This window comes from Schaalia radingae (assembly GCF_900106055.1).
Taxonomy (GTDB): Bacteria; Actinomycetota; Actinomycetes; order Actinomycetales; family Actinomycetaceae; genus Pauljensenia; species Pauljensenia radingae_A.
The window spans coordinates 1,557,132-1,614,802 of record NZ_LT629792.1; the positions used below are offsets into that span (position 1 = coordinate 1,557,132).

The window sequence follows — 57,671 nt, forward strand, 5'->3', positions numbered from 1 at the left end:
CGTAACCTGATCGGACGCGAGCAGCTGACCGAAGAAGAGGTCGAAGCATCCATCAAGGAATACGAAGACGAGTTGAACAAGATCCTCACGCAGACCCGTGAGGAAGGCTGGCAGGTTCCTGAATCCCAGCTGCCTGGCCAGGGCATGATGATCGGTTGGGAATCCCCCGTTCCGGCAGGCGCCATCGAACGCATCGGTGAAGCATTCAACACCTTCCCTGATGGCTTCGTTCCCCATCCCAAGATGCTGAAGCTGTGTGAACGGCGTCAGGAAATGGCGACGGGCACACGCCCGATCGACTGGGGCTTTGGTGAGCTGATCGCTTTGGGCTCGCTGGTCATGGAAGGAACTCCGGTGCGTTTTTCCGGACAGGACGCCCGTCGTGCAACGTTCGTCCAGCGTCACGCGGTTCTACATGACCACAACAATGGCCGCGAGTTCACTCCGCTCAACTTCCTCACCGACGATCAGGCGATCTTCGAAATCTACGATTCGCCCCTGTCTGAGTACGTCGTCATGGGATTTGAATACGGCTACTCGGTTCAGCGTCCTGATGCGCTGGTCGTGTGGGAAGCACAGTTCGGTGACTTCGCCAATGGCGCCCAGTCAGTGATCGATGAGTTCGTCAGCTCATCTGAGCAGAAGTGGGGACAACGCTCCTCGGTTGTCCTTCTGCTCCCCCACGGCTATGAAGGGCAGGGCCCCGACCACTCGTCAGCGCGCATTGAGCGTTATCTGACTTTGGCCGCTGAAAACAACATGTGGATCTGTCAGCCGTCGACACCGGCACAGCATTTCCACATGCTGCGCACGCAGGCCTACAGGCGCCCTCGTAAACCCCTCATTGCGTTCACGCCCAAGCAGCTGCTGCGTCTGCCCGCAGCCAGCTCGTCGATCGACGATTTCACGTCCGGTCACTTCCTGCCCGTCATTGGCGAGGTCGACCAGCGCGTCACCGATGTCAATCGCGTGGTGTTGTGTTCAGGCCGTCTCTACTACGACCTGGTCAAGGAACGTGAGGCGAAGGAAGCATGGTCGACTGCGATCGTGCGCGTCGAGCAGTACTACCCCAAGCCGATCGATGAGATTCGTGAGCAGCTGGATCGCTACCCAGGTGCTGAGGTTATGTGGGCGCAGGATGAGCCCCGCAACCAGGGCGCGTGGCCGTTCATGGCGCTTAACGTGTTCACCGAACTGGGCGTGCAGCCCATCGTGGTGTCGCGTCCTGCGTCCGCTTCCCCTGCGGCAGGCCGGGCCTCCACCCACAAGCGCCAGCTCGCTGAACTGCTCGCCACACTCTTTGGCAAGGACTGACCTGCTCGCTTCATAGACGCCTCGTGCTCCTCGATTTGCGCCTCTCGCGCTCGAGGGGCACTTGGCATGTGAGCTCCGCTTCTGTACCATCCGCCCCGTCATCTAAGCAGGACTCTGGGCATTTAGCGCGCGGGCCTGAATCTGCGGAACTTCTTCCTCACTCCTCACAGGCCCGTGCACAGCTGGTGTGTGAACCTCGATCTGCGGAGCTTCTTCGTCGTTCCCACATGCCTTTGAACACCTGTCGCGCCAGAATCTGACCTGCCAGCTTGCGTTACATGTGATGGGCGCTGCGAGCGGCTAATCTAGTGGAAGGTGCATGAAGGAGGAAACCAGTGAAGCGCATCTGCGTGATCGGTGATGACTTGGTCGCCGGAATCGGTGACCCCCGAGCCTTGGGGTGGGTTGGACGCGTCATTGCACGCACCCGTTTTGCCTCAGCCCCCGCCGTCATGCCCCTCGCCGTTCCTGGAGAAACAACCGCAGGTCTCGCTGCCAGGTGGGAAAGTGAAGTCAACGCGCGGATTTCCTCATCCGACACATTGCACATGGTGGTAGCCGTTGGTGCGGCCGACGTGCCCAGTGGGTTATCCACACCGCGGTCACGCCTGAATCTGGCCAATATTGTGGACCGTGCGCGCGAGCGCGGCATCTCCACGCTTGTGGTCGGCCCGCCGCCTCTGGCCGGAGCCCAGCAGCAGCAGCTGGCGGCCCTTGACCGAGCATGTGCGGAAGTGTGTGACCGCCGGGGTATCACCTACGTGACGTGCCTGGAGCCCCTGGTCGCACATGACCAGTGGATCGCTGACATGGCCGCATCGACAGCCCGCTCCCCCCATGAGCTCACGTTGCCGGCGCAAGCCGGATACGCGCTGATGGCGTACCTGGTTCTTCACCAAGGCTGGTTTGAGTGGGTGGACGCTGACCCGATGCCGTAACAACCTGCCGGCCGCGGCGAGGTTGCCGCGCTGGTCAGAGCCACCCTCCAACGATTTCGAGGATCAGTTTCAGGTTGAGGATTGTCAGCACGATGGTGGACACCCATCCCAGGATTGCGACCCATTTCGCGTTGACGAAGCGCTCCCCCATGATTTTCTTCGACGATGTCAGCCACACCAGCGGCACCATTGAAATCGGCAATGCGATGCACAGGAATACCTGCGATCCCACCAGGAGTTCTTCGAGGGCGACCTCGGAACCATTAAATGCAATCGTGCAGACCAACACAGGAATCACAGTGATGACGCGGGTGATGACGCGGCGCGCCCACAGCGGAATGCGCAGCCTGATGAAACCCTCCATCACGATCTGGCCCGTCAGCGTGCCGGTAATCGTTGAGTTCTGGCCCGAGGCCAGCAGTGCGACAGCGAAGAGCGTGGACAGAACCGGGCTGGCAACTGTACCTGCCAGCGAGGGATTCTGGAGCGCATCGTAGAGCGAGCCGAATGTGGACAGGTCCTCGCTGGAACCGAAGAAGAGCGCAGCACCCAAAAGCAGCAGGAGGCAGTTGATCACGAACGCTGCACCCAGCTGGATGTTCGAATCCCACGTAGCGAAACGTACGGCGCGAGCCTGGTCGCCCTCGTCATGTCGGTTGTAGGAACGAGACTGCACGATGGATGAATGCAGATACAGGTTGTGGGGCATGACGGTTGCGCCCACAATGCCAAGTGCCATGGTGAGTTCGCCGCGGCTCAGCGTCTGGGGTGACGGCAAGAAACCCTTCGCCATGTCGGGGATGCTGGGTTGCGCAAGGATGACCTCGTACAGGAAAACCGCCATGATCGTCAGAATCAGCGTGACGACGATGGCCTCAATCTTCCTGAAACCGACGCTCATCAGCAGCAAGAGCAGCAGCACGTCGAGGACGGTGATGAGGACACCGACGATGAGCGGCAGTCCAAACAATAAGTGCAAGGCGATAGCTGCGCCGATGACTTCCGCCAGGTCGGTCGCCATGATGGCGAGCTCGGTGACGACCCATAGGACGAGCCCGAGTGTGCGCGAGGTGTGGGCGCGCGTAGCCTGCGCCAGGTCCATGCCGGCAACGATGCCAAGTTTGGCTGCCATGTACTGCAGCAGCATCGCGATCAGCGAGGAAACCAGAATGACGTTGAGCAGCAGATACCCGTATTGCTGACCGCCGCCGATGGAAGTTACCCAGTTGCCCGGATCCATGTAACCTACCGCGACCAGGGCGCCCGGGCCCGAAAAAGCGAAGAGTTGGCACAGGAAGCTCGCATTCTTATCAGGGATCGCCACAGTTCCGTTGATCTCCTGCAGAGACGGCCCGTTAGCAAGGGTCACTAAATGTCGGCGACCGTCTGTGCGCGGTGCTGCATCGTCGCGTCCAGTCGTGCGCACTCCACTCTCACGTTTCACGTGCATTTTCTCTTTCTCTTTATCAATCCCTCGGTGCGAGGAATCCCCTCAAACGCCTGGCCTCGAATAAGCCCAGGCAGCTTCCCAGAGGCACGGCGTGAGAACTCCTCGCAGGATCTCACGGATATACGATACCTCGTTTTCGGCTAACCGTAATTCATCTGGAGATCGCTGCGCCACATATCACAGCGGCTCTCATGGCCTAGGACCAGCGACCCCAATGTGGATCTCTCGATGCACATACCCCTAGATTTAAGGTCTCTCGTTGCACATACCCCTAAATTTGACTCGCAAAATGCACATACCCCTAGATCAAGCGTCAGCGAAGATGCCCACAGACAGCCTCATAGGCTGTGACCAGCGCTTTTGGAAACTGGCCCGAGGACAGGGTTTTTAAATCTAGGGGTTCGTGCACAAAAACGCGAAGATCTAGGGGAATGTGCACCTGCCCAAGTTAGATCTAGGGGAATGTGCACCTACTCGAGCTAGATCTGCGCTTGCGGAGCCGAATGTCAGCCCTTCAAGTCCACAACCGGCGTGTACCGCTCACGCCATACAGACATTCGCGCATTAACCCACATTTCGGGCATTAACCCGGTATTAACCCCATTCCAACGCGCTCCCCGCCCGCGACCGCCTGTCGCCCCAGGCACATAAAAAAGCCCAGCACCATGAGATGCTGGGCTTTACTCGCACGGCCTCAGGATCGTGAGATCCGGTCAGTGACGTGCGTCAGATTAGCTTGCTCGCACACCAACTAGCAGTTGGGACGCTTGCCATGGTTGGCAGCGTTCTTGCGACGTGCACGGCGCTTACGACCACGCTTCGACATCACGGCCTCCTCAAATTGTTGAATCAACTTGCCCAGTTTTCCATAGACTGACCCAAGTCACAAATATCTCAGGCTAATCGAAACCAATCTCACGTCCCCGGCCTTGGTACTCTCCTCCACTGCCCCGGCATTCACGCCCGTCGACCCTGGCTCTCAGGTCCACAAGCCCTGCCAATTACTCCTGTTCATACACGCTGCAGATCCGCATCCGCAGCGATTCAGGCGCACGCACCGTGCGCGCCAAGTAGGCCCGCTTGAGCATCTGCCGGAACTGGCGCTCACGTTGGATGGCTCGCTGACAGGTCTGACAGCGCTGCACATGAGCAACCAACAGCTCAGCCGCCCGCTCATCCAACGCTTCGATCGGGATCGCGCGCGCAGCGTCGCCCTCGTCGTGACAATCCGACCACGTGCGCATCTCGACATCCACGATCTCGCCGACGTGTGCACGCAGTTGGGAACAGGTGATGTGAATGAGTGATCTCATGCGTTGTCTCCTATCCCGTATTCGCGCGCAAGACCTGCCAAAGATTTCCTCAATGCCGCCCTGCCGCGATGCAGACGCGACATTACCGTGCCGATTGGAATGTCCAGCGTCTGAGCGATTTCTTTGTAACTGAGCTGCTCGACGTCCGCCAGCCACACGACCACTCGGTAGTCCTCTGACAAGTCCTCCATCGCGTCGCGTACCTGGTCGGACGGAATGCGGTCAAGTGCTTCGGCTTCAGCTGAGCGCAACCCCTCTTCCGAATGAGACGCGGCATCGACCAGCTGCCAGTCCTCCACCGTTTCCGTGCCCGAGCGTTTCGGGGAGCGCTTGGCCTTGCGGTAGTGCGTGATATACGTGTTGGTCAGGATCCGGTACAGCCAGGCCTTGATATTCGTGCCCGGCTTGTACTGGTCGAACTTTGCGTAGGCTTTCTCAAATGTTTCCTGCACTAGGTCCTCAGCATCAGCCCGGTGGCGCGTCATCGACAGTGCCGCGCCGTAGAGCTGGTCAAGCAGCGGGAGTGCTTCAGCCTCGAAACGTTCCTTCTTCCCCGCCGGCGCAGACTCTTTAAGCGCAGATCCATTGGCCACAGACTCATTGACGAGGGTGACCTGCCCGCCGTCAGATTCGCCATCCACGCGCGTCGACGGATCCAGATCCGCAGCCGTTTCAGCAGCGGTATCCTCGGCGCTGTGGGTGTGAGTGAATGTGTGTGCCATCAGCATCCACATTAGTGCCAAATGGCCGGCCAGGCCGGTCAGGCCGGTCACGCCCACCTGATATCGCGTGTCACCTGCCTGAAAAGCCCCGCGGATGCTCTGTTGCCTCATATACTTCATAACGAGCGGGGAACTGAATTTGTTCCATCGCTTCTTCACAGTCGCCAGATCATCCAGAAGGGCAGACCATAGGATCATGAATATTCTTCGCCTAGTCGCACGACCATTGCTCGCACTCCCATTCATTGCAACCGGGGTGAGCGCAATCAGGAATCCTGACGAACACGTGGAGCGCATTGAACCGGCACGTCCGCTGCTTGACAAGACCGGCCTGACGCTGAGCGATGGCCAGCTCAAACTTGCCACACGCGCACTGGGCGGCGTGACCGCTGTCGCCGGAGTGTCACTGGCTCTGGGCAAGGCCACACGAACCTCTGCAGCGGTATTGGCTCTGACCTCCATCCCTCTGGCTCTGGTGAACAACCCCGTGTGGACGGAGGGAACCCCCGATCAGCGCGCTGCGTGGAGGAACGGCCTGATCAAGGATTTCGCTTTGTTCGGCGGCCTGGTCATCGCCTCGACCGACCGTGAGGGACGCCCATCCGCCACGTGGAAGCTGCGCAACTGGGCCGATCACCGCTCCGAGCTGCGTGCGGCACGAAGTCAGGCATGGGATGACGCTTCGGAGGTCTATCAGGCATGACGGCGGGGGCTTTGCTTCCCCTCTGGTCCGCGCCTTTCATCGAACCTCACCAGCGAATCGATGCCAGCGTCACAGTTCCCGGTTCAAAATCGCTGACCAATCGTGCATTCATTCTGGCCGCTCAGAGTACGAATGAGTGTGTGATCGACGGAGCTTTGGATTCGCGTGACACACGCCTGATGGCCGATGCGCTCCAACAATTGGGCTGCACTGTCGATTGGGATTCCACAGGATCGGCGCGCGTGCGTCCCTCTCGGCACACGATGGGCGAGGCGCGCGCACACATTGACTGCGGCCTTGCCGGAACCGTCATGCGTTTCGTGCCCGCCCTGTGCGCCGCGGCCGGCATGCACGCGTTTTTTGACGGCGACGAGGGAGCACGCGTACGCCCTCTGGATGCACTCCTGAGCGCTCTGACCAGTGCCGGCGCTCGTATCACCTGTCATGGCGAACCAGGTTTCCTGCCTTTCGAACTCGACGGGATTCCCGCTGATATTTGCGGCAGTGATGGCGTGACCAACCGCCATGCACCGATGACGATTGACGTTGATACACACGAGTCGTCACAATTTGCCTCAGCGCTGCTGTTGAGCGCTCCCCTGCTCGCCACCCGTATGAACAGGCCGGTTCAGATTCGACTCACTGGCCGGGTGGTGTCTCTGCCGCACATTCAGATGAGCGTGCGAACCCTCCAGGAATGGGGTGTGACCGTTCGCTCCGGCACAGACGAGGGTGGCCTGAACGGCCCTGACAGTGCGACCTGTGGCAGCACAACACCAACCGACGCACAGGCTCCCTCGTGGATTATTGAGCCGGAGCTACCGATCCTGAGCCGCGTTGCCATCGAGCCCGACCTGTCGAACGCCGGGCCGTTCATCGCTGCTGCTCTGGTCACCGGTGGGCAGGTGCGAATCCCGCACTGGCCCGTGCACACGACGCAACCCGGTGACGCGTTTCGTCAGATCGCTCAGCAGATGGGTGGGCAGGTCAACGTGGATGCCGACGGGATCCTCTGCGTGAAGGGCCCCGAGCGTGGCCGGTTGCTCGGCGTTGACCGTGATATGAGTGACATCGGTGAGCTGACGCCGACCGTGGCGGCGCTGGCAGCTGTCGCATCGACCGAGTCGCATCTATCGGGAATCAGTCATCTGCGAGGGCATGAAACGGATCGTGTGAGCGCTCTGCGCACCGAGATCGAGCGACTGGGCGGTGACGTAACAGAGCACCCTGATGCGCTGACGATTCGCCCGCGAGCGCTCCACGCAGCGGACCTGCACACGTATCACGATCACCGCATGGCGACGTTCGGAGCAATCATCGGACTGGTGGTGGACGGCGTGCGCGTCTTCGATATTGGGACGACAGGTAAGACACTGCCTGATTTTGTCGCGCTGTGGCAGGCGACGGTCGCATCGGCCGAAAGTGGGGATCAGTGAACAGACGCGATATCGGCACTGATGATCCGCGGGTGCGAGTGCGTCCTGGTCGAGGATCCCGGCCGCGCACCAAGAAGCGCCCGGACTGGTCGACCCGCCCGCTGGGTCGCGTTATTGCGATTAACCGCGGGCGTTTCATTGTTGCCGCCGATAGCGGTGTACGCATTGTTGCAGTGCAGGCTCGCGAGCTGGGTCGCGGCTCTGTCGTTGTCGGTGACCGAGTGCGGCTGACGGGAGACCTGTCGGGTGCGAAAGATACTCTGGGGCGCATCGTCGCTGTTGAGGAGCGCTCATCGGTGCTGCGGCGCTCGCGTGAGGATGTGCCTGAACAGCGCGAGAAGATCATCGTGGCAAACGCGCAGCTGATGGTGATCGTTACGGCGCTGGCCAGTCCGCCGCCTCGGATCGGGATGATTGACCGGTGTCTGGTTGCCGCACATGAGGCAGGTATGGAATCCCTCGTCGTCCTGACGAAGTCTGACCTGGCGCCTGCTGACGACATTATTCGTACCTACGACGGCTTTGGTGTCCCCTTTGTCGTGACGACAGCTTCAGGAACCGATGAAGGCGGCTGTGGGCAAGTCACGACTGGTTTGGAGGAACTGCGCGCTCACGTGGAAGGCAGGACGTCGGTGCTCGTCGGCCATTCGGGAGTGGGTAAGTCCACGCTCATCAATGCGCTGGTACCCGATGCGCATCGCAGTGTGGGTCACGTCAATGCCGTGACTGGACGAGGGCGGCACACGTCCACGTCGTTGGAAGCTTTCATGTTGCCGTCAGGCGGGTGGGTGATTGACACGCCCGGGGTCCGTTCCTTCGGCCTGGCCCACGTTGACGAATCCGATGTACTGGCGGTGTTCCCTGAGCTGAAGGATGTGTGTTCGTGGTGCTTGCCGATGTGCACGCATCTGGAGTCGGAGCCTTCATGCGCGCTGGACGCATGGATCAGTGGGCAGGAACCTTTCAACGCGCAACCGGTCAGCAGTGACGAATCGGACAGGCGGCGCAGGATTGTCGATTCGGCGCGCCGACTTCTCGAGTCCACGGCTAGCGCAAGAGCTCACCACTGACGCGCGCCGATCGGCGCACTCGGGCTAGCCGCCCCTGAGGGGCCAGACCGACTGCGGGAGCTGAGCCGACCGCGAAGATCAGCCTGGCAGCCAGAAGCAGTTCAGCCCCGGCGGAAATGGCGAGCGAAGTTTTGCAGGAATAAGTGCGCGCCCGACACATCGGCCGACGCGGTTTCCGACTCAATGCGGGCACGTTCAGTCGGCGCATAATAACCCCGGTCCGCATATTCGCGGATTCGCACGTCAATACCTGCGTGATCAAGTTCGGGGTGGAACTGGCTGGCCCAGCACGACTCCCCTACCCTGATCAGCTGCACTGGCGCGATAGACGGTCCCTGCGCAATGAGCACAGCACTGTCAGGCATGGCGGTCACGGCCTCGTGGTGGCCGACGAATGCGCGGAACGTGTCGGGCACTCCCTCGCACAGCGGATCCCCTGCGGCGGCAGACGTGAGTGTCATCTGCGGTGCGGAGATCTCCTCGGCAGCTTCAGGTCCGACGCGTCCGCCCTGATGCACAGCAAGTAGACCCAGGCCGTAGCAGATTCCGAAAAAGGGGAAGGACTCGTCGAGGAGGCGGTCAAAGAGTGCGAAAAGATTACGCTCAATATCGTGCTGTACCTGACTTTTCCGGTCTTCAGGAGCGGCCACGTCAAACGGTGATCCGCACAGAATGATTCCGGAATACTCGTCGAAGTTGACTGATGGGAAGGGGTCAGCTTCCATTCGCACATGGACGATCTCATCGGATGACAGGCCTGCCAGGCGCGGCAGGTTAATCAGCTCATCGCGTGCAACGACTTCTTCGCTACGTGAGGTCAGCATGAGGAATGGTTGTGACATGTCCATACTGTAAACGGAATGTGTCCCGCTGCGCTCAGCGAAGCGCCGCCGTGAGATAGGACTTTACACGCCAAATGCCGATACTGTAGAAGCATGTCTGATACTCGCCGTTACATTGAGGACCTCCGCCTGGCGCACGTCCTCGCAGACCAGGTGGATGCGCTGACGATGGATCGTTTCGGTGCGCAGGATCTTCAGGTTGAGTCCAAGCCCGACCTCACTCCCGTAACCGATGCTGACCGTGCGGCGGAGGATTTGATCCGCTCCCAGCTGTCCCACGTGCGCTCGCGCGACGCGGTAGTCGGTGAGGAACGAGGCTCGTCGGGCCATTCTGCCCGCCGGTGGATCATCGATCCGATTGACGGGACGAAGAATTTTGTGCGCGGTGTGCCGGTGTGGGCAACGCTGATCGCTCTGGTTGAAGATGATCGGGTCGTGATGGGACTTGCCTCTGCGCCCGCGTTGAAGCGGCGCTGGTGGGCTGCTGCTGACCAGGGAGCGTGGACCGGCACCTCGTTGATGCGAGCGAAGAAAATCTCCGTGTCGAAGGTGGATTCGATCGAGGATGCGTCCCTGTCGTATTCCTCGCTGGACGGATGGCTCCACCATGATCGAGGAGGGCAATTCCTCCAGCTACAGTCATCATTTTGGCGCACCCGTGCCTACGGTGATTTCTGGAGCTACATGCTGGTCGCTGAAGGTGCGGTCGATGCAGCATGCGAACCGGAACTGAACGTGTGGGATATGGCGGCGTGCTGTGCGATTGTGACTGAAGCTGGCGGTTCTTTCACGTCGTTGACCGGCGAGGACGGCCCGTGGGGTGACAATGCGTGTGCCTCCAACGGACTGATTCACAAGGAGATTCTGACCCAGCTGGATTGGCCTGACAGCACCTCTGATTAGGGTGTTTGCCGGGGCGGTACGCAAATGCACATGGCATGGGGCACACTGACAGCATGTTGATTGTGCACACCTCTGACTGGCATGTTGGCCGCACCCTGCACGGGGCCGACCTGTCCCCAGCGCGCGACCTCTTCTTCGAGTGGCTCATCGATCTGGTGAAGTCGCGCCACGTCGATGCGCTCCTCATCAGCGGCGATTTATTCGATCGAGCAGTCCCTCCCGCCCACGTTCTCCGTCCTCTGTCGGACGCCCTTGTTCGCCTATGTTCACTGACTCGTGTCATCATCATTCCCGGCAATCACGATTCCGCCATTCGGCTGGGCTACCTCGCTCCTTTTCTTCAAGACTCACTCACGATTGCTTCCACCATCGAGGACATTGACCGCCCCATCGTCGTCACGTCCAGCGACGGTGAGCATGCCACCATCTACGCGATTCCCTACCTCGAGCCTGACCTGGTGCGCGAACCCCTGTCTGACATTATTGACGAGGATGGCCAGGCGATTCCGTTGGTGCGTTCGCATGAGGCCGTCATAAGTGCTGCGTTGCGCCGAATCGGTGCCGATATCGAGGCTCGCCACCATGGACACGGTATGCGCAGCGGTGAGGTGACCGGCGGACATGACGGCGGGCGTGACAACGATGAGTCCAGTGGCACTCTGAACAGCGATGACGGCGTGCGAATCGTCATGTCGCACGCATTCTTCACAGGCGGAGCCCCATCTGAATCAGAACGCGACATCCAGGTCGGTGGGGTCGCCTCGGTGCCAGCGGGTGTCTTCGACGAATACGGTATTGACTATGTGGCTGCCGGCCACCTCCACCGGCCGCAAAATATCAGCGGAAGCAGCGCCACGATCCGCTACAGCGGATCACCTATGCCGTTTTCCTTTTCTGAGGCTTCCTCCACCCAATCGGTGACGCTTCTTCATATTGACGCAGGCACACTCACCGACATTGAGACCGTTCCCACCCCTATCTGGCGCAATCTCGACGTGATCGAGGGGCCCTTCGAACAGGTTATTTCTGACCAGTATGCGGAGCAGAGAGACGACTTCGTCTCGATCACGGTAACTGACGACATTCGTCCGCGTGACCTGATTGCACGCATCCGTCACGTCTTTCCCTACGCGCTCGCCATCTTGCATGCGCCACCCGTGCCCGCCAGCCAACGCCTTACCGGTCCGAGCAGACAGGCCGCGCGCTCAGATCGTGCCGTCATTGACGAGTACTTCGAGCAGACGATCGGCCGTTCCCTGAATGAAGCAGAGCGGTCCGTCATTGATTCAGTGTGGGAGCAGATCCAGGTCAGGAGCGTCCAATGAAAATTCGTTGCCTTGATCTGGAAGGTATTGGCCCGTTTATCTCTCACCACACAGTGGACTTCACGCGCTTCGACGATGGTGGGCTTTTCCTGCTGCACGGTCCGACCGGGGCTGGAAAATCGACGATTCTTGACTGCGTGAGCTTCGCGCTTTACGGCACAGTTGCACGTCAAGGCGATGCAGATAATGCACGTCTGCGTTCAACGCTGGTTGATGAGAAGGCACCCTCGCGCGTGTCCCTGGTCTTTGAAACAGATGCGGGTATCTTCCGCGTGACGCGTACTCCCCAGTTCACGCGTGAAGGCCGTAAGACTGCCATCAACCAGAGTGCTCACCTGGAAAAGGTTCGAGCCGACGAATCCGGCACCTACGTCACCGTCGATGCGCTCTGTTCCAGAGTCAAAGATACGAATATTGAGATCACTCACCTCATCGGTCTTAACGGCGTTCAGTATCTGCAAACAGCGATTTTGCCGCAGGGAAAATTCTCCCAGTTTCTCACTGCCTCATCTGAAGATCGTCACGCACTGCTATCCAGCATCTTCCAGACTTCTCTTTTCGTCAATTTCGAAACGGCACTGAAGGAGAAGGCCAAGGCGGCGCGAGGAAGCCTCGAACACGATCAGCAACAGGTCAGTTCACTGATTCACTCACTGCCCGCGCAGTTATGGCAGGCACTCGGTGACACAGACCCTGATTCGACACCGCCGCCCAGCGCCCAAGAAAGTGGGTCCGACGAAAGCCAGTCGACGGCAGATCTCAGCGCACACGATTCTCCACCGATCACTGCCGCCATGCTGGTCGAGTTAATCGGCATTGACGATGCTGCCATACGTACGCATCTGGAGGATGGTCAGAGGATTCTTGAGCATCAAGCACACGATGATCTGAAGCGCTCGCATGAGTGTGCGGACACTGCAGAAGAACTAGGCAAGCAGCTGCAAGCCGCGACTGACCTCGCCCGGCGTGTGCGTGAGCGCATCGAACTGGAAAAACGCGCGAGCACACTCAACGCTGAGCGTCAAGACATTGACGCAGTGCGCACCCAACTGGCTCGAGCACGCCAGGCAGCTCACGTTATTCCTGTTCTCCATCGCCTGGACGAGGCTCGAACGCGCCAGGTCGACGCGCGCAATGCACTGGCGGACGCGATGGCTGCTGCCCGCAGTGCCCACGTCGATCCTGCTTACCTGTCAGGTCTGGACACCGGCGAATCGCGCGAGCCTTCCCTGGCAGATGACAGTGAGATAGCTGCCACGGTGCTCACGCTGACCCGCGCCCATGACACTCTGCACGCTCGCCACATCAAAATCTCTGAACTGGCCGCCGTGGAGGCCGCTTTGCCAGAGCGACGCGAAGCCTTGCAGGGGCAACAAAGTCAGCTCGAGCAGCTTAACCGGCAGCAGGAGTTGCTGCGTCAGCGCATGCGCAACGATGCCGAACAGTTGGAAGCCCTGGCTGCGTCCGATGAGCGGGCAACGACCGCTTCGATCGACCTCACCGCGGCTCAAACGCGCCACGAGGCTCTCGACAAGCGGCTCGACGCCGCGCGCCGTGCCGTCACTGTTGCTCAGAAGTTAGAAGACACGATACGCGAAGCTGAACAAGCTCAGGCGCGCATCGACACAGTTCATGACACTATTCAGCAGGCGCGGCGCGCACTGCTCGCGCAGTCAGCCCTGCGTATTGCTTCGACTCTGGAATCCGGCAAGCCGTGTCCGGTGTGCGGCTCAACCGAGCACCCGTCCCCTGCCCAGGCAGGCGAGGCGGGCACCGTCGATCCTGCTGACATCGACCAGCTGCACGTGCAGTATCAGCAGGAACAGGATGCATTCACCCAATTAAGCGCGCAATGCGCATCGATTCGTTCCACATGGGATGCCCTCGGGCAGCAAGCTGACGGAAGCGTGGAGGATCTGACAGCCGCACTGGCAGACGAAGCACGCACAATCGACGCTCTGAAAGTTGCTCTACAAGCGGTGCAACACGACCAGAAGACCGCCGAGAAACTTCGGACGCAGCGCACACGTGACGACGAGTCATGCCGTGACCTGCTCCGCCGCAGTGATCGCCTGACTCACGACATTGAAACGGCGCAGGCAGCTCTAGATACTGATGAGAAGCGGTGTACAGCGGCGCGCGCCCACGGCGATGGCGAAGCGACCTTGCAGGACATAGATCACGACATCACAGTGCAGATCGACGCCATTGACACATTGAGACAAGCCTGTGAAAACGCCATCCACGCGCGAGCTGCCGTCGACCAGGCGCTGGCTGAACAGGCGGATGCCCTCGAACGATACGGCTACGCAGAAGGCGATGGTGGCACCGCCCAGGTGCGCGCTGACATGCGCACCGACGTGGCAATCAGCGAAATGGATGCTCGCATCACAGCGTTTGATCGAGATGACGCACACGTGCACAATTCCCTGCAATCCGAGCGCCTGAAAGACGTTGACACGTCCCGGAGTCCCGACGTTGACGCGGCAGCGCGCAGCTACAAAGACGCTCAGTCAGTATCGCGTGAAGCAGCCCAACGTGCCGGCGCCAGCTCGCAGGTTGCTGCCGATGTGAAAAAAGCTGTGGCAACTGTTCAGGAACGCCTCGACACACTGGTGAAGAACCGCGACGCGTTCGGGCCGCTTGACTACCTCTCGCAGCTGGCATCATCGGGTCAGCTCTCGGCGGACTCACCGCAAACTTCTCTGTCCCACTGGGTGCTCGGTAGACGACTGGATGACGTTCTGGCCTGCGCTAACCCTCGTATCATGACAATTTCGAACGGGCGCTACGAGCTGATTCGTTCAGACAAGGACTATTCGCGCAATAAAGCTCAAGGCCTCGGCCTGACGGTACTCGACCATGAAACAGACAAGGTACGCTCCCCGAAGACGTTATCGGGAGGAGAAACATTCTACATTTCCCTTGCTCTGGCACTGGGCCTGTCCGATGTCGTGACCACCGAAAACGGTGGCATCGAACTGCGCACGATGTTCATCGATGAAGGCTTCGGGTCACTTGACTCCTCCACCCTCGACACGGTGATGGCGCAGCTGGCGTCCCTGCACACATCAGGGCGTACCATCGGCGTGATTTCGCACGTCGCAGACATGACGTCGCGGATCTTAGACCAGATCGAAGTCATACCAGTGGCATCGGGAGGATCAACACTGCGGGTACGCGCATAGGCACCTCGAGAATCACACGCGGGTACGGCCGCAGCTGACGATGCCACCACCAGCGCACGTGGTGCGCTCACTCGCGTCAAACCACAGCAACGGTTCATCCCACAGCGCGTCAAGAGCCCCGGTCACATCGTCCTCAGTGAGGGCCTGCGTCACGCGCTCAACCAGCGGCGCCGCCTCCGCGTCATCAATGAAGAAAGCCACCACATCATCCCACCGGTACGTCTGGGGACGTGCCTGTGCAACATGCACAGCAGCCAGGTCGCCTGCCTCATCGCTGACCTCAGCCTCAGCCTCACACGCGATGACAACTCGGCGTGCCGGCACACAGAAGGCAGGTGAATCAAGGCATGCGCGAGCCTCATCACCATCTTCTTCGTCCTCTGCATCGCGGCGATCGCGGATCAATTCGAGTGAGGCGAGAGCAGCCTGGTTCATCGCAGAGTCTTCACGCTCCTCAATGTCGTCGCCTCGAAGCCCATCCTCAAGAATCGCCACATACCCTGGTCGAACAGGCGGCTGATCGGCAGATAACTCGTCTAAAACCGCTGGCACATACAATCGCATGCCTCCAGTGTCCCACATCAGTGCCGCGCGCTTGCCGCGGTGAGCATCACGCAGCATGTTCAGGAAGCACAGCCAACACCACCTGGGTCAGCGCGGCCAACGCCTGACCGACCGGCTGATCAGGTTCGGCATGAACAATTGCCCGCGCGTGCAGCAGGGAGGCGCTCACGCGCGAGTCCTCCGGGACAAGTTGAATACTGCGCCCGGGAATCACCGGAGCGAGGGCCTGGACAATCGCGTTGACAGGTCGAGGCCCTGCTCCCGACGATGACACATGGTTGGCCACCAGGATCGGCTCGACGTGCGGGGCGATCTGGCCTACCCACTGATACGCGTCCACAAGCCGATTGATACCCAGAGAATCACCACGAAACACGCACATCACCGCATCAGCGTTCCGCACAATTGCCGCGACCAGGTCATCGCGCGACCCCTGATGCCGATTCCCCGGTGCCACCGGATCCAGCGTTGCTGCAGCCACGTCCACGATGATGAGGTCATACAGCGAGCGGGCCGCCGACAGTGCGCTGACCACCGCTGCCGGTGATACCTCACGCCAACGTTGCGGCGACGTGATTCCCGTGAGAATGTCGAGGGAATCGGTCAGTGGTACTGCAGCTCCCCGAATCTCGTCGGCTCCGACATCAGTGCGCGCAGCAGTCCGTGAGAGCACAGCGATACCCGACGCATCCTGCGCAATACCCGCCATATGAGCCAGGGATGGTGCACACGTGTCAGCATCGACGAGGAGGACGCGCGCACTGGCTGACGCACCCGCCGCCACGTTGAATGCTATTGTCGACCTTCCGGGAGCACCTGACGGCCCCCACACACAGACGATCTTCCCGAATTCCGCAGTCCCGTCAACGCTGCGCTGCCCGTCTGATAACTCGTCATCACCGTCGGCAAATGCGTAGGAGCGCTTTTGATGCGCTATCTGGGCTTCCCGTCGGCCGGACGCATCCTCCCCCGTTTGGGGAAGCTCACCGCTCTCCGGAGAAAAAGATGCACTCATCCCCAAGGCGCGCAGCGAATCCACGATCCCATCAGGTGAATCGGGCTGAGCAATTCCATCAGCATGCAGCGCACGTAAGGACGGCGCATCAGCCAGGGGCGCGAGAACAATGACACCGATATGGTGCGCGTGCAGGTCCTCCACGATGCGGGCATCAAGGTCAGGATCATCAGCATCAATAATGGCGCATTGTGCAACCGATGAGCGCGCGCATGCCCGCACTTCCGTCAGGTCAGCGCACCGGCGCGACACAGTAAACTCCTCGCTTTCGTTGATCGCCTGGACGAGGCGCCCCTCCGTCTGGGTCGGCGCGCACACGATCACACTGATCGGCCCACTCATTGTCCGATCGGAACGGCCGTGATCGTTCCGTTTCCTCCCGTAGCTTCAAGCACGGCTGAGACGTCAGAAAATGGGATACGTACTTCAATTCTGTGCACCGATGCAGCACCGATTCCTGCGGCGCCCTCGACACTGCGAATAAAAACGGCGTTGCCCGATACGACCGTTGGGTGGGACTGATGGTCTTTGCTCATGGAGGCTGAAGGGATCGACCACAGTTCAATGGATGTGCCGGTAGCAGTGGACTCCGGTAGTCCGGCACCTATGTCGATCACGAGGCGGCGATAATCGTCGTCTTCGTCCGTTGTCACTGCTCCCGTTGCAATCAGCTCACCTTTTCCGATGCTGTGCGACGCCAGCGCTCCGTCAGGAAGCTCATCGCGCTGCACATACGCATTGCTTTCGGGCCGTGCATCCACGATCTGCAGATTCGACGTGTCCAGCGGTTCTCCCGGAGCGATGTCGCGCGTTGCCTGATAGATGCTCACTCCGCCGCGGGCATGAGATACAAGGAGTGTGCACGCAAGGATAGACAGCGTGACGAGTGCGATGCCGATCAGGAATCGCGGATCACGTATGACGCTGCGCCGGCGCGGTATTCGGGCGGTGTTCTTCATATGTGGCACTCCCACATCATGCCCGGTTTTTTCCTCGATGTGGAGTTATCCACAAAAACTTCCGCTCGCCCCCACACACTGCCTTTGCGGTCAGTTCGCTCTGACCTGCATCTTCACACATGAGGCCTCGTCGAGGAGTCCTCTCGCCTCGTCCACATGCTCACAAAGTGGACACGCAACTTTCGATGAACACCGCACTATATCCACAACAAGTGAATAAAGCTTTACTGAACTGAAAGGAAATGTCATGATATGGATATGACTTCACGATTCCTGACACTGGCCGACGTCGCTGAAACACTGAACCTGACGATGTCCGCCGCCCGTTCACTGGTGACGTCGGGGGAACTTCCTGCAATCCAGGTTGGCGGCAAGAAGGCATGGCGGGTTGAAGCCAGTGTTCTCGAGCAGTACATTCAGGATCAGTACGCGGCTACTCGTGAGCGCATGAAGGTCGAATCGGCTCACAGCTAACGGCGCGTCAGATCATCAGCGAATCTGCCATCTGGCTCGGCGCACGCAGCGTGCGTATCCCACCCGTCGACAGCGACATGACGACTGGAGTGGTGAAGTCACGCGTGTCAAGAGCCTGCCCGCTGGACATGCTTTCAAGATCAAAGTGGTCACCCATGACAGCACAGACGTATCCTGCGTGCTGGCCGCCTTCATGGTCGATGACGACGTACACATTCTCATCTCTCAGCGCGCGCAGAACGTGACTGATCGCCACCTCATGTGCCAGCGCTGACTCATCGGCTGCGCGACTTCCCAGCGGCCAGGCTGCGACAATGGCGTGAGCCGGGATGAGCACCATGTGTACCCCATTGTCGATCACAATCCACTCACGCGCGCAGTCTCGAACGATCCCTGTCATGCGCTCACCTCCGCGCAGTAAGACGTTCAAGTTACTCCCCCGCGTCGCGAGCAGGCGCGCTGACATCGTTACACGCGCACACTCAACATCTGCGAGCTCGTCGACAAGAATGTCCATTTCCTCGCGCCGTTCAGCATCGAAGCGCGCACTTAAGTCTGCCAGAAGGCGATCCAGATCCATGCGCACAGTGTGGCACAAACTAAAAGGAACTGCCACCACTTGACATCAATTATTCTTTCGTGCACACTCTAATCAATTCTTACGAACTAACATCAACTGACACGAAAGAAGTTCGATATGAATGGAGACAGTAGGTCTGGATACGTAGTCGAGACGGATGTCATGGATGGAACTGATTGCAATCGTGGGCTGGTGACGGTCACTGCCTGGGCAGGTGTACCTCTCCTGGCACTGACCGCCTACCTCGCTGTCCTCATTGTGCGATCAGGTGATCTGTATCGACCGGAGCTGTTGATTGCTCTGATCATCGCCTGTGTTGCAACGGTTTTTCTGGCATGGAACCAGCTCTGCGTCTTCCTGGCACTCCTCGCGACAGCTTCGTCGCGCACTGATGCACTGTCGCGGGCTCTCATTCGTTTTATTCGTCGCTTCGGCACGCAGCAGGCACGCGCAGTAATCGCGCGTCATGCTCTGGCGTTGAGCGTGTCGACCACCGCGATCAGCGCTATTGGAATGCCGGTTTTTGCCGCGCCACTCACGCCTTCCACCCCTTCTCTGACCAGTACATCATCTGCCACGCACGTTCTTCCCTTTTCTTCCATCGACGAGGGTGACTCCACGATTCCCGATGATCTGACCTGGCCAGCGTTGACCGCACAATCCACTTCGACAGCGCAATCAGGAGGTCCAAGCGCACAGCTTCCCTCCCCTTCTCACCAGATGCCACACGACACTCAACCAGAAGGCAACGCGATGGCACCCTCGCACTCTGGGCCGTCGACACAGACCGAGCACTCTGCACCATCTGCGAAGAACACTCCGCCTCAAGTCAGCCACCCTGCTGGATCATCGGCTTCCCAGGGCACCGACTCATCCAAGCAGCCCGCCTCCCCCTCGCACGCATACAGCACCGATTCCTCGGGGAAGCCTGCTTCACCTGTTTCCTCCAACGGTTTAAGTTCTGCCGGACAGGCAGCCTCATCCGTCCACTCACACGGTGTTGGCGCCGCAGGACACGATGCTTCGCCCGCCCCCACCCACAACACCGCTTCGTCCAACACGGGCAGCGCCACCCACTACGAAATCCAGCCTGGCGATTGTCTGTGGACGATCGCTGAAACATCCCTCCCCGCCTCAGCATCCGATGCCACGATCGCCCGCCATGTCGAGCGACTGATCCATGCGAACGCTGAGGTAATCGGAGACGATCCTGACCTGATCCACCCAGGAACAGTTATCACGATTCCCCCTAAGGAGAACTCATGAGCACGATACGCGCAGCCGAACGTTACTCCCGCAGCACAGATGGCTGCCTGAGATGGGATATGCGTCGAGATATGCCCACCCCGCTCGTCCTCGATTTTGAAGAGCGCCTCAAGCCCGATCCGGCGCGCCCCATTGCGCGCGACACGTTGCCCGACGCAGGGACGTGGGCAGCCAACCTGACGCGCGGCATCATTGAGGTTCTGCTGGGACGCAGACCCATCATGCAGCTTCGACGGTGGGTCGTGCCGGGGCTCTACGACCAGATTGATGCCACGGACTTCGATCCGGGCGGCGCGCTCCCCGCGCGGCGCACCAGCCCTGCCCCATGTCGCGTCATGTCAGTGAGCACGTGCGCCATCAAACCTGGGACGTTTGAAACCACCGTCGTCTTTGCGGTGTGCGGCCGGATCAGGGCAGCAGCGCTGAGGCTGGAAGATTTTCGAGGGCGATGGCTCGCCACCGCTCTCGACATCATTTAGAATCTGTCCGCGCACTACCTGTCAGGAGACATAGGGAATTCGCCTGCAAAGAGAGCGGATCTCTCGCCTGCCAGGTATCGATGCCTTAGCGGTTTTTCCTCCGCTTGGCCGCAGCACGACGCTGCGCACGGTTCCCGCCGCCAGACGAAGCCGCGTTACCGCTCCTGCCTCGTCCAGCAGCCCGACCGCCAGCAGGCGACGCCTCGCCAGCGGTGTTACTCGATGAATACTTCAAGCGTGCTGCCTGCTTTTGCTGGCCCACATCACCCATCACAGATGTAGCACGCGCCAGCGCTGCAGACGAAGCTGCAGCTTTTTGCTCGGCTTCCTGCTGCATCTGACGAATCCGGCGCTGCTGTTCACGTTCAGCCTCTGACGCCTCGTCGGAGTTCCCTTCCTTGGCGTCATCCTCCGAATCCCACAGCGCTGAAGCAGTTTCCAGCGCTCCGGTCGTGTCTTCTTCAGCAGCCTCATCGTCCTGTTCACCAGCAGGTGAGAGCACGCCCTGTTCGCGCAGACGCTGCCACGCGAGTTCGAACTGGTGCAGGTAGCCGAAGATCTGCTGAACCGATTCTTCGCGGATACGCTCCATCATCGCCTGGAACATCTGCGCGCCCTCAGCCTTGTATTCGACCAGAGGATCGCGCTGTCCCATTGCACGCAGGCCGATGCCTTCCTTGAGGTAGTCCATCTCATACAGGTGCTCGCGCCACAGGCGGTCGACCGTCGCCAGCACGACACGGCGTTCGAGGTCACGCATCGGATCTTCCCCGAGCTGCTGAATTGCCAACGGGTTCTGGTTGAGCTGCTCCTCGCCCAGCTCATAAACCGTGTGGATGTCACCCCTGATTTCAAAATTCAGGTCATCGCGCACCAATGAGTCCTGCCCGCCGTGAGCTTCGGCCACCTCTTTGGCGCTCACTGATACCGGGTAGTAGGAGCGCAACGCTGCCCACAGCTCGTTCAGATCCCAATCGTGAGCCGAATCTTCCTGCGTGTGCTCAGCAATGAGTGATTCAACCAGACGATCCATGAACCAGGATACCTGATCCTGCAGGTCGGCACCCTCAAGGACCTGACGACGCTGGTCATAAATCAACTCGCGCTGGTTAGTCATCACGTCGTCATATTTGAGGACGTTCTTGCGGATCTCGGCGTTACGGCCTTCGATCTGCGATTGTGCACTGGCAATGGAGCGTGACACAGCCTTGGATTCCAGTGGCATATCTTCCGGGTATGCGTTCGAGGCCATAATGCGCTGCGCAATCGTTGAATTAAACAGGCGCATCAGGTCATCTTCCATTGACAGGTAGAAACGAGACTCGCCCGGATCTCCCTGACGGCCGGAACGACCACGCAACTGGTTGTCAATGCGTCGCGACTCATGGCGCTCAGTGCCCAGGACGTACAGGCCACCGGCCTCGCGCACCTCTTCGCGTTCAGCTTCAACTGCCGCTTCGGCTTCCTCCAGTGCTTTCGGCCACGCCTCGCGGTACTCCTCAGCGTTCTCAGTCGGATCGAGACCCTTGGCAGCAAGGTTGGACTGCGCAATGAACTCCGAGTTGCCGCCCAGCATAATGTCGGTACCACGGCCAGCCATGTTGGTGGCAACGGTGACTGCGCCCTTGCGGCCAGCCATTGCCACGACTTGAGCTTCACGCTCATGCTGTTTGGCGTTCAACACCTGGTGGGAGATGTGATGCTGACGCAGCATATTGGACAGCACTTCGGATTTCTCCACAGACGTCGTGCCCACCAGGATCGGCTGTCCAGCCTTGTGGCGTTCCTCAATATCCTCAACGATCGCGTTGAGTTTGCCTTTCAGCGTGGGGTACACAAGGTCGGAGTGATCCTTACGGATCATCGGCCGGTTCGTCGGGATCGGAATGACACCCATCTTGTAGGTATTGGAGAATTCGGCGGCTTCCGTTTCAGCCGTACCCGTCATACCGGAGCGTGACCCCTCAGGATACAAGCGGAAGTAGTTCTGCAGCGTAATGGTTGCCAGCGTCTGGTTTTCAGCCTTGATCTGGACCTTTTCCTTCGCTTCGATCGCCTGGTGCATACCTTCGTTGTAGCGGCGCCCGGGCAGCACACGTCCGGTGTGTTCATCGACAATGAGGACTTCGCCCTTACTGACGATGTAGTCCTTGTCGCGGTGGAAGAGTTCCTTAGCCTTGATGGAGTTGTTCAGGAAACCGATCAGCGGCGTGTTGGCGGCTTCGTACAGGTTCTCCACGCCCAGCTGGTCCTCGACTTTATCGATGCCGGGTTCCAGGATGCCAACCGTTTTCTTCTTCTCGTCGACTTCGTAATCCACGTCGCGTTCCAGCAGCTTCGCGATGCGCGCGAACTCGGTGTACCACCGGTTGACATCACCGGTCGCCGGCCCGGAAATAATCAGAGGCGTACGCGCCTCGTCAATCAGGATCGAGTCAACCTCGTCAACGATGACGAAGGCATGGCCGCGCTGCACCATGTCTTCAGTGCGCTGAGCCATATTGTCTCGCAGGTAGTCGAACCCGAACTCGTTGTTCGTGCCGTAGGTGATATCGGCGGCGTACTGTTTGCGTCGCTCGTCTGGGGTCTGGCCGGTGAGGATACATCCGACGCTGATGCCGAGGAAGCGGTAGACGCGTCCCATCAGCTCTGACTGATAGTGCGCCAGGTAGTCATTGACGGTGACCACGTGGACGCCTTTGCCGGTGAGGGCTCGCAAGTACGAGGGCATCGTGGCAACCAGAGTTTTACCTTCACCGGTTTTCATTTCGGCAATGTTGCCCATGTGCAGGGCAGCGCCGCCCATCACCTGGACGTGGAATGGCCGTTGACGCAGCGTCCGCCAGGCAGCTTCGCGAACTGTGGCGAACGCTTCCACCATCAGTTCATCCAGCGTCTCGCCGTCTTCGTAGCGCTTCTTGAATTCGGGGGTCTTAGCCTGTAGTTCTTCATCGGTCAGTGCCTTAAAATCCTCTTCAAGTGCATCTACGTGGTTCGCGATACGCTCGAGTCTCTTCAGCGTTCGTCCTTCTCCAGCTCGGAGGATTTTGTCAATCAGTGACACCGGTTCTCCTGACGTCTCATTCGAGGCACTTTGCCCCTACGTGCACGCACTCTAGTTAAAAGGCGCATATCACGCTTATACAGTCTACGAAAAATCTGCCACAAACGATTAATGGCATTCAACTCTTTCGCTCTCAGCCACACTCAGCACCCTGTCGTCGCGTATTCGACCGTCCTCTCACTCCCCCACAACCCCAACTGTCGATCTCGCGCCCTACCGCACAGATGCCACGCCAAACTTGTCTCTAGCCATGCAGGTCACAGGCGTATAGGCATATCCGCCCTTCGCTGCAGTCAGCTGAGATCGACAGTTGGGGCACAGAAGGCGGGCAAGAGGGGCACGCATGAAGGATGAACCCGTACAAGGCGCGGGCTCAAGAGATGAGCACGCGCGAATGGCGGCGCGAGAGCGGGTACGAGGGAGAAAGGCACAAGACGCGTCCGCGGCGGCAGCACCGATCGCTGGTACAGCTTTCACGCATACAAAGGTGTGGCCCGCTGCCAAGGCAGCGGGCCACATAAGGGGCCAGTCAGCGGTTAAGCCGACGCCAAGACCTATCAGGCCGGCGCTGTGAACTAACAGGTCAGCACGATGAACTGACAGCACTATGAACAACAGGCCAGCGCGATGGCTATCAGGTCAGCGCTTACACCGATGCTTTGACCTATTTCGCCTAGTCGTCTCGCGATTCGCCTTCTCCGATTCGAGTATTCAGGCGGATCACACCGTAGGTCCAGCCGTGACGGTGATACACCACGCACGGTTGGTGTGTTTCCTTGTCGACGAAGAGGAAGAATGGGTGACCAACCAGTTCCATCTGGTCGAGCGCCTCATCCACACTCATCGGCTCAGCTTCATGGACTTTTTGCCTGACAATGACGGGAGAATCACCCAGCTGTTCTTCACGGGCCTCACCCGGCTTGAGGTCGTACGCGCTCTTCAGTTCGGCACGAGGCGCGGCGGCTGGCTTTGCCTCGGGTTCAAGTTCGGATTCAAGGGTGCGCGGATCGAACTCCTCATGCGGGTGTGGCTGATAATGGCGCCGATGATCTTTCGCGCGGTCGCGCGCACGACGCAGCCTTTCAAAGAGCTTTCCCGCTGCGATATCAACTGCCGCATAGCGGTCCGCTGAGGTTGCTTCGGCACGGATGACGGGGCCTTTCCCGTAGACCGTCAGCTCGATACGCTCAGCGGTGTCGGCTTGCCGCGGGTTCCTTTCGTGGGTCAATTCCACGTCCACGCGCTGTGCCCGCGGATAGAACTGCGTTGTCTTCGACACCTTCTCTTCAACGTACTCACGGAAATTCGGATGGATTTCGGCATTACGTCCGACAATTGTGATGTCCATGTCTCCTCCAGAGATTCAGTGGGCCCGGTGCCCACGTCAACAGTGCTCACGCTTCATTGCGATGAGCGGTGAGTGTTGTTATCACCCCCTGTATCGCGGCAGGCCCGACGTTACGGAACCGACCTGCCTTCTGTTATGTGCCTTCCATCATAATGCATGGTCGTGACGTATTTCACGTTACTGGGGTGTGCCTGTCGCACTGACCCGACACAGAGTGACGACCGCCTGAACCGGCGGCCCCAGCACTTGCGCCATTTCACGCACCGTCGCCCCCGTCGTCATCACATCATCGACGAGGATGACGTTCACTTTGGGCACAATATCGACACGCCGAATCATCGACCCGCTGCGTCCTGCGGCGCGAGCAGCCCCGCTTTTCCCAGACTGGCTGCTGCTTCCCACACGCAAGCGCACTGCATCGATGACGCGTACACGCATCCGCGAGCGCCCACCATCAGCATCAACGCGCGCATGCGACAGACCCACCGCTACTCCGTGCGCCACATCGAGCGCCACGAGTTGTCCGCGAAAACGCCTGGCAAAGCGTGACGGAGCCGGCACGACCCATATTTCATCCGCATCAAGTGTTCGCCACGCCGCCTCGCGCGCCACATGTTCCCCCAGCGTGATCCCACAGCGCCACAGAAATTCACTCAGATCTACGCGTGGACGATGCTTGGCAGCCAGAACGATCGAACGCAGCGCTCCCGCATATTCACCCAGTGCCCACGCCATGATCATCTGCTGTTCGTTCACCTCAACCGCCTGCCAGGTGCCCGGATCATTCGTGGCAATGGCACGGCAACGCTTGCACAGAATCGCATCCCACTTACCGCACCCCACGCATTGCACGGGCAAGATCAGGTCAGACAGCGCATGGGACCCCCTCGTCAATGTGCGATGCAGAAGGTGAGTTGCGTCGGCGTATTCCACCCCTCCAGCAGACCTCATTAGGTGCCTCGTGTCGACTCACACGGGCCGTTCTGTGGATAACCCGTCTCAGCCCGGATAGGAAATCTCGCGAACGGGGGCGCCCACGGCCTGCCACACCGACCCTGAACGCGAATACAGGTTCCCTTCTCGGGTGCGGATGTAGATGTTCGAGGGTGTCGCCCCTCCACTGATCATCTCGACCTCACCAGGCACAGGCATGGTGGAGCCGAATCCACCCAGGGGCTCGATGCGGATCTGAGGTGAAGAATCCGAGGCGGACTCGTCGAACACGAGCGTCACGGTGCCAGCCCACGACACGTCATTGACCGTGGCAGACGTGGCGCTGACCTGGATGGGCGTGCCCACGCTGGTCGGCACTCCCTGAGGGTCACGCACGATCGGCGCGACCCAGACCGAACGGGTCGTACCGACCCCGCGTATCAGAGCCAGGCGCGCACCGTCAGGTGAGACCTCCACCGATTGAATAGTGTGGGAGTGGTCAAATGGTGAGGGGAGCTCAATGTAGGTGCCGCCCAGCCCCATGATGTAAATGGGAGAACCGGGCGTGGTTGACGACGTTGTCCACGCCATGTCGAAGCGGTCAACTGAGGGCCATGAGGGCGAGGCGACCGGATGCGCGACCTGCCCGCCATCACCGTCAGCAATATAGACAGTGTCCTGCCCCACCCACGCCATCGCAGCATCAGAGGTGGGTCCAATTGCCGGCTTGGACGCGTCTGGCCCAATTTGCTCCGGGGTAAGAAGCAGGCGCGTGGAATTGCCAGATACGCTGACAAAACCTGTATCTGAAATCCCCACCGCACTGTCCATGCGGTAGTCGGGACCCAGCGGCACTGCCAGGTCCTCGATCGTCGCACCCTCAGACACAATGCGCACCGAGGTGACGGACGTGGATTGCGTTAACGTGGTGTAGATCTGCCAGTACAGTTCCGTCGGGTCCTGTACCGGCGCGACCTGCCCGTTAAGTGCCACGCTGGCCACCTGGTTGTCAACGCTGATTCCTCCAGCGCCCAGGGCTACGCCTTCTGGAATCGCCGAGGTGACGGCCGGCGCGATCGACTGGGACGGTCCCGCGAGGAGTCCTTCCATAAGGTGAGTAGCCAGGCGGCGAATCGGATACCACCGCGGATCAGGCACCAGCGCTCCCCCGTCATTGGACGGGAAATACAAGGAGACGAGCTGGTGGGAGGCTGTCAAGGAAGCTTCCGACACCATGACCCCATCGTCCAGAGAATCGATGCGCCACTGACCATCTACCTGGACCAAGTGGAACGACCGTGCGATCTGAGAACCCGATTCGGAGGGTGTCAGCACACCGTTAGCGTCGATTGTTGCGACCGCGGGGGCGGTGACATCTGTCGTCACATCGCCCATTCCTTCCTGCGACTGTGTCGAGGGTGTTGACGCGGTCGCATACACCTGAATCATTGTGGTCGGCTGCCACGTCTGGGCAGCTTTTTCAGTCAGATACAGGCGCGCCGCTGCAAAGTCATCAGTTGTGCCGGCAGCGCACGCCAGCAGGAAATCGGACACCAGCATGTCGGGGGTGCTGCCCTGGGCCGGGCCACCTGCCGTTACTTCAACCGGTTCGGCTGATGGCGTGGGAACGTCGAACGGGTGGGGCGAGCTGGCAGTCGGCAACACTGAGCAGGCAGCAGCTGACAATGCCATCGCAATGCCTGTTGCGCATGCGAGTGCACGCATAAGGACCGGCGACTGCGAGACGTGCGAACCTGCTGACCGGTGCCGCATAGCGCATGCACGCGCGATTCGATTCAGCCTCATTCCGCCGCGCCTCCTTCGGACGAACCATCCTCGCGCCCCTCGCCCCATTCATCCTTCCAAAGTTCCAGCGGGCGGGATGCCACGGCTGCACCCACCTTGCGCGGCAACGTGATGAGGAATGAGGATCCCATTCCCGGCACGCCCCAGGCTTCAATGGTGCCGCCATGCAGGTTGATGTCCTCGCGCGCGATTGCCAGGCCCAACCCGGTTCCACCTGTTGTGCGCGTGCGAGCGGGGTCGGCACGGAAGAAACGGTCGAAGACATGGGAAACGGTCTCTTCACTCATCCCCACGCCGTGATCGTGCACCCGCAGGGCGACATCGGTGTCGGTGGCGGCAATGTCGATATCGATGGGTCGGCGCTCGGCGTGTTCGATCGCATTGACAACGAGGTTGCGGACAACTCGTTCGACGCGGCGCGAATCGATCTCCGCGTCGCATCTGTTCTCTGGGTTGTGGATGATGATCGGCGCGTTGAGGCGCTCAGCGAGTTCACTGTGATCGTTGACCACTTTCGCCGCGAGTGCACGCAGATCCGTGGACTCGGCATCCAGCAGGGCGCTTTGGGCGTCGTAACGGGAAATCTCCAGAAGATCAGCCAGCATGGAGTCAAAACGTTCGACCTGTTCATGAAGGAGCTCGGCGGATCGCTTCGTCGATGGGGATAAGTTGTCGCGATCCTTCCAGATCATCACTTCCGCCATGCGGATTGTGGTCAGCGGGGTGCGCAGTTCATGTGAGACATCGGAGACGAAACGCTGCTGGAGTTTCGACAGCTCGTCATACTCGGTGATGCGGTGTTGCAGGGAATCCGCCATGTTGTTGAAGGCCTGTCCCAAGCGAGCCATTTCGTCGACACCTGTCACCGGTACGCGTGCGTGCAGGTCGCCCTCGGCCAGTCGCGATGCGGCGGACGAGGTGATGCGCACCGGACCCATCAGGTGATACAGAATCAGGAAAACTGCCAGCGGCAACACGATCGCAATAGGGATGACGGCCCAGCCCAGGGAGCGCATCACCATCGTGATGATGTTCTGTTCCTGTTTGAGCGAGTAGATAATGTACATTTCGTACAGCCCGGCGCGCGGCAGGTTGACCTGAGAGCCGACGATGATGCCCGGCTGTTCACTGCCATCCCTGTCGTGCAGCGCCACGGATTGCCACTGACCGCTGGTCGATTCAACAACCGCGTCACGCAGTGGGTCCGTGATGGTTGTCAAGTAGTCGACGTTGATAATTTCGTTGATGCGGAAATTAGTGTCGGACGAGGGCGAGCGGAGCACCATCACCGACACTGCTCCGGCGCCGGCAGCTGAACCACGCACATTAGCCACCATTCGACGCGCCAGCTCCTGAACCTGGTCAGGGCTGGAGGCTGTCGACTGGTCGAACATGGATTGCGCGGAAGCGAATCGAACACCAGCGTCCTCCAAGATGGCGTCTTTCCTGTTATCGAAGACACTGTCGGTGAGCTGCTCGGACGTGATCAGAGCAAAGATAATCAGCAGTGCCAGCGCCGAGGCGCACAGTGACAGGGCGATACGCACTGAAAGCGAGCTGCGTGCCTTTTGCCAGAGCCACAGGCGTTCATGCCAGCGCGGTTGCCGAGTGGTCGCGTCCGATTCCGGCGCAGTGTCACGACCCTGTTCCGGCACGATACCCCACTCCGCGCACAGTAATGACGATTTCGGGGCGCTCCGGATCGCGTTCGATCTTCGAGCGCAGACGCTGGACGTGGACGTTGACCAGACGAGTGTCGGCAGCGTGACGGTAGCCCCACACTTTTTCCAGTAGTTCCTCGCGCGTGAACACCTTCCACGGGGCGCGGCACAGCGCAACCAGCAGGTCGAATTCGAGCGGTGTCAGCGCAATTGTCTCGCCGCCTCGGCGCACCACGTGTCCGGCCACATCAATGGACAGTTCGCCCAGGCGCAGGTGTTCCTCGGCGCTTTCGTCTCGACCTCGCAGGCGGGCCTTCACACGGGCGACAAGTTCCCTGGGTTTGAACGGCTTGGGTACGTAGTCATCTGCACCGGCTTCGAGTCCGGCCACCACGTCAGCAGTGTCGGAGCGTGCCGTCAGCATGACGATGGGAACGTCGGATTCGCGCCGAAGCCTACGACATACTTCAATGCCGTCAATTCCCGGCAGCATCAGGTCCAGCAGCACCAGATCTGGAGCATCGGTGTGGAATTCATCGAGCGCACGATCACCGTCTTCCGCTGCGGTGACGATGAAGCCTTCAGATTCGAGGACGATGCCGATCATCTCCGCCAGTGCGACGTCATCATCTACCACCAGGATATGTGCTGCCATAATCACAATAGTGTCACGAAATGGACAATTTTTACAGTCGACCCGCTTTCAACTTCCGTTCCTTTTGTGGCACTCACGGTCGTGAAAAATAGAATTGTCCATGACTTCATGGCACGATTAAAAGCGATCACTGCACTGACACTAATGTCCAAGGAGTCAGACCATGAGTGAAAGCGATCAGTCGCGTACATTCGACCAATCGGCATCGGAGGGCGCATCGTCTCCGCCTTACGAGGCCAATCAGACCGCGCCCGAAGCCGGCCACGACGCTTCCTGGTCAGCACCAGGTTCTGGATCCGCGTCTTCCGCATCACAATTTGATTCCACCGCTACCGGCGGGGCATCTGGCCACGCCGGAGCCTATAGGCCAGGTTCCGACTCACGTGAAGGGCCTGATTCATCCTGGGGTGCTCCGCCACCGCGGTGGGGACAGCGCACGTCGTTCGCTCCGCCTGCCAATGGATCTGACCAATTCGCCACACCCGGCCAGCCAGCCTCACAGGCTTCCGCCCAGTGGTCGCATGCAAGCGACCACTCGGCGCCAGGGGGCGGTGATCAGAACTTTGCTCCCGGTGCCGGCCCTGCCCCGCAGAATGCTCCTCGGGCGCAGCAATGGGGCCTGGGTGACCCTAAGCCAGGGGTCATTCCGCTGCGCCCTCTCCAGATCGGTGAACTGTTCGAGGGAACGTTCCGTGCGATGCGTTCGAACCCGTCTGTTGTTTTCGGTTTCACCCTTGTCGTCGTCCTGATCGTCGCAGTGATCACCGCGATCATCTCGTCTTTGACGGTCGATTCGGTCTTCAACAAGCTTTTCCCGCTGATCGACCAAACTGACGAAGACCCAACCGTTCTCATTGACTTCATCCTGTCCGACCTGTCCAGCATCGCCACCAACCTCGGTATCAACGCGGTGACTACCACCGTTCTTCTGACAATCTCCACCGTGCTGGTCACCGGCGTGCTGTGCGCAACCGTTCAGGACGCTGTTTTGGGCAGGGCGTGCACACTGGCGGAAGCGTGGAACCAGATCAAGTCACGCGTAGGCGTGCTGTCCCTGTACGGTTTGCTCCTGTCGATCCCCAGCATCGCCATCGGTGCGCTGATGATCTTCGTGCTCACTCAGTTGGGAAGTGCTCAGGAAAGCGACATGCAGCGCATTGTCATCATGCTCCTTGTTGCCACCGTCGCGGCACTCATTGTCTCGCTGGTCTACCTGTTCCTGCTGATTCGACTCCTGTACGTCGAAATCGTCATCGTCATCGAACGCGCCGGCCTGATCGACTCCATCAAACGCTCATGGAAGCTGACCAAAGGCAGTTTCTGGCGCACATTCGGACGCTACGCGCTGATCTACATTCTGCTCACTGCGCTTGTATCTGTCGCCAGCGGCGTGGTCGGTGCCGTCACGGGCCTGCTCGCATTGACCGGCTCCCCCACCATTTTGTTCGTCTCGTCCGTCCTGGGCACAACGATCGCGCAAGCCATCACGCTGCCGGTCGTCGCCTGCTTTACGACACTGATGTATGTCGATGAACGCATGCGCAAGGAAAACCTCGGCCCCGCCCTGGCTCAAGCTGCCCGCGCCTGACTGGCAGGCCACTGATGCGAATCGTCAACCTGGACGTGCCCGTCACTCCGGATGCCCCAGAGGCTCAGGAGTGGCTCCAACGCGAGCTTTCCAAGACGCGCTATCAGTTTCCAGACCCCGTCGACAAGTCCGGTGAGACACTCCTGCAGCGCATCCTGCGATTTCTTCAGGAGCAGTCTTTCCCTACATTGCCCGGCTTCAAGATTCTCATGGTGGCGCTGGCTGTCTTTGCCGTGCTTCTCATTGTCGCGCTGATCCTCAACCCCATTCGCCTGCGCAACCGTGTGCGTTCTCATTCGGTCATGTCCGACCAGGACGTCTCCGCACGCCAGGCGCATGACAACGCATCTAGCTATCTGAAAGAGGCGGACTTCGCGCAGGCGTTCATTTGGGGAATGCGCTACCTGGTCCTGAGTCTTGACGAGCGTGACGTCGTGCGTGCCACGCCCGGCCTGACCGCTCACGAAGCGGCCACGGCTGCCAGCGCGCAGTTTCCAGACTCGCGCGACTCCCTCGTCAATGCGGCCGCGCTGTTCGATGCTGTCCTGTACGGCAGGTCAACTCCGACACGTGACGATGTCACCCGCCTGATGAAACTGACGAAAGCGCTACGCACGTCACGCACCTCCTCAGGCGAATCACTCGCAGGTGACCCACCGTCAGGCGACTCGTCTCCAGACGGCTCAGTATCTGAACACTCACCCTCAGACGCTGACCGTGCTCCCTCAGCCCAGGGGGCCAAGTGAATCAGCAACGAGCCACGGTCGCCACGCTGTCCGCACGGCAACGACTGCGCGAAAGCAAACCCCTGCTGATCCTGATCGGCATCATTGTCGCGTGCATGGCGCTCCTGCTGATTATCCCGACCAATTCGCAGGATCGGCGCCCATTTTCCGCCGGAAATCTGCACGATGAAGGCTCGGCCGCCCTCATTGAAGTCCTGCGCGAACAAGGGGTGAATGTCTTCGTCACGTCTTCGCCGGAGGACGCTATCGCCCGCGCTCAGCAGCCTGATACCACGCTCGCAGTCGCAGGAGATGTGGTGCCACTGAATTTTCAGATGTACACCGACCGGATCGACTCAATCGTGTGGATCGCGAACGGTCAGATGACCGGCCCGGAATTCAACGGCGTCACGTTTGCCGGCACGTCCCAGCTTCTGCCTGGTGTCCTGAAACCAGACGTCCCTGCGACGGTTCGTTTGCTGGAGGATTCAACGTGCCGGTCCGAGGCGGCCAAACGGGCCGGAAAGATTTCGAAGTCCGAGGTCACAGTCAGCGTGCACGAACCGTGGACCGGGTGCTTCGAGCAGTCTTCCGGCCAATTTGTCTACGCTGAGAAGATCGAGGGTGACCAGTTCCGCGCCATTATTCCCGGCGGGGCGGTGGTGCAGAACAAGACGATCGCTCAGGCGGGTAATGCTGCGTTGGCGTTGAACACCCTGGGCCGCAACGCGAACCTGGTGTGGTTCGTGGGCTCACTGAACGCCGGCACGACGGTTGCCGCACCTGCCCCTCCGATGCCGCTGTGGCTCAAATACGGAATTTTACTGCTGGGCCTGACGATGGCAATGCTGGCGTGGGTCAAAGGCGTGCGTCTTGGTCGCCTCGTTCCTGAAAACCTGCCCACGCCTGTCCCCGCCATTGAAACCGTCCAGGGACGAGGACGACTCCTGCGTTCCAACCGTGCGCACGCCCACGCAGCCACGTCGTTGCGCGTCCACACGGCACGAAGGATTGCCCGCCGCCTAGGGGTCACTGACCATTCCTCACGCGCCGCGCTGACCGAGGCAATTCGAGCCTCAGGTGTGGATGTGATGCGTGCTGACGACACATTGTGGGGGCCGGCCCCCACCAACGATCAGGATCTTGCCCGCCTTGCACAGGAACTCAAACAATTGGAGGCTGATATTCGCCATGAGTGACCAGATGACCAATGACCAGATGAGCACCCCACCTCACCAGTCTTCTCACGAGTTCTCTCAAGAAGAGTTCGAGTCAGCCCAGCAATCCTTGCTGCGGATCCGCTCCGAGATCAGCAAAGCGGTTGTCGGCCAGGATCAGGCCGTCACCGGCTTGATTATTGCGCTCGTGGCAGGCGGACATGCACTGATTGAGGGTGTGCCCGGCGTTGCGAAGACACTGCTGGTGCGGTCCCTTGCTGCGGCTGTGGATCTTGAGATGACACGAGTCCAGTTCACGCCCGACCTGATGCCGGCTGACATCACCGGGTCGATGGTGTGGAACGCGGGCGATTCGTCCTTCGAGTTTCGCGAAGGCCCGGTCTTTACGAATATCCTGCTGGCCGATGAGATCAACCGCACCCCACCAAAGACCCAGTCCGCTTTGCTTGAAGCAATGGAAGAACACCAGGTCAGTGTTGATGTCACGACTCATCGTCTGCGTGAGCCGTTCATGGTGGTCGCCACGCAGAACCCCGTTGAGCAGGAGGGAACCTATCCCCTGCCTGAAGCGCAGCTGGACCGTTTCCTGGTCAAGCTCGACATGCCGCTTCCGCAGGCAGATGTGGAACGGGAAGTGCTGGCGCGTCACCAGCGCGGATTCGATCCTCTGCAGCTCAGACAGGCGGGAGTGGAACCTGTCGCCACGGCTGATGATCTGGCTCTGGCCCGAAAGGCTGCTGCGCACATCAACGTGGACGACGCAGTAATCGCCTACATCGTCGATCTTGTCCAGGCAACCCGTCGTTCCCCGGCAACATCGCTCGGTGTCTCGCCACGAGGCGGTACCGCCCTGTTGGCCACGTCGCGGGTGTGGGCGTTCCTGATGGGTCGATCATTTGTCACTCCTGATGACGTCAAGGCGATGGCGCCGGCAACTCTTGCGCATCGTCTCTCACTGAATGCTGAAGCAGAACTGGAAGGTACGACAAAAACGGCAGTGATCAACAACGTCCTGGCGACGGTGGCGGTTCCACGGTGATTATCCCTTCGTGGAGAGCTGTCGCCCTCACGGCGCTTGGCATCATCCCCATCATCTTTTTCCCCACGATGACATTGACGGTCGCATGGTTCCTCCTCGTGGTGGCGATGGTGCTGGTTGACAGTGCGCTCGCGCTTTCGCCGCGAAGGCTGGAAGTCACGAGGGAGACGCCTTCACCTATTCGTGCCGGCACTGATTCAGTCTGCACCCTCACTCTGGCAAATCCCTCCGGCAGGGTCGTGCACATGGATGTGCGCGATGCATGGCCGCCGTCGGTGCGCCAGGACCCTCGTCGTCACCATGTGCGTCTCGAGGCGCACGGTAAGGCGCGATTGCGGACAGCGATTTTTCCTGCCAGGCGTGGCACGGTTTTTTCTGATTTTGTCACCGTGCGCGCGTGGGGTCCACTTCGGCTGGGGTCCCGTCAGGTGTCGTTGCGAGCTGACCTGACGCTGACAGTGATCCCGGAGTTCCGCTCGCGCCGCCTACTCCCGTCCCGACTGCAGCGCCTCCACGATCTGGATGGGTCGACGGCCACGGTTCTGCGCGGACCGGGCACCGAGTTTGATTCTCTGCGCGAGTATGTCATCGGTGATGACCCTCGTGACATTGACTGGCGTGCCACTGCCCGCTCACGCGACCTCATGGTGCGCACGTGGCGCCCTGAAAGAGATCGCCACGTAGTGATCGTTGTGGATACCGGGCGCGCAGGATCCCTGCTTTTGGGCCCCACAGATGTGGAGATGATTCGCAGCAGCGACCTTTCAGTAGTTGAAGAACATACGCATGACGCTGACGTGGTGGATGTCGGGTCGGCGCCTCGCCTGGATTCAGGTATTGAAGCGACGCTGCTTCTGGCGGCTTTAGCTGATCGAGGTGGGGACAAGGTGCACGTGATGGCGGTTGACCGTCAGGTGCGTGCCCGTGTCAGCGGTCTGACGGGGCCGCGCCTTCTCAACCAGTTGGCGATCGATTTTGCCGGCGTGCAGCCCACCGTTGAACCTACTGACTGGAATAAGGTGATTGTGGAAGTAGGGCGCATGGTGCATCACCATTCGCTGCTGGTCCTGGTTACCGAAGTTCCGCCGTTGGGGTCAGATCCTGACTTTGTGGATTCTGTGGCAGCCCTGTCGCGCAATCATCGTGTGGTCGTAGCATCGGCGCGTGACCCGCATCTGGATCACATGCTGTCAGAATCTGACACGATTGATCAGGTGTATGGCGCGGCAGCTGCTTCCGCTGCCCGCCGTGAGATCCGTCAGGCCTGTGAGCAACTCAATCGCATCGGTGTGATGACGCTCGACGTGTCGGCGGGTCTGCTCAGCGCCAAACTGGCTGACTTGTATGTGCAGCTGAAAGGCCAGGGACTGGCCTAGCACAGGTCAGGCAGCAACGGGTTGCGCGTACCCGGCATCCGATTCCAGATCGCCAATGATCCCGAGCTTGTGGGCACGCCCTCCGAGGATGAACGTGTACAGCCACAGTGCGGTGATGACCAGTACCCCACTGCCGATGCGAATCCAGTTCGGCAATGATGATGGCGTCACGAATCCTTCGATGAAACCGGAGATTGCCAGGAGGATCACCAGGCCGCCGCAAATCACCACCATTGACCTGCCAGCTCGCGCAAGGGCTCGTCCGCGGGTGGTACCACCTGGGCTGATCAGAGCCCAGAACAGGCGCAGCCCTGCCGCACCGGCAATGAAGATCGCCGTCAGCTCGGGCAGACCGTGCGGAAGGATGTAATGCAGGAAGAAAGCTGGCCCCGCATAGTGCACAACCAGCGCACCTGTTACCCCCATGGAGACAGCATTGTTGTAAATGATCACGAACGGCATGATTCCGGTGATACCCGCGCCGATCATCTGGATGGCGATAAATGCGTTGTTAAACCATACGGATGCGCCAAACTGGGCGTTCGTGTCCTGTGAGTAGTACTCCACGAAGTCGTGGAAGACGAATGATCGTGCTGCTTCTGGCTCCATCAGCGTTTCAATGGCAGCGGGGTTGCGTCCGAGCCACACAATTTCAGTAATGGTAATCGTCAGGAACAACGCCATGATGCCGATTGTCCACCACCGCACTTCGTACAGTGCGGCAGGCAGCGTCACTTTGAACCATCGAGCCATGCCAACCAGGGATGCGCCTGACGTTCCGGTCAGGCGTGAACGCGCTCGCGCCAGGTCGTTGGACAGTTGGTGGATGAGGTCCGGATCAGGCATGGTGGCGCGTATCATCGCCAGGTCCGAAGATGCACGCCTGTACAGCAGGCTGAGTTCGTCAATCTGATCGCCGTCCAGGCGGCGCATCCGTGCAAGCGTATGGAGTCGATCCCATGAAGGCGACCGCGAAGCTTTCAGCGCATCTATGTCCACTCGAGCTAGCATGTCATACATGAGCCCAAACGTCTCGCCCGTACGCAAGATTTCCGATAACCGGTTGAAAACCGGCGAGGGTGTCTCCCTGGACGTCTACCCCGCCTCCCCCGTGGTGCGTGGGTTGGCTCTCCTTATCGATATGTATGTGTATATCGCCACCTTCGGCAGCGTGTTCTTGCTGATGACGTTTCTGGGCACCTTTGACTCATGGTCACTGGAACGCATCGGTATCATCGGCACGATGGTGATGATCTTCCTGATCGCCCCGATGACTGTGGAGTTTTTGACGCATGGTCGCTCACTGGGCAAATGGGCGTTCCACCTGCAGGTTGTTCGAGATGACGGTGGTCCTGTCACGATGCGTCAGATCGCGATGCGAGCGGTGTCCGCGCTCCTGGAAATTTTCATGACGATGGGGTCGGTTGCCGCGGTGACATCGCTGGTCAACAAGCAGTCAAAGCGTCTGGGTGATATCGCTGCAGGAACGATCGTGGTCCGACTGCCTGAGCCGGCACATTTTGTTCCCCTGGTGATGCCACCGGAGTTGAAGCGATGGGCTGACACTGCGTTGTTCACTGATCCTGGAAGTGACGTGAGGGCGTACGGCCTGTATCTGATGCGCACGATCGCAACCATGTCGCCAGCTCAGCGCGCTCAGCTCACATCGGAGTACGCCCACTCGTTGCTGGATTATGTCTCACCTGCCCCGCCCACGGCTGATGCGGAGCGTTTCATCGCGGCATTCCTGGTGACATTGCGTAATCGCGAGTATGTGCGCGACGTGCGTCGCCATCACCGTGATGACGTTCAAAGGTCACGCGCAGGCGCCGTGCCTTTTGAGATCGGTGCTGCCTGAACTATTCCTTGTCCTCAGGAGTCATTCCCTGTGTCGTAATCACATGGAACCGTGATTTTCTGGCCTCGTGATCACCAGCGAAGGGGCCGCGTTCAGCCTGCCAGGGGCGGTTGGGTGTGTCTTTCCCGTCAATTGACGAGGGGGCAGCCGGGTCGCCTTGTTGGGCGTGGTGCGCGACGCATTGAGCCACTGGTGAGGCTGAATCGGTGTGGGCGGCATCGCGGACTGCGTCAACGAGCGCCATCAGGTCATCGGCCGATGGTGGTGCCGGGTCAAACGAGCTCTGCAAACGCACGATTTGCCATCCTTGAGGGGCAGTCAGATTATTCGCGTGGCGTTCACACAAGTCGTATGCGTGCGGCTCGCTCGCTGTTGACAGTGGACCGAGGACGGCCGTCGAATCGGCATAGTCATACGTCAATGTTGCAACAGGAGCCCCTGCGCATCCGGGTTTGGAACAGTGTCGAGCCAGCATCACGCCTTCTACTGTAGGGTGGCCTGACGCCGGTTGCGTGGAGGCACACCCAAGGTTGACTGCCATTTTCGCCATGTCATCGCTTACAGTGGCCATGTGCCTACACGGAGTCAAGGTCGTCGTGATCGCCACGGACGAGGGACGCGCGGACCACAGTTTGTTCCGGGCATCCCTGCGCGAATGACGCGGCGCGCACAGTTTGTGCGCTGCGTTCAAGATGCTGTCAGTGAGCTGACTGAACGGTGGCCAGCTGTGGCGACCATTGAATTCGGTGTGGAGGATGTTCCACCGTCCGATCCTGCTGCGTGGGAGGACCATTCGGTGGTCATTGCCCGCATTTTTCCCGCTGATCGCCGGCGCGGGCTGCGTGACCGTATCGTCGTGTATCGCCGGGCGATGGAGCTGCACAGCGCGCGCTCAGACATGGACACGGTGATGCGTCAGATTCTGGCTGACCGTATTTCGCATATTCTGGCGATTCCGCCCGACGAGCTCGAAGAGTATTTCGACATGTAGTCGCTTCAGTCCGGTCCGCTTATCGGCTGGGCGTCATGAGGATCGTTTCCTGGCCTTGTCCTAACCCGGCGTGATCCAGCCCTGTCACCGCGTGAAGCATACCTGTCGGTGTCTTCGCACTCAGTGCGAGGCTGACGTGGACCGGCTGGCTGGCTTCGAGTGTCTGCTGAGCTGCTTCGTCCAGATCGATCTGCGTGCTTGTCCCGGCTGGCAAGTCGTGTGTGAGGTCCCCGATACTCACCTGTGTGGCGTTCGCGCCGGTGGTGACAAGCACGGACATGGTGCTCAGTTCTGCACCGCTGGCAGTTTCGAGGGCTGTTGGACGCGCCACCTGCTCCTCAGCCAGAATGTCACTCAGGAGCGCCCCGAGGTCCTGGCGAGCCGGGATGGTGAGCGTCGTGACGGGAGCGACCCCGACGGATGCATCTCTGTCTTCCCAGTGCGTCTGCGACCCGTTCCATTGGCTCCCAACCGTCTTCACCATCACGGTTGTCGCGATGGGCACATCTGATTGGACGCGAATTGCACGAGCCTGGTCATCCAGCGTGGAAATATCCACATCCAGAACTGTCCCGTTGTCCACGGTGAGCTGGTCGGTGCCGGCCAACGGCGTTGTTCCCACGGGGTTCAGCACGCTCAACGTGACCTGCGCGTTCTCTCCGCTGGGTACGGCGATACGGATGGCTGCTGATTCGAGTGCGGTGCGATCCGGCAACGCTATGACGGAGTCCAGCGATGCTGGCTGCCCTGCAATTCGCGTCAGTCCCAACGGTGTCTCACCGTTCATGCCGGATGACTGTGCCCAGGCGATGACGCCGGGACCGTCGGCTCGAACGTGCAGTGCAAGGCGCTCATATCCTGGGAACCAGGAGGCTGCCAGCAGCGACATGCGTGATTGGGGCGGGACAACGACGGCAGGTCCTGGCGTGGTGGTCGGGCCAGATTCGCTGATTGCATCGATGGAAACCTGTGTCGACTTGTCGGATGGGTTGACCAGTTGGAGCACCACGTCCTCTCCCACGAGAGTACTTCCGAGCGCAACCCACTGGTCCTGCAGAGCTGGTCGGCATGTGTCGAGCACCAAGGAGCGCAGTTCTCCTCCGCCGTTTCCCGACAGCACCAGCGCGGTGGCACGTTGCACACGCTCTCCTGTCACGGTGAGTGCCACGTGTGGTTCGTTCTTTGCAGCATCGTTCCCGCCAGCGTTGACACCAGAGGATCCGGCAGGTGACACCCACCATTGCGCCGGCATCCGCGTATTGCCGACGGCTTGCGGGTCGTCCAGGCCTCCCGGGCAGCCCAGTGTCACTGACGAGGGGGACGCCGTCACAACCGGAGCTTCAATACGGGCCGGGCCGATGGCACTGGGCTGCGTTGTGGCGGAGCGTGCGGCCAGGTAGCAGATTGACGCGATAGCCATAATCGTGATCAGTGCGGCGACCATCGGTCGCCGTGAGCGTGCCAGCTTCGTGCGGGGCACGGCTGTGGGTGTGTGCGCGGTACTCATGTGCGCCTCCTGAGTGGCACGAGGCCCATAATGCAGGCGGCTCCGGCCACAGCGAGCACAACGCGCCACAGGGTCTGCGGCCACCACGACCAGGTGATGACAAGGTGCCCCGATTCTGGCAGTGCAAAGCCTTGAGCCCAGGTGGCTTCCGAGGGTGTCACGTATTCAAGTGCGCGCCCGTCCACAGTGGCATGCCAGCGCGCATCTGAACGCTCCGCCCACACCAGGGTGGCAGGGGCTCCCTCGTCCACCCCTGCTCCAGTATCAAGGGCGACTGATGTGCCGAGTTGAGTGGAGTCAATCGGCGTCGTGCCGATCCGTAAATGTGCGGGCTGGGCTGAATCTGGTCGGACTCTCCACAGGGCGCCCGCATCCGTGTCACCTACTTTTTCCAGTGCCGCCACTTTGTCGAGTGATTCTTCGACGCTGGCCTGGCAGTGAGAAGCAGCCGCGTGCGAACCTTTCGATCCGGTGCACACCACTGTGTCGATGTTGTGCTGGTACAGGATGCGCGCAGCCTGCTCGTCAGGGGTCGCAACCAGCGTGGCGAGTGCGCTGAGAAGCTGCGCGGATGCGGGGTCTGGGAGGGCTGCATCGCCATCCGCCTCGCTCGGACTGACTGCGATCAGACGGGCCCATCGTGTCAGCGCTGAATCATCGGTCCATGACACGTCCTGGGCGCGCAGGATCCACGCGGCCAGTGCGCCTTGAGCGCGCGTCGCGGCCTCGTCTTCCTGATGATCATGTGGACTGGCCGCGCCTGTCCCCTCGGCTGAGCCAGACGTTTCGGCGGACGGTTCGAGTGGGGCGATCACGAGGGTGCGTCCGCCTCGCGGTGATTCCTGTGCGTGAGTGGACACGGCTGGCAGGGCCGGGCGCGATGTGGCGGTGACTCTGCTCGCCGTTGGGGGCGCCATCATCATCGTGACCCACACGATCATGGGGACCAGCGCGGTGCAGGCAACCAGTGCGGTGGCTGCGCTACGGATGAGAGGCGGGCGCTGCGACCATGCGCGCATGCGCACAGTCAGCTCACCGTCTTCAGCCTTGGCCGTGTAGTGCGGACTGTCGCACGTTGACAGCGCGAGGGTCATGCCCAACAGTCCCAGTGAAATAAAGGGGCCGGGCCACGCATAGGCTACCGTGTCTGCAGCGAGCCATCCGACAGGGGCATGAGCACCGGCCCCCAGTGCCACTGGCACTGTGCTCACACCGTAGGCTGCGAACCGGCTCAGCGCTGCCACGGCCATTCCCCACATGCGGGTGAAGGGCTCATGGGCACGCACAGGGAGGATGCTCAACAGGGCGCACACCGCCAGCATGACAATAACGACCGCCCCGCAGATGAGCGCTGTGGTCAAACCGTGAATATTCAACCACGTCCACACCGACGGGTTGTGTCTGCTGAGTTCTCCGTAGGGGGCACGAATGTCAAAGGGCAGACCCAGTGCGATCTGCCAGGCCTGCGCAGGAGGAACTGCAAGTGTTCCACCGCCAGGCGTAATGAGCGCGTGCCAGCTCGTACCGCCAGTACGGATCGCCGCGCTGACCAATGGGGTGATCACAACTCCAGCAGGCACGAGGGACCACGCGAGGGCGGCGGCACGCCTCCTCCACCGCATCAGTGCAACCGCGGCGATCAGCACAGCCGCACCCATCAGGGCAGGCACCGCGCTCACGATGACGGCCAGGCTGATTGCCGCAATCCCCCACGCTCCGCCGGCACGGACATGGCGGTCAACAGTGGCCACACCATCCGCGCTCGGGACGACCAGTGTTGGCTTTGCGCGGCTGATCAGTCGGATCCAGCCCCACGCTGCCAGGGGAAGAAAGACGTGGACGAGGGCGGCGCTGAGACGTCCGTGGAGTAATGCCAGCAGCAATGTCGGGGCGCAGGCCCACACCATGCACATGACGACTCGAAGGCGCACTGAGGTCGTCACAGCGCACGAAAGGGCCCACATTGTCAGGCACGATGCCGGTATGGCTGCGGCCAGCAAAAGAGCAGTCGCATACGTTGGGGATACTCCCAAGGCGCACAACGGCGCAATGAGCACCGTGAGAAGAACGAGGAACGGGTCAGGAACAGCAGCAATTCCACTGCCTGACGGCAACCACCATGTCAGCGCGGCTTGCGCCGTCTGTTTCAATGTCGATGGCAATGCAAGCCAGGCACCTCCGCGCAGGGCGGACAGATGCGAGTGCCAGAGGACGATACTGAGTGCGACAGTGATCACGGTCATCACGGTGAACGTCACAGCACTGGTCATGCGGTAGCTGCGCAGTGAGGCATGCTGGATGGGGTCGCCCTCGTCCATGTCGTTGCGTGCGCGAATGGTGCGGGCTCGAAGTTTACGGGCGCGCCACACCTCGCGCGGACTGGCTTCCACTGATGCGAGTACTCGTCGAGACAGTGTGGCGGTGCGGGCGGCAAGGTGGCGTGCGCGAATCAGGTCGGGCGTGTGTGCGATCAGCTTGAGCCAGGCGCTCAGCTCAGGTATCGCCAGGTGGGCGGCACTGGTCATGATCCTGCCGATGGCACGCAGCGGTGTCCACACGGTCAGAGCCACCATGAGCAGCGGCAGTTGCCACCACGGCACAGCCGCCATCCAGTTGAACAACTGGGCATATCGGCGTGCCTGGAAAGACGCGTCATCGGGATGGTCAGTGCCTTGGTCATGCAGGCTGGCCTGTTCATGTCGTACTCGTGCCTTCGGGTCAACGACGACGCGGTACCCGGCGCGCCGCGCCCTGCGGCCGAACTCCAGTCCGTCACCGAAAGGTCCGAGGTTGGGGCTCAAGCCGCCCAGTTTCGTCCATGCCTGCGTGCTCACCAGCATGCCGGCGGTGCCGACCGCGAGGACATCGGACGTGTCATCGTATTGACCTTGATCGATCTCATCGGGCATTACTGTGTCGACTCGCCGTGCTGAACGGGTGGCGCGAATACCCAACTCAAGGAGGCGTGAGCCGTCCATTGCGACCTGTTTGGCACCGACCACGCCGATTGTGCGTCCGCTCTGGGCGGTATTCCACTGACGAGACAGACACTGTGGGTGCGCCACACAGTCATCGTGCATGATCCACAGCCACGTGGAATTATCGATCAGTTCAGCCACGCGATCGTTGTCGGCATATGCACGGTGGATGGCGTCAGAGAGGTTGCGCGCACCTGGTGTTGAGACGAAGGTGGTCGGAACCGTGAAGTCACGAATGGCATTGTCGAGCGTGGCGTGTTCGTCAGCCTGGGCGGCAGTGTGAGGTGGCCGGGGATCCCCAGCTTCCGCATCGATGATGACGAGGTGTTCGGGCCGTTCGGCCTGGGAATCGATACTGACCGCGGCTGCGCGGCAACGGTTGTCATTCGTCGAACGGGTGACCAGCACGGCGACAACGCCGTGAGCAGTGTGGCTGCGCGCGCGGCGTGAACCTGGCTCATCGCCATGAGGTGAGACGTCAGCGTCTGATTGTTCAGGGGTGGACGAGGGTGGCGTAGTGTGCGCCGAGCGGTGCGAAGCGCTGGAGGTCATGTCATCAGCCAGCGGCACGGCGCAAGCGGCGACGCTCCCGTTCGGACAATCCGCCCCAGATTCCGAATCGCTCGTCATGAGCTAATGCGTATTCCAGGCACTCTTCGCGCACTGAGCATGATTGGCACACGGCTTTCGCTTCGCGCGTCGATCCTCCCTTTTCCGGGAAGAAGGCTTCTGGATCTGTCTGTGCGCACAGCGCATGCTGCTGCCACGCCAGCGGGCCATCAGCACGGGCAAATGCCTCGACATCCGCAGCCTCGGACCATGTCAGAGGTCCGTCACCCAGGATGTTCCACACGATTTATCGTCCCCTCGCCGTAAACAGTTCGTACCTGAATTACACCGTTGTTATCCGCCGGTGTCAAGTTGGCTTGCGATTTTTTCTCCGCCACTCGGCGTGTCGAGTTGTCGCTGTGTCGCATCACGGGTTAGCGTGGCCACTCACGGTGACCTAACCGTTATTCAGCCCCCCCCCGCGGGCGCGTTCCCGTTACCGCACCTTTTTCGCTAACGTACCGAGTATGACTCTTCATCAGCTGGTCAGCCTGCTTCAAAGACAGCCGCTGCCACTACTGACGTGGTACGACCTTGCAGCCTCCCCCATTCAGCGCACCGAGCTCTCCGGCCCTGTTCTGGCCCGCTGGTTCTCCAAGATCGCGAACCTTTTGATGGAGTATTCCGCGATGAACCAGTGGGGTGACCTTGCTGGCGCCGACAGCGGTGACAGCCGCAGCATCAACGCGCCGAGCGGGCAGGTCGCCCTCGACGATCAGGACTGTCAGCCGCGCGGACGGATCTGCGTGGACATGCCGTCTTCGTGGCAAGGGTGTCTGTGGGCGGGTGCCTCGTGGCTGTGCGGGTGGCGCACCGTTGACGCGGCCCTCATGGACGAGGGGGACGCCGACATTTTAATCACGGGCGAGGTGTCTGAGCGGGCGTGCGCCGCTGATGGGGCCGGTGTGAGTGTGTATGCGCATAACCTGTCAGCGCTGGCATTGCAATGGGATGGAGACCTGCCAGGCGCGATGATGGATGCGATCGCTGAGGTGTCAGGTTGCGGCGACGTGCCGGAGTTCGATGCCGACGAGTTGCCTGTTTTCCCTACCGGCTGGCGGGTCGATGAGCCCTCGAATCTAGCGTGGGAGCAGTTGTGGGAGACTGACGGCGGCGCGCCTGGCGCTGCGCACGATGAGGGCGCTGCGTCGGGATACGTGCATGGTAACGGTGGCGTGACGAAGTCCCCACGCGCTGACAGCGCTGTACCCAGATCTCCACGCACTGACAGCGCTACGCCGGCATCCCTGCACGGCAGCATCGACCTGCCGCCACGTATCGCTGTGATGAGCCGGGGTCTGGTTGCAGATACGAGCCTGTTGCTCTGGGCGCTGAGCCGCAGCCAGCCTCTGGTTATCATCGCCTGCGGCGGGCTTGACCGAGACGATCCAGCCGTTGCCGACCCGATCGCCCGCATCGCCACCCAGGAACGCGCGCAGCTGCGCCCTTAGCCTCCTGGCGACTTCGCGCGGCGCGGGCGTGTCCTCACAAAAGTCCGGCGGCACCTTGGTCCTTATCGAGAGGCGCGGAGGAAGTCGACGGCCTCAACGATTGACCCATCGAACTTCTTGACTCCATGATCCAGCACGATGCCGCGCTCACAAATGTTCTTAATCATTTCGAGGTCATGGCTGACAACAACAAGCGTCTGGCCGGTACCCCGAAGCTCTTCCATCTTCGAAATACACTTGCGTTGGAAAGGCTCATCTCCCACGGCGAGAATCTCATCGACCAGGAAGACGTCAGGCTCGCAATGGACGGCAACGGAAAAAGCAAGCCGCATGTACATACCTGAGGAGTAGAATTTCACCTCAGTATCGATGAATTTCTCGATCTCGCTAAACGCCACGATCTGATCGAACTTTTCGTCGATCTCTTTTTCTTTCATGCCCAAAATCGCCGCATTCAGGTAAATGTTTTCGCGCCCGGTCAGATCCGGGTGCATTCCCGCGCCAACTTCAATCAAACCGGCGATTCTGCCGCGAGCCAGAACAGTGCCCTGATCGGGGCGCATCACACCACTGATCAGTTTGAGCGTGGTGGATTTTCCTGATCCGTTGAAGCCGAGCAGTGCCACGGACTCGCCCTGGTGGATCGACAATGACAGGTCGTCGAGCGCTTTGAAGGAATCGTCCAGTTCATCTTTGCGCCCCTTCAAAGTCCACACCACGTACTCCTTGATGGAACGGGTGTGGCGCAGCCGAAATTCCTTATCGAGGTGTTCAAGCCGGACCATCTCGAGGGCTTCGGACCCAGAATTGTGAGGATCGTTCATTTACAACTCCTGTGCGAACTTACCTTCAAGACGGTGGAAGACCAGTTGGCCGATGAGCAGCACACCAAACGCAATGACGAAGGATCCCATCATCAGTGCGGGCATGTTTGAGGCCATGAGGTCCCAGCTCGTATGGCCGGCTTCGACAACGCCTTGCGTCGGTGCCCAGAAGCAGAAGTGAGACAGTTCGACGCCCATCGCAAGAGGGTTCAGCATGTAGAGGTTGACAAGCCACCGAGGGAAGACATCCGCCACCATATGCCATTGGTAGAACACAGGCGAGACCCAGATAGCAACCATCGACAGCAAGTCAACGAAGTTTTCAGCGTCACGGAAAAAGACGTTGAAAGCCGCGAAGAGCAGACCTAAACCGAGGGAGAACATGCCGATCGTCAGCACTGAAAGTACACCGACCAGAATGTGCACTGGGGTTGGCCTCCATCCGAAGAGGAGTGCTCCGACTATCAGCACAACGATCTGCGGAACAACATGGACGAAGGCGACCCACAAGCTTGAGACCGGGAATAGCTCGCGTGGTAGATAGATCTTGCCCACCAGCGGAGCGTTCCAGATAATCGATCGCGTGGTGTTGGACAGGATCTCGTTGAAGAAGTTGATCATCACCATGCCGGCGAACAGGTAGACCACGTAGCTGGGAATGGAACGACCCAGGCCCATGAATTTACCCATTGCGATGTAGTAAACGACCAGTTGGACCGCTGGTTTTACATAGCTCCACACCATGCCCAGCGCGGACCCTCTGTAGCGTACCCGCAGTTCTTTCTTCACCAACAGGCGCAGGAGGAAACTCCATCGTCCCAAGTCGAGCAAACCGGCCGAATGGCCGGGCGCTCGAAGTGGGTATTCACTCAGTTCTTTAGTCATCAATGGAAAAATTCTGTTCGATCAGTACTCCGCGGCGGCAGTTTCACTTGATTCATTGGACGTGATACCAAAAGTCTTCGCCCACTCGTCGAGCGAGACGATATGCGCAAGAGCCTGTCGATATTGCGCCGAAAGTTCATCCCAGCGGCTGATCAGTTGGCTTCTGGCCGAAATTGACTGACTCAGGAGCTTGCGCAGTTTCCGTGGATCTCGTTTGTACCATGCTGTGCCAGAGCCGTCCGCTTTCGTGACGAGGACAGAATCAAACTGGCTCAAAATAAAGTACTTCGAGTCAGCGTGTGCAACAAATCCTTCCGGATGCTGTTTTGCGCTTTCTTTCGGAGGCGTCATCAACCGGATCAGTGTTTTCAGTGTCCAAGGCCCCAAGGTCAGCATATTTGGCCCCTTGGGTAGCCCTTTCTTGAAACGCGAACGGCTCAGACGATTAATCGGCGGGAAGGCGTCCGGCTCTGACTTGTACTGTGCGTCAGTAAAGTTCTTCGTCATTTCACGAAGCTGTTGCATGCGCGTCTTGAGGGTGCGGTGGAGATGCTCAGGGCCAGACAAGATATCGCGCACTGCCATCAGTCGCGCTGACTGGGCGTAGTATTCAGCAGATACAGAGTGCTTCACGTCAAGTGTCGTGAGCTCGTACGGCAGGCGGCCACCGTGGTCATATGGCGAATGCAGAAGAGCCGTCAGGATCCTGTTGTGCTCGTGGTAGTACGCCTGCCAGTCGCGTGCGTCGTCTTTGTCACCCCACGCTACGTGCCACAGACCTGCCCCTGGGAGGGTCACTGTGCTCACGCCATGCTCGGAGGCGCGCAGCGAGTATTCAAGATCGTCCCACTTGATAAAGATCGGCAAGGACAAGCCAATTTCTTTGATCACTGAGACAGGAATGAGCGTCATCCACCAGCCGTTGTAGTCGACGTCGAGTCTGCGGTGCAGTTCACGACGCTGACGGAGATTAGCCAGTGCAAGATCAATGCGATTCTCAGTTCCCGGAACAGGTCCCCACAGCCAGCGCCACGTATTGATTCCCTCGCCAAAGGAGTGAGCAACTGCACGGTCGTTAAGATCGAACATCTGCCCACCGACGATCGTGCGGTTACGGCACAGTGATGCGAAGCGAACCAAACGTTCGACTGATTCGGGGTTCACGATGACATCGTCATCAAGCAGCATGTGGAATTCTGTCTCGTCAGCTTGTACCGATTCGTACATGCCGCGCGAGAATCCACCGGAGCCTCCCATATTTCCCTGGTGGATCATGACGAGCCTATCGCCAAGCGACTCCGCTGCTTTCGGATAGAGCTCATCATCGCTGACGTACTTGTTGCCCTGATCGACGACGTATACCCGTTTGAGGATATCCTTCAGGTTTTCGGCTTCACCAAGGGCGAGGATTGTCTTTGCGCAGTAATCAGGGCGATTAAAGGTGGTGATGCCGATCGACAGGGACGCATCACCGTCAGGGCACGCGTCCACTTTCCAGCATCCGGAGAGGAACTGCGCGTCTTCATCTGATGCAATGACGTCGAACCAGATCCAGCCGCCATCGGCAAACGTCTTCAGTGAAATGTCGAACTCAACGGTCCGCGAATCGACCGTTGCGGAGTCGATACGCACAAAGCGCCCCTGAGCGTTGGACTTATAGACCAGAACCGATGCGCGTCCTTTGATCGTCACTTCGAGACGTGCTGCTGTCGCACGGGTCCACTGGCGCCAGTAGCTCGCGGGAAACGCGTTAAAGACTGACGCGAATGAGACTCGAAGACCTCCAGGCAGCCTCATTGTCGAGTCCCCGTTGATCAATGCGCTATGGTCTTCGCCCCCATGGCGTTGCATGGCAAGACTACGCAGTGTGGCATTGCGCGCCTTCTTGCTGCCGGCATCAATGGGTTCTGTCGAATTGTGTGCCCGGCCGAAATCTACATACAGGGGCAGCAGATCCTCTTCCCCCTGTGCGGGAAAGACTATTCGCGCGACCTGCGTGTAATCATCGTGTGTCTTGGTGCTCATTGGTTTTCTTCTCCAGACTGTAGCGACGTACCGTCGACAAAGTGGGGCTTAAGAACATTGTCGAACATGGTCAGCGCAGAAGCGATCGCCATATGCATGTCGAGGTACTTATATGTTCCAAGCCTGCCGCCGAACAACACATTGGGCTCTTTGTCAGCTTTGGCGCGGTACTTTTCCAAACGCTCGCGATCATCGCTGGTGTTAATGGGATAGTAAGGTTCGTCGCCTCGTTCAGCAAAACGGGAGTATTCGCGATGGATTACCGTCTTGTCAGTCGGGTAGTCGCGTTCGGGGTGGAAATGGCGGAACTCATGAATTCTGGTGTACGGAACATCCAGGTCTGCATAATTCATCACTGATGTTCCCTGGAAATCTCCGGTGTCGAGGATTTCCTCTTCCAAGTCGATGGTGCGCCATCCAAGGTCACCCTCGTCGTAGTCAAAGTAACGGTCGATCGGGCCGGTGTACACAACTGGAATCTTGCCGACAACATGGGATCGGCTGAGTTCGTGTGAATCGTCGAAAAAATCGGTATCGGTGTACACCGTGATATTCGGGTCGTCCACCATTTTTTCCATCCACGCGCCATAACCGTCGGTTGGCAACCCTTCATAGGTGTCGTTGAAGTACCGATTGTTATAGGTGTAGCGGACAGGCAGGCGCGAGACGATTGAAGCGGGAAGATTTTCCGGTTCAGTTTGCCACTGCTTGGCTGTGTAGTTCATGAAGAATGCTTCATAGAGCGGACGCCCGACAAGGGAGATTCCTTTTTCGACAAAGTTTTCCGGCTTCTTGTCACCCAGTTCGGCGGATTGCTCTTTAACGACCGCGCGCGCCTGGTCGGGAGTGTACGCCGCGCGGAAAAACTGGTTGATGGTGCCCAAGTTGACCGGCATGGGAAACACTTCGCCGTTGTGAGTGGTGTAGACATGATGCTGGTAATTCGTAAAAGAAGTGAAGCGATTGACGTATTCCCACACCCGCTCGTTGGATGTATGGAATAAGTGAGCGCCATAGCGGTGGACCTCAATGCCGGTGGTTGGTTCTTCTTCCGACCATGCGTTTCCACCAATGTGGGAGCGCTTCTCAATGATGGCGACTTTGAGTCCAAGCTCTTCTGCAGCTCGTTGTGCGATCGTCAGTCCAAATAGGCCCGCACCCACCACAACGAGATCCGGTTGGTCCTTCTCCACTGCATTCTCCTTAATCCTTAATTGGCGCGGTTGCCTACCGCAGGATGCACTTAGCTCTAAATGCTAGCGCCTTTCGGCTCTGATTTAAGGTAAGCCACCACAGACTACTCAATCGCACAGGCATCGTCATTTCTCCTCGCAAGGTGTGATCTTCCAGAGCGCCGCAGTTCCGCCTCGATCAACCAAGCGCATATGCCTCGTCAAGAATCGACCTTCGCGCAGTCCCACAGATAGTGGGCGCGTATCTGCTTCTTCCGGCCAATATGTCAACGAGTCGGTGTAATAGTACTGAATGTCGTGCGCATTCAGGACGCGACAGATTTCAGGATCTTCCAGCATGTCTGAGATGTTATAGGCGGCATCAAGCAGGTCAGGATCGTATGACCCGGTGATGTGGCGGAAAGTGACATCAACATTGGCAACCGCATACAACAAGGACGAACCATTCATCGGATCTCCGATTACCTCGGCATCCGGGGGGATTTCTTCCTTTATTCTCGCCATCATCGTTAATTCAGCATCAGAGACCAGAGAACTGTAGCCCTGTTGGTTCAGCTGCATATAGTTCAGGTACAGTTGGTGCGCTCCTACTGTGCGCCCGTATTTACCCGTTGGGACGTATAGGAGCCCGATCGTGACTCCGAAACAGGTCAGCAATAGCAGGGGACGCAGTGAGCGTCGCTTGTCGTCCGCTCCCAACGCACGCGCGCAGTGCCAGTGCACGACATGAATCACCGTCGCCAGCGCGACTATAGACACCGGCGCAGCTATGAGGGGAATTGCTGAGCCTATACGAGCAGGATCTGTGTACCACAGGCCCACGAGCTTCAGGCCCGGTTTCCACAGTACTGCAGCAATCAGATATAGGGCTACGATGGATGCCCAGGCCGGAAGGACCCATCCCTGTTTCTGACCAACGCAGACGAGAATCCCACCTATTGTCAGAATTCCCAGTAAAATTATCCCTTGCTGATTGCCGTGTATTTGATCGGGAAGCTGGGCGTCAATTAGCGCTCCCCTCAGCTCGCGCTGAAACTCTCCAAATGGTTTCAGACGTTCATATCCGGTAGTTGATCGCCAAAAACTTGTGCGTGTCAGGCCGAAGAGTCCTCCGGCGAGGACAAACGGCATGCTCCACGCTAAGATTTTCCAGCTTGCTCCCGCACGGACCCGGTTCTTTCCAAGCGCCGCCAGGTGTCCGATAAAGCGCCACACGACAAAGACAAAAGCGACGATGACGCCCGTCGGATGGGCGATGCCGATAGCACCAAGGCCCATCACCATAAGGACGAGCAGTGAGGCCCTACGTGAGCAGTGATTACGCAACATTTCAACAATGATGCTCGTTACCAAAGGGACAAGCACGTATGACAACGCAGTCGGCCACAGTGTTCCATATGAGATCAGACGTTCGGGAAAGGCCGTAAAGCAGCTCGCGACTATAGGTCCGATCGCCCATATCCACGTTCTGCGCTTACTCAGTGTTGCTGCAAGCATCGTTGCAGTGAAGGGCCATAGAAGCGCAGCGATGACCAGTGCAGAAACGTTTGCCGCAGCCACCACGTCTCCCGCTGTCCCTGGAACAGCCAATACTGCCCAGTCATGCCACCCCGCAGGATAAAAGACTGGTGTACCATCTGACGTCGCCACGGCACCGAGATGCAGAGTCGATGCGTCCCCTGTATCGAGGATCCACCGTAAGGCATTCAGGTGGAAAACAGCATCCCAAGTTTGTGGGGGGCGCGCCGGGTTGCCTATGGGAGCAATCACTCCGTAGGCGCTGACCAAGATGGCCAGCATACCGCCCAGAGAGTACGCCACGATATTCGCAGGTGGTGGAATTCGAATGCAGGCAGTCGAGCCAGATACTCGCGCGTGGTTCGCACTTCGTCGGCGACGTATGAGTTGTTGGGCTCCTCGCACAACGTATGCGCCTACGACCCACAGGAGTGTCCAGCTGATGTAAGTTCCCCATCCCCATGGACGAACAGCCCTTTGTGCCACGATCGCTCCCGTCCCCATGAGGAACACTGAGAGCAAGGGAGTGGCGATCAGGAAGATACGTCTCCGATATCCCATTGCCCATGCAAGCAAGGCGCCCGGAAACACGATCGCAATGAGTAAAAGAAGGAAGCCGGGGAAGACATGGATCCATGGTGACAAGTCAGTCATTCTGATACATCAACTTCCTTAGGCAGCAACGAACAGTTGGGCGAATTTCAGGCTTGCGGCTGGCTTAGCTGTCTCCATAGACGATATCCCGCCCGTCTCAAACCGGTTGGCACAATTCGGTAGGTTGCACGTATTGCAAGATTACGCACTAGCTGGCCTCGAGTCGTTATTCCGTGACTTCTTAGCCGACGCTGCAACTCGACCTCACTTTTCAGTAGCCGAAGTCCTCCGCGCCGCTGGTAGGCCCCCGCTCCCACCCGATACTTCACGAGGACGTCGGAAAGATTGGTAACTCGCGCACCGCTAGCAACCATCCGCGCGAAAAGCCAGTAATCCTCCATCAGGTCCAGATGCTGATAGCCACCAACTTCCTTCACTGCACTTGCACGGTAAACGACCGCGGGATGGTTGAACGGGTCATGAAAGGTAAAGGCGCTCACGATGTCATGCTGGTGAGTCGGCTGCCTTCTGATCATCCCAGTGCCATTTTCGTCTACTGAAAACTCCACGATCGCCGCTCCCACAATGTCAAATCCCTGCTCCATGACTGGCAGCTGGCGTGCAAATCGTTCAGGAACAGAGATATCGTCGGCATCGGCTCGGGCGACAATGTCGTATGAACAGTGCTGCAGACCCGCGTTCAAGGCTGCTGAAAGGCCTCTATTACGCTCCAGTCTGACGACTTTGATCGGTATATCAGCGACGAGGTGTGGCGATCTGCCATGACGCGCAGAATCCAGGATCTCATCTATTTCCGGGCTCACGGGACCGTCGCACACAATAACAATCTCATCGGCAGCAAGACTCTGATCTGCACCCACAGACTGGAGAGCCCGCTGGAAGTGTGCTGCATTGTCCTTGATGTATACGGGCAGGAGAACTGAGAATGGCAGTGTCTCATCTGACGCGGCGCCTTCCGCCACGGAAGTATCTGCCTGCTCCTGCTGTATACGCTCACATAGGTCACTTGTCCCGTTTTGCCCCTGCCTGCTTGCTCGTCGATCCAACTGCGCTGCTTCACACGCCACTGGCGTATCCGAAAGCACATCGGCGGTAGAGGACGGCTCCTCGTTTGCCTGCTCCACGCCCTCTTTCAGGTAGTTCCACAGCTGAGTGCGATCAGGGGACGTGGCCAGCAAGCGTACCCAGCGCATCGTGGTCATCGCCATGAATGCGCACCGCTCGATCGGCCCAAAAGCCTGCGAACGTCCGAACGCCCACATCTTGTTTCGCACCTCGTTGACGAAGCGTGCGCCAGGGCTTGCCGTAGAGTTTCCAAAAGTTTTCGTGCGGTGTTCGACGCGCGCGGCATCAACATACAAGCCCACTCTGCGTCGAAGAAGACGCGCTGTGTACTCAAAATCGTCATTCCACAGGAAATATGCCGCTTCGGGCAAACCGTCTTCGCGGATCGCTCGCACGTCAAGCAGGATCGCCACAAAAGATGCCGTTCGAATCTGGTAGCTATCTGCCGCCTCAGCATGCTGATGCAGGACAGGTCTCAGGAAGGCGCGGCGACGCGGCTTGTTCATTGGATGCTCACGCCCATCGAACCATTCCGCCCGACACGCCATAACTGCAGGTTCGCCCGGATATTCTGCCCGTGCTTCCAAAAGTCGCTCGAGGGCGTCCATGTGTGGCACCGTGTCGTCATCCATAATCCACACAAAGTCAGCGCCTCGGGATACTGCTCGGGCAATGCCGGCAGCAAATCCTCCAGCGCCGCCGAAGTTCGAGGGAAGCGTGACGGTGTCTGTGACGGCCTCACTGCCTTGAATGGCCTGCGGTGTGTCATCCGTCGAGGCGTTGTCCACCACGATGATGTCGTCAAGCGGCCGGGACTGTTGGGCTAGCGCTCCAAGCGTTTCGCGTAGGAGCTCGGCTCTGTTCCAGGCAACAACGACGGCAGCAATTCGCGGGGCAGTCATAGCGCTCATCTTAGGCGAGGTAGGCGGATTCTCGGGGCACCTCGCCCAAGGCCTCATTCACCGATTACCATGCGTGGGGTTCCTGCCCATGTGGCAGGATCGGTCACCCGGCGGCCGTCGAACAGGAGGCGAATGCCGGGCAAGTCCTGAGCAGTCATGTCCTTGTACTCAGGATGGTCCGCCTGGATAATCGCAGCGTCGACCGGCTCACCTAGGTGGTAGGCGTCCCATCCGAAGTGTGCGAGTTCATCATCGGTGAACATCGGGTCATGGACCAGCACCTCAGCACCACGCTCACGCAGGGCGTCAACTGTGGCAAATACACCGGAAAATGCTGTCTCCTTGACTTTGCCGCGGTACGAGGCTCCCAACACGACAACTTTCAGATCTTTAAGGTCTCCGAGGACGCCCTCAACTCGCGATACCACGTATTCAGGCATGCCCGCGTTGAACTGGCGAGCTGTGCGCACCACTGACGCGTCGGGGTCAGTGGACAGGTACAGGCGCGGGTAGACGGGAATGCAATGCCCGCCAACAGCGATTCCGGGCTGGTGGATGTGGCTGTATGGCTGTGAGTTGCATGCGTCGATGACACGCTTGACATCGATGTTGGCCTTGTCGGCGTATACGGCGAACTGGTTGGCAAGCCCGATGTTCACGTCACGGTAGGTCGTTTCTGCAAGCTTCGCCATTTCGGCGGCTTCGGCGCTGCCCATGTCCCACACGCCGTTGGGGCGAGGCAGGTCGTCACGCTCGTCAAAGTCAAGGACGCTGCGGTAGAACTCCATGCCCTTGTCAGTGCCTTCCTGGCTCAGACCGCCCACCAGCTTCGGGTAGCGTCGCAGGTCGGAGAACACGCGGCCAGTCAGCACGCGTTCAGGCGAGAACACCAGGTGGAAATCTTCTCCTTCTTTCAGGCCGGAGATCTCCTCTATCATCGGCTTCCAGCGTCCGCGGGTGGTGCCCACCGGCAAAGTCGTTTCATAAGATATCAGTGTGTCTTTGGTCAGGTGCTCGGCCAGCGAGCGTGTGGCCTGATCCATCCATCCGAAATCAGGTGCCCACGTCTCATCGTTGACAAACAGTGGAACAACTATGACGATTGCCTCCGCTTCTGGGATTGCTTCACCGTAGTCCGTGGTGGCGCGCAGTTTTCCGGCGGGTACAAGCTCAGCGAGTTTTTCAGCCAGGTGAGCCTCCCCCGGGAATGGTTCGCGTCCCTCGTTGACGGTTGCGACCGTCTTTTCGTTGACATCAACGCCGATGACGTCGTGCCCTTTGCTTGCAAACTGGACGGCGAGCGGCAGCCCGATCTTTCCCATAGCCACAACTGCAATACGCATGAAAACTTCTTTCCATCTGTCAGCGATAACGCACACATTCTAACCGCTTCCACACGATCATCCCAGCATCTCAACGTCTCCACTGATAAAGTGCCCACATGCGCGTTGTTTCAGTTGTCGGGGCACGTCCCCAATTCGTCAAGTTGGCGCCGATTGCCCACGCTTTTGATAAAGCTGGGATCGATCACGTGATCGTCCACACGGGGCAGCACTATGACCCTATGCTTTCAGATGTCTTTTTCGAGGACCTCGGTATTCCCGCGCCTGACGTTCACCTGGGCGTGGGATCAGCTTCTCAAGGCGTGCAGACAGGGAAGATGCTGGCCGCCCTCGACGATGTGTTTACCGGCCATAATCCTGACTGGGTTCTTGTGTATGGAGACACAAATTCCACCTTGGCTGGGGCTTTGAGCGCTGTGAAGCTCCATATTCCAGTCGCACATCTGGAGGCGGGACTCCGCTCCTTCAACCGCGCGATGCCCGAAGAGATTAACCGCGTCATGACCGATCATGCCGCAGATCTGTTGCTGACGCCCACTGATGAAGGTGCCCGCCACCTTGCCGATGAAGGTTTGAAAGAGCGCACCGTCATTGTCGGAGACGTGATGACTGATGTCCTGCTCCAGATCCGCGACCAGGTGAAAGATCTGCCCTCCCCTGTCATGAACGAGCTTGGGTTAGCTGAAGGATCCTACTCGCTGGCCACGATTCACCGGGCAGAAAACACCAATGATCGCGATCGACTGCTGTCAGTGCTCGATTCCCTAGGAGACGTTGATCATCCCGTTGTGCTGCTTGCCCACCCCCGCCTTGTTGCCAAGTGCAAGGAGCATGGCATCGAATTGTCAAACGATCACCCGCGCGGGAACCTACTCGTTCATCCCCCGCTGGCATATCCCGACCTTATTGCCTCAGCGCTTCATGCACGTGGTGTGATCACTGATTCGGGTGGACTGCAAAAGGAAGCGTTCCTGCTGCGCGTTCCCTGCACGACGGTCCGCCCACAGACCGAGTGGGTGGAAACCGTACATCTTGGCTGGAACAAGTTGGTGGAGCCTGGTTCGGATCTGGCGGCGGCTGCTTCACGTTCTTATCCGGCCGAACCTGCTGAAGCTGATGCCCATCCATATGGTGATGGCCACGCTGCCGAGCGCGTGGCAGAAGTACTGTCAAACTGGGCAGGGCGCGTCAGGTGAGTCGCGTCGTTCTTGCCACCCGGGTCTTCGCCCCCGAGCCTGCGGCGGCCGCCCTTCGTCTGCGCGGGCTTGCGCATGCGCTGGCGATGGATGGGCACGACGTCACCGTCTTGACCTCGCGTTTTGGTTCCCTTCGCGGTTCGGTAACTGACGAAGGAGTCCTGATCAAACGCTTCCCTGTTCTGCGGGATTCTGCTGGCGCCGTGCGTGGCTATGCGCAGTACATGTCCTTTGACATTCCCCTGTTCTTCCGTCTTCTGACATGCCGCAGACCCGATGCTGTTGTGGTTGAGCCTCCTCCTACGACCGGGTCCGTCGCGCGTATCGCATGCAGTCTCCGGAGAATTCCCTACGTTTATTACGCGTGCGACATTTTGTCTGACGCTGCCGAAGCCGAACATATGAAGCCTCTGGTTGTCAGGGTCCTGCGCAGTATTGAGCGTTTTGCTCTCACAGGTGCAGAACGTGTCATTGCTGTGTCTGAGGGGGTTGCTCAGCGCGCTCAGGAGCTGGGGGCTGTCAATGTGAGCGTGGTGCCCAACGGCGTTCAAACGCAGGAGTTGCTTGACCGCACTCCCCTGCCCGACGGTTTTCCTCACGCTGGCGGCCCGGTTTACCTTTACGCAGGTACCGCCTCATCGCTGCAGTCTCCTGACGCCTTTATCAGGGCTTTTCCGCGCGTCAAAACCGTGTTTCCGAAGGCTGTCTTGGTCTTTCTTGGACAGGGAAACGCATGGGATGACCTGGTTGAACTGGGTCGAGCAGCATCCACGGACATTGTTTTCCATGAGCCTGTT

48 protein-coding genes (2 of these 48 cut by a window edge) are annotated in these 57,671 nt (G+C 59.4%); 21 read left to right on the forward strand and 27 right to left on the reverse strand.

From position 1 onward, the window contains the following. Window positions 1–1,314 carry the 3' end of a multifunctional oxoglutarate decarboxylase/oxoglutarate dehydrogenase thiamine pyrophosphate-binding subunit/dihydrolipoyllysine-residue succinyltransferase subunit gene (locus BLT69_RS06880; RefSeq protein ID WP_092648701.1) on the forward strand. Its footprint begins 2,469 nt before the window's first position, so 1,314 of the gene's 3,783 nt are visible here — the last part of the coding sequence; its start codon lies beyond the left edge, outside the window; it ends in the stop codon at window positions 1,312–1,314. 335 nt (window positions 1,315–1,649) lie between these two features. Beyond that, window positions 1,650–2,252 carry a GDSL-type esterase/lipase family protein gene (locus BLT69_RS06885; protein WP_058237007.1) on the forward strand — a complete coding sequence of 201 codons (603 nt, stop codon included), beginning with the start codon at window positions 1,650–1,652 and terminating at the stop codon, window positions 2,250–2,252. A gap of 34 nt (window positions 2,253–2,286) precedes the next feature. Here BLT69_RS06885 and BLT69_RS06890 read toward each other — a convergent pair whose 3' ends face one another. The 4 genes from BLT69_RS06890 to BLT69_RS06900 form a co-directional block, all read right to left on the reverse strand. Further along, a complete protein-coding gene (locus tag BLT69_RS06890; RefSeq protein WP_227469278.1) occupies window positions 2,287–3,696 on the reverse strand; it encodes an Nramp family divalent metal transporter in 1,410 nt (469 codons plus the stop codon). A 757-nt stretch (window positions 3,697–4,453) separates the two neighbouring features. Then, a complete protein-coding gene (locus BLT69_RS11255) occupies window positions 4,454–4,528 on the reverse strand; it encodes a 50S ribosomal protein bL37 (RefSeq protein WP_371935780.1) in 75 nt (24 codons plus the stop codon). 175 nt (window positions 4,529–4,703) lie between these two features. Further along, window positions 4,704–5,015 (reverse strand): hypothetical protein, encoded by a 312-nt coding sequence (locus BLT69_RS06895; RefSeq protein ID WP_058237008.1) that lies wholly within the window; start codon window positions 5,013–5,015, stop codon window positions 4,704–4,706. Further along, on the reverse strand, window positions 5,012–5,740 hold the full coding sequence (locus tag BLT69_RS06900; protein ID WP_371935781.1) for a sigma-70 family RNA polymerase sigma factor: 729 nt from the start codon (window positions 5,738–5,740) through the stop codon (window positions 5,012–5,014). The genes BLT69_RS06895 and BLT69_RS06900 overlap by 4 nt, the downstream gene beginning before the upstream one ends. Window positions 5,741–5,933: 193 nt before the next feature. On the opposite strand from BLT69_RS06900, the gene BLT69_RS06905 reads away from it, so the two are divergent. Genes BLT69_RS06905 through rsgA form a run of 3 tightly spaced genes read left to right on the forward strand, consistent with a single transcriptional unit; the run spans window position 5,934 to window position 8,946 of the window. After that, window positions 5,934–6,440, forward strand: coding sequence for a DoxX family protein (locus BLT69_RS06905; RefSeq protein ID WP_070726395.1), 507 nt, complete (start codon window positions 5,934–5,936; stop codon window positions 6,438–6,440). Continuing rightward, a complete protein-coding gene (locus BLT69_RS06910; RefSeq protein ID WP_058237010.1) occupies window positions 6,437–7,876 on the forward strand; it encodes a 3-phosphoshikimate 1-carboxyvinyltransferase in 1,440 nt (479 codons plus the stop codon). The genes BLT69_RS06905 and BLT69_RS06910 overlap by 4 nt, the downstream gene beginning before the upstream one ends. Further along, window positions 7,873–8,946, forward strand: a complete 1,074-nt coding sequence (gene rsgA, locus BLT69_RS06915; RefSeq protein WP_058237828.1) for a ribosome small subunit-dependent GTPase A — start codon at window positions 7,873–7,875, stop codon at window positions 8,944–8,946. The genes BLT69_RS06910 and rsgA overlap by 4 nt, the downstream gene beginning before the upstream one ends. Before the next feature lie 101 nt (window positions 8,947–9,047). Here the strand turns inward: rsgA and BLT69_RS06920 are convergent, their stop codons facing one another. Next, window positions 9,048–9,788, reverse strand: coding sequence for a glutamine amidotransferase (locus tag BLT69_RS06920; protein WP_074026193.1), 741 nt, complete (start codon window positions 9,786–9,788; stop codon window positions 9,048–9,050). A gap of 93 nt (window positions 9,789–9,881) precedes the next feature. On the opposite strand from BLT69_RS06920, the gene BLT69_RS06925 reads away from it, so the two are divergent. The 3 genes from BLT69_RS06925 to BLT69_RS06935 are packed head-to-tail and all read left to right on the forward strand — an operon-like array spanning window position 9,882 to window position 15,204. Beyond that, window positions 9,882–10,691 (forward strand): inositol monophosphatase family protein, encoded by an 810-nt coding sequence (locus tag BLT69_RS06925; protein ID WP_058237012.1) that lies wholly within the window; start codon window positions 9,882–9,884, stop codon window positions 10,689–10,691. A gap of 53 nt (window positions 10,692–10,744) precedes the next feature. After that, window positions 10,745–12,016 (forward strand): exonuclease SbcCD subunit D, encoded by a 1,272-nt coding sequence (locus tag BLT69_RS06930; protein WP_092649116.1) that lies wholly within the window; start codon window positions 10,745–10,747, stop codon window positions 12,014–12,016. Then, entirely contained in the window at window positions 12,013–15,204 is a 3,192-nt protein-coding gene (locus BLT69_RS06935) for an AAA family ATPase (RefSeq protein WP_092648702.1), read from the forward strand. The genes BLT69_RS06930 and BLT69_RS06935 overlap by 4 nt, the downstream gene beginning before the upstream one ends. Before the next feature lie 12 nt (window positions 15,205–15,216). On the opposite strand, the gene BLT69_RS06940 is transcribed toward BLT69_RS06935, so the two are convergent. From BLT69_RS06940 to BLT69_RS06950, 3 genes are read right to left on the reverse strand one after another with little or no spacing between them, the layout of a single operon-like run. Beyond that, entirely contained in the window at window positions 15,217–15,768 is a 552-nt protein-coding gene (locus BLT69_RS06940) for a DUF6912 family protein (protein WP_157886370.1), read from the reverse strand. 46 nt (window positions 15,769–15,814) lie between these two features. Then, a complete protein-coding gene (locus BLT69_RS06945; RefSeq protein WP_092648704.1) occupies window positions 15,815–17,125 on the reverse strand; it encodes a CpaE/TadZ family protein in 1,311 nt (436 codons plus the stop codon). Continuing rightward, window positions 17,122–17,751 (reverse strand): CpaB family protein, encoded by a 630-nt coding sequence (locus BLT69_RS06950; RefSeq protein ID WP_157886371.1) that lies wholly within the window; start codon window positions 17,749–17,751, stop codon window positions 17,122–17,124. Before BLT69_RS06950 ends, BLT69_RS06945 begins: the two co-directional genes overlap by 4 nt. A 249-nt stretch (window positions 17,752–18,000) precedes the next feature. Here BLT69_RS06950 and BLT69_RS06955 point away from each other — a divergent pair, with 249 nt between their 5' ends. Next, window positions 18,001–18,216: a helix-turn-helix domain-containing protein gene (locus tag BLT69_RS06955; RefSeq protein WP_058237829.1), complete on the forward strand. Its 216-nt coding sequence runs from the start codon at window positions 18,001–18,003 to the stop codon at window positions 18,214–18,216. Between the two features lie 7 nt (window positions 18,217–18,223). Here the strand turns inward: BLT69_RS06955 and BLT69_RS06960 are convergent, their stop codons facing one another. Further along, window positions 18,224–18,796 (reverse strand): hypothetical protein, encoded by a 573-nt coding sequence (locus BLT69_RS06960; protein WP_092648705.1) that lies wholly within the window; start codon window positions 18,794–18,796, stop codon window positions 18,224–18,226. 162 nt (window positions 18,797–18,958) lie between these two features. On the opposite strand from BLT69_RS06960, the gene BLT69_RS06965 reads away from it, so the two are divergent. Then, window positions 18,959–20,062: a LysM peptidoglycan-binding domain-containing protein gene (locus tag BLT69_RS06965; RefSeq protein WP_092648706.1), complete on the forward strand. Its 1,104-nt coding sequence runs from the start codon at window positions 18,959–18,961 to the stop codon at window positions 20,060–20,062. Then, a complete protein-coding gene (locus BLT69_RS06970) occupies window positions 20,059–20,541 on the forward strand; it encodes an Rv3235 family protein (RefSeq protein WP_083314439.1) in 483 nt (160 codons plus the stop codon). The genes BLT69_RS06965 and BLT69_RS06970 overlap by 4 nt, the downstream gene beginning before the upstream one ends. An 85-nt stretch (window positions 20,542–20,626) precedes the next feature. On the opposite strand, the gene secA is transcribed toward BLT69_RS06970, so the two are convergent. The 6 genes from secA to mtrA all read right to left on the reverse strand — a co-directional run bounded on the left by secA (window position 20,627) and on the right by mtrA (window position 30,008). After that, a complete protein-coding gene (secA, locus tag BLT69_RS06975) occupies window positions 20,627–23,605 on the reverse strand; it encodes a preprotein translocase subunit SecA (protein WP_092648707.1) in 2,979 nt (992 codons plus the stop codon). A 673-nt stretch (window positions 23,606–24,278) separates the two neighbouring features. After that, complete coding sequence (hpf, locus tag BLT69_RS06980; protein ID WP_058237022.1) at window positions 24,279–24,953, reverse strand: ribosome hibernation-promoting factor, HPF/YfiA family; 675 nt, start codon at window positions 24,951–24,953, stop codon at window positions 24,279–24,281. A gap of 177 nt (window positions 24,954–25,130) precedes the next feature. Beyond that, entirely contained in the window at window positions 25,131–25,904 is a 774-nt protein-coding gene (locus BLT69_RS06985; RefSeq protein ID WP_257590284.1) for a ComF family protein, read from the reverse strand. Between the two features lie 48 nt (window positions 25,905–25,952). Further along, the gene (locus tag BLT69_RS06990) at window positions 25,953–27,692 is read right to left on the reverse strand and encodes an LpqB family beta-propeller domain-containing protein (RefSeq protein ID WP_162272395.1); all 1,740 of its coding nucleotides are present in this window, start codon (window positions 27,690–27,692) and stop codon (window positions 25,953–25,955) included. After that, a complete protein-coding gene (gene mtrB / locus BLT69_RS06995; protein WP_257590285.1) occupies window positions 27,689–29,347 on the reverse strand; it encodes an MtrAB system histidine kinase MtrB in 1,659 nt (552 codons plus the stop codon). The genes BLT69_RS06990 and mtrB overlap by 4 nt, the downstream gene beginning before the upstream one ends. Next, window positions 29,328–30,008 carry an MtrAB system response regulator MtrA gene (gene mtrA / locus BLT69_RS07000; protein WP_092648709.1) on the reverse strand — a complete coding sequence of 227 codons (681 nt, stop codon included), beginning with the start codon at window positions 30,006–30,008 and terminating at the stop codon, window positions 29,328–29,330. Before mtrA ends, mtrB begins: the two co-directional genes overlap by 20 nt. Window positions 30,009–30,171: 163 nt before the next feature. On the opposite strand from mtrA, the gene BLT69_RS07005 reads away from it, so the two are divergent. From BLT69_RS07005 to BLT69_RS07025, 5 genes are read left to right on the forward strand one after another with little or no spacing between them, the layout of a single operon-like run. Then, window positions 30,172–31,596, forward strand: coding sequence for a DUF7847 domain-containing protein (locus BLT69_RS07005; protein WP_092648710.1), 1,425 nt, complete (start codon window positions 30,172–30,174; stop codon window positions 31,594–31,596). A gap of 14 nt (window positions 31,597–31,610) precedes the next feature. Further along, window positions 31,611–32,342: a DUF4129 domain-containing protein gene (locus BLT69_RS07010; RefSeq protein WP_092648711.1), complete on the forward strand. Its 732-nt coding sequence runs from the start codon at window positions 31,611–31,613 to the stop codon at window positions 32,340–32,342. Next, entirely contained in the window at window positions 32,339–33,520 is a 1,182-nt protein-coding gene (locus tag BLT69_RS07015) for a DUF4350 domain-containing protein (protein ID WP_092648712.1), read from the forward strand. Before BLT69_RS07010 ends, BLT69_RS07015 begins: the two co-directional genes overlap by 4 nt. Window positions 33,521–33,539: 19 nt before the next feature. After that, window positions 33,540–34,538, forward strand: coding sequence for an AAA family ATPase (locus BLT69_RS07020; RefSeq protein ID WP_092649119.1), 999 nt, complete (start codon window positions 33,540–33,542; stop codon window positions 34,536–34,538). After that, window positions 34,535–35,914, forward strand: coding sequence for a DUF58 domain-containing protein (locus BLT69_RS07025; protein WP_257590286.1), 1,380 nt, complete (start codon window positions 34,535–34,537; stop codon window positions 35,912–35,914). Before BLT69_RS07020 ends, BLT69_RS07025 begins: the two co-directional genes overlap by 4 nt. Before the next feature lie 6 nt (window positions 35,915–35,920). Here the strand turns inward: BLT69_RS07025 and BLT69_RS07030 are convergent, their stop codons facing one another. Further along, window positions 35,921–36,934 (reverse strand): stage II sporulation protein M, encoded by a 1,014-nt coding sequence (locus BLT69_RS07030; protein WP_058237030.1) that lies wholly within the window; start codon window positions 36,932–36,934, stop codon window positions 35,921–35,923. Here BLT69_RS07030 and BLT69_RS07035 point away from each other — a divergent pair. Beyond that, window positions 36,933–37,772, forward strand: coding sequence for an RDD family protein (locus tag BLT69_RS07035; protein ID WP_157886372.1), 840 nt, complete (start codon window positions 36,933–36,935; stop codon window positions 37,770–37,772). The two genes, BLT69_RS07030 and BLT69_RS07035, sit on opposite strands and share 2 nt — an antisense overlap. Window position 37,773: 1 nt before the next feature. Here BLT69_RS07035 and BLT69_RS07040 read toward each other — a convergent pair whose 3' ends face one another. Next, window positions 37,774–38,250: a DUF3499 domain-containing protein gene (locus BLT69_RS07040; protein WP_092649122.1), complete on the reverse strand. Its 477-nt coding sequence runs from the start codon at window positions 38,248–38,250 to the stop codon at window positions 37,774–37,776. A 93-nt stretch (window positions 38,251–38,343) separates the two neighbouring features. Here BLT69_RS07040 and BLT69_RS07045 point away from each other — a divergent pair, with 93 nt between their 5' ends. Next, window positions 38,344–38,763 carry a metallopeptidase family protein gene (locus tag BLT69_RS07045; protein WP_092648713.1) on the forward strand — a complete coding sequence of 140 codons (420 nt, stop codon included), beginning with the start codon at window positions 38,344–38,346 and terminating at the stop codon, window positions 38,761–38,763. A gap of 19 nt (window positions 38,764–38,782) precedes the next feature. Here BLT69_RS07045 and BLT69_RS07050 read toward each other — a convergent pair whose 3' ends face one another. From BLT69_RS07050 to BLT69_RS07060, 3 genes are read right to left on the reverse strand one after another with little or no spacing between them, the layout of a single operon-like run. After that, complete coding sequence (locus BLT69_RS07050; RefSeq protein WP_092648714.1) at window positions 38,783–40,270, reverse strand: DUF5719 family protein; 1,488 nt, start codon at window positions 40,268–40,270, stop codon at window positions 38,783–38,785. Then, window positions 40,267–43,878, reverse strand: coding sequence for a glycosyltransferase (locus BLT69_RS07055; RefSeq protein ID WP_092648715.1), 3,612 nt, complete (start codon window positions 43,876–43,878; stop codon window positions 40,267–40,269). The genes BLT69_RS07050 and BLT69_RS07055 overlap by 4 nt, the downstream gene beginning before the upstream one ends. Then, window positions 43,805–44,074 (reverse strand): WhiB family transcriptional regulator, encoded by a 270-nt coding sequence (locus BLT69_RS07060; protein WP_371935782.1) that lies wholly within the window; start codon window positions 44,072–44,074, stop codon window positions 43,805–43,807. The genes BLT69_RS07055 and BLT69_RS07060 overlap by 74 nt, the downstream gene beginning before the upstream one ends. A gap of 250 nt (window positions 44,075–44,324) precedes the next feature. Between BLT69_RS07060 and BLT69_RS07065 the strand changes: the two genes are divergently transcribed. Then, window positions 44,325–45,308, forward strand: coding sequence for a hypothetical protein (locus BLT69_RS07065; protein ID WP_092648716.1), 984 nt, complete (start codon window positions 44,325–44,327; stop codon window positions 45,306–45,308). Between the two features lie 62 nt (window positions 45,309–45,370). Here BLT69_RS07065 and BLT69_RS07070 read toward each other — a convergent pair whose 3' ends face one another. The 7 genes from BLT69_RS07070 to BLT69_RS07100 form a co-directional block, all read right to left on the reverse strand. Beyond that, window positions 45,371–46,132: an ABC transporter ATP-binding protein gene (locus tag BLT69_RS07070; RefSeq protein WP_058237036.1), complete on the reverse strand. Its 762-nt coding sequence runs from the start codon at window positions 46,130–46,132 to the stop codon at window positions 45,371–45,373. After that, window positions 46,133–47,017: an ABC transporter permease gene (locus BLT69_RS07075; protein ID WP_092648717.1), complete on the reverse strand. Its 885-nt coding sequence runs from the start codon at window positions 47,015–47,017 to the stop codon at window positions 46,133–46,135. Window positions 47,018–47,038: 21 nt separating this feature from the next. After that, window positions 47,039–49,042, reverse strand: coding sequence for a glycosyltransferase (locus BLT69_RS07080; RefSeq protein WP_092648718.1), 2,004 nt, complete (start codon window positions 49,040–49,042; stop codon window positions 47,039–47,041). Next, a complete protein-coding gene (gene glf / locus BLT69_RS07085; RefSeq protein WP_092648719.1) occupies window positions 49,039–50,235 on the reverse strand; it encodes a UDP-galactopyranose mutase in 1,197 nt (398 codons plus the stop codon). Before glf ends, BLT69_RS07080 begins: the two co-directional genes overlap by 4 nt. A 126-nt stretch (window positions 50,236–50,361) precedes the next feature. Next, window positions 50,362–52,407: a DUF6541 family protein gene (locus BLT69_RS07090; RefSeq protein ID WP_058237040.1), complete on the reverse strand. Its 2,046-nt coding sequence runs from the start codon at window positions 52,405–52,407 to the stop codon at window positions 50,362–50,364. Window positions 52,408–52,454: 47 nt separating this feature from the next. Continuing rightward, window positions 52,455–54,335 carry a glycosyltransferase gene (locus BLT69_RS07095; RefSeq protein WP_092648720.1) on the reverse strand — a complete coding sequence of 627 codons (1,881 nt, stop codon included), beginning with the start codon at window positions 54,333–54,335 and terminating at the stop codon, window positions 52,455–52,457. A gap of 53 nt (window positions 54,336–54,388) precedes the next feature. Continuing rightward, window positions 54,389–55,678 (reverse strand): nucleotide sugar dehydrogenase, encoded by a 1,290-nt coding sequence (locus BLT69_RS07100; protein ID WP_092648721.1) that lies wholly within the window; start codon window positions 55,676–55,678, stop codon window positions 54,389–54,391. A gap of 98 nt (window positions 55,679–55,776) precedes the next feature. Between BLT69_RS07100 and wecB the strand changes: the two genes are divergently transcribed. Together wecB and BLT69_RS07110 are read left to right on the forward strand one after the other, a co-directional pair. Continuing rightward, window positions 55,777–56,874, forward strand: a complete 1,098-nt coding sequence (gene wecB / locus BLT69_RS07105) for a non-hydrolyzing UDP-N-acetylglucosamine 2-epimerase (RefSeq protein ID WP_058237043.1) — start codon at window positions 55,777–55,779, stop codon at window positions 56,872–56,874. Continuing rightward, window positions 56,871–57,671, forward strand: partial view of a glycosyltransferase family 4 protein gene (locus BLT69_RS07110; protein ID WP_257590288.1) — the 5' portion only. 354 nt of this gene lie beyond the right edge of the window; only the first 801 of its 1,155 coding nucleotides appear in the window; its start codon is at window positions 56,871–56,873; its stop codon lies off the right edge, out of view. Before wecB ends, BLT69_RS07110 begins: the two co-directional genes overlap by 4 nt.

Excerpts from the sequence above, each read along its gene's own strand:
- BLT69_RS06895 (WP_058237008.1), bottom strand. The coding sequence starts at position 5,015 with ATGAGATCACTCATTCACATCACCTGTTCCCAACTGCGTGCACACGTC.
- BLT69_RS06905 (WP_070726395.1), top strand. The coding sequence starts at position 5,934 with ATGAATATTCTTCGCCTAGTCGCACGACCATTGCTCGCACTCCCATTC.
- BLT69_RS06910 (WP_058237010.1), top strand. The coding sequence starts at position 6,437 with ATGACGGCGGGGGCTTTGCTTCCCCTCTGGTCCGCGCCTTTCATCGAA.
- BLT69_RS06920 (WP_074026193.1), bottom strand. The coding sequence starts at position 9,788 with ATGTCACAACCATTCCTCATGCTGACCTCACGTAGCGAAGAAGTCGTT.
- BLT69_RS06925 (WP_058237012.1), top strand. The coding sequence starts at position 9,882 with ATGTCTGATACTCGCCGTTACATTGAGGACCTCCGCCTGGCGCACGTC.
- BLT69_RS06930 (WP_092649116.1), top strand. The coding sequence starts at position 10,745 with ATGTTGATTGTGCACACCTCTGACTGGCATGTTGGCCGCACCCTGCAC.
- BLT69_RS06935 (WP_092648702.1), top strand. The coding sequence starts at position 12,013 with ATGAAAATTCGTTGCCTTGATCTGGAAGGTATTGGCCCGTTTATCTCT.
- BLT69_RS06940 (WP_157886370.1), bottom strand. The coding sequence starts at position 15,768 with ATGCGATTGTATGTGCCAGCGGTTTTAGACGAGTTATCTGCCGATCAG.
- BLT69_RS06945 (WP_092648704.1), bottom strand. The coding sequence starts at position 17,125 with ATGAGTGGGCCGATCAGTGTGATCGTGTGCGCGCCGACCCAGACGGAG.
- BLT69_RS06955 (WP_058237829.1), top strand. The coding sequence starts at position 18,001 with ATGACTTCACGATTCCTGACACTGGCCGACGTCGCTGAAACACTGAAC.
- BLT69_RS06960 (WP_092648705.1), bottom strand. The coding sequence starts at position 18,796 with ATGGATCTGGATCGCCTTCTGGCAGACTTAAGTGCGCGCTTCGATGCT.
- BLT69_RS06965 (WP_092648706.1), top strand. The coding sequence starts at position 18,959 with ATGGATGGAACTGATTGCAATCGTGGGCTGGTGACGGTCACTGCCTGG.
- BLT69_RS06970 (WP_083314439.1), top strand. The coding sequence starts at position 20,059 with ATGAGCACGATACGCGCAGCCGAACGTTACTCCCGCAGCACAGATGGC.
- hpf (WP_058237022.1), bottom strand. The coding sequence starts at position 24,953 with ATGGACATCACAATTGTCGGACGTAATGCCGAAATCCATCCGAATTTC.
- BLT69_RS06985 (WP_257590284.1), bottom strand. The coding sequence starts at position 25,904 with ATGAGGTCTGCTGGAGGGGTGGAATACGCCGACGCAACTCACCTTCTG.
- BLT69_RS06990 (WP_162272395.1), bottom strand. The coding sequence starts at position 27,692 with ATGAGGCTGAATCGAATCGCGCGTGCATGCGCTATGCGGCACCGGTCA.
- mtrA (WP_092648709.1), bottom strand. The coding sequence starts at position 30,008 with ATGGCAGCACATATCCTGGTGGTAGATGATGACGTCGCACTGGCGGAG.
- BLT69_RS07005 (WP_092648710.1), top strand. The coding sequence starts at position 30,172 with ATGAGTGAAAGCGATCAGTCGCGTACATTCGACCAATCGGCATCGGAG.
- BLT69_RS07010 (WP_092648711.1), top strand. The coding sequence starts at position 31,611 with ATGCGAATCGTCAACCTGGACGTGCCCGTCACTCCGGATGCCCCAGAG.
- BLT69_RS07020 (WP_092649119.1), top strand. The coding sequence starts at position 33,540 with ATGAGCACCCCACCTCACCAGTCTTCTCACGAGTTCTCTCAAGAAGAG.
- BLT69_RS07035 (WP_157886372.1), top strand. The coding sequence starts at position 36,933 with ATGAGCCCAAACGTCTCGCCCGTACGCAAGATTTCCGATAACCGGTTG.
- BLT69_RS07030 (WP_058237030.1), bottom strand. The coding sequence starts at position 36,934 with ATGTATGACATGCTAGCTCGAGTGGACATAGATGCGCTGAAAGCTTCG.
- BLT69_RS07050 (WP_092648714.1), bottom strand. The coding sequence starts at position 40,270 with ATGAGTACCGCGCACACACCCACAGCCGTGCCCCGCACGAAGCTGGCA.
- BLT69_RS07055 (WP_092648715.1), bottom strand. The coding sequence starts at position 43,878 with ATGACGAGCGATTCGGAATCTGGGGCGGATTGTCCGAACGGGAGCGTC.
- BLT69_RS07065 (WP_092648716.1), top strand. The coding sequence starts at position 44,325 with ATGACTCTTCATCAGCTGGTCAGCCTGCTTCAAAGACAGCCGCTGCCA.
- BLT69_RS07070 (WP_058237036.1), bottom strand. The coding sequence starts at position 46,132 with ATGAACGATCCTCACAATTCTGGGTCCGAAGCCCTCGAGATGGTCCGG.
- BLT69_RS07075 (WP_092648717.1), bottom strand. The coding sequence starts at position 47,017 with ATGACTAAAGAACTGAGTGAATACCCACTTCGAGCGCCCGGCCATTCG.
- BLT69_RS07080 (WP_092648718.1), bottom strand. The coding sequence starts at position 49,042 with ATGAGCACCAAGACACACGATGATTACACGCAGGTCGCGCGAATAGTC.
- BLT69_RS07090 (WP_058237040.1), bottom strand. The coding sequence starts at position 52,407 with ATGACTGACTTGTCACCATGGATCCATGTCTTCCCCGGCTTCCTTCTT.
- BLT69_RS07095 (WP_092648720.1), bottom strand. The coding sequence starts at position 54,335 with ATGACTGCCCCGCGAATTGCTGCCGTCGTTGTTGCCTGGAACAGAGCC.
- BLT69_RS07100 (WP_092648721.1), bottom strand. The coding sequence starts at position 55,678 with ATGCGTATTGCAGTTGTGGCTATGGGAAAGATCGGGCTGCCGCTCGCC.
- wecB (WP_058237043.1), top strand. The coding sequence starts at position 55,777 with ATGCGCGTTGTTTCAGTTGTCGGGGCACGTCCCCAATTCGTCAAGTTG.